This window comes from Microbacterium sp. FW305-3-2-15-F-LB2 (genome assembly GCF_058787255.1).
Window position 1 is genome coordinate 2,077,778 of the sequence record NZ_JBYSZO010000001.1, and the last position, 56,841, is coordinate 2,134,618.

52 protein-coding genes and 2 riboswitches (2 of these 54 only partly in view) are annotated in these 56,841 nt (G+C 69.4%); of the genes, 21 read left to right on the plus strand and 31 right to left on the minus strand.

Annotation, left to right across the window (positions count from 1 at the left end; genetic code table 11):
* The 3 genes from AC3WLZ_RS10085 to AC3WLZ_RS10095 all read left to right on the plus strand — a co-directional run.
* Positions 1-1,342: the 3' portion of an aminopeptidase P family protein gene (locus AC3WLZ_RS10085; RefSeq protein ID WP_412924820.1), read on the plus strand. It extends 77 nt beyond the left edge of the window; only the last 1,342 of its 1,419 coding nucleotides appear in the window; its start codon lies off the left edge, out of view; it ends in the stop codon at positions 1,340-1,342.
* Between the two features lie 68 nt (positions 1,343-1,410).
* Entirely contained in the window at positions 1,411-1,776 is a 366-nt protein-coding gene (locus AC3WLZ_RS10090; RefSeq protein ID WP_492469942.1) for a DUF6507 family protein, read from the plus strand.
* Positions 1,773-3,494, plus strand: coding sequence for a hypothetical protein (locus tag AC3WLZ_RS10095; protein WP_492469943.1), 1,722 nt, complete (start codon positions 1,773-1,775; stop codon positions 3,492-3,494). The genes AC3WLZ_RS10090 and AC3WLZ_RS10095 overlap by 4 nt, the downstream gene beginning before the upstream one ends.
* Before the next feature lie 490 nt (positions 3,495-3,984).
* Here the strand turns inward: AC3WLZ_RS10095 and AC3WLZ_RS10100 are convergent, their stop codons facing one another.
* Both AC3WLZ_RS10100 and AC3WLZ_RS10105 read right to left on the minus strand, forming a co-directional pair.
* Complete coding sequence (locus tag AC3WLZ_RS10100; protein WP_492469944.1) at positions 3,985-4,653, minus strand: alpha/beta hydrolase family protein; 669 nt, start codon at positions 4,651-4,653, stop codon at positions 3,985-3,987.
* Entirely contained in the window at positions 4,650-5,459 is an 810-nt protein-coding gene (locus AC3WLZ_RS10105) for a YflT domain-containing protein (protein ID WP_492469945.1), read from the minus strand. Before AC3WLZ_RS10105 ends, AC3WLZ_RS10100 begins: the two co-directional genes overlap by 4 nt.
* A gap of 71 nt (positions 5,460-5,530) precedes the next feature.
* Between AC3WLZ_RS10105 and AC3WLZ_RS10110 the strand changes: the two genes are divergently transcribed.
* From AC3WLZ_RS10110 to AC3WLZ_RS10120, 3 genes are read left to right on the plus strand one after another with little or no spacing between them, the layout of a single operon-like run.
* Positions 5,531-6,850, plus strand: a complete 1,320-nt coding sequence (locus AC3WLZ_RS10110) for a magnesium transporter MgtE N-terminal domain-containing protein (RefSeq protein WP_412924825.1) — start codon at positions 5,531-5,533, stop codon at positions 6,848-6,850.
* On the plus strand, positions 6,850-7,383 hold the full coding sequence (locus AC3WLZ_RS10115; RefSeq protein ID WP_412924826.1) for a DUF1003 domain-containing protein: 534 nt from the start codon (positions 6,850-6,852) through the stop codon (positions 7,381-7,383). The genes AC3WLZ_RS10110 and AC3WLZ_RS10115 overlap by 1 nt, the downstream gene beginning before the upstream one ends.
* Complete coding sequence (locus tag AC3WLZ_RS10120) at positions 7,380-8,531, plus strand: Mrp/NBP35 family ATP-binding protein (RefSeq protein WP_492469946.1); 1,152 nt, start codon at positions 7,380-7,382, stop codon at positions 8,529-8,531. Before AC3WLZ_RS10115 ends, AC3WLZ_RS10120 begins: the two co-directional genes overlap by 4 nt.
* Positions 8,532-8,534: 3 nt before the next feature.
* Here AC3WLZ_RS10120 and AC3WLZ_RS10125 read toward each other — a convergent pair whose 3' ends face one another.
* Entirely contained in the window at positions 8,535-8,906 is a 372-nt protein-coding gene (locus AC3WLZ_RS10125; RefSeq protein WP_412924828.1) for a twin-arginine translocase TatA/TatE family subunit, read from the minus strand.
* Positions 8,907-8,977: 71 nt separating this feature from the next.
* On the opposite strand from AC3WLZ_RS10125, the gene AC3WLZ_RS10130 reads away from it, so the two are divergent.
* Positions 8,978-9,616 carry an O-methyltransferase gene (locus tag AC3WLZ_RS10130; RefSeq protein ID WP_492469947.1) on the plus strand — a complete coding sequence of 213 codons (639 nt, stop codon included), beginning with the start codon at positions 8,978-8,980 and terminating at the stop codon, positions 9,614-9,616.
* A gap of 76 nt (positions 9,617-9,692) precedes the next feature.
* On the opposite strand, the gene AC3WLZ_RS10135 is transcribed toward AC3WLZ_RS10130, so the two are convergent.
* The 3 genes from AC3WLZ_RS10135 to dapE form a co-directional block, all read right to left on the minus strand.
* On the minus strand, positions 9,693-9,866 hold the full coding sequence (locus AC3WLZ_RS10135) for a DUF3117 domain-containing protein (protein WP_076490128.1): 174 nt from the start codon (positions 9,864-9,866) through the stop codon (positions 9,693-9,695).
* A 95-nt stretch (positions 9,867-9,961) separates the two neighbouring features.
* The gene (locus AC3WLZ_RS10140) at positions 9,962-11,185 is read right to left on the minus strand and encodes a hypothetical protein (protein ID WP_492469948.1); all 1,224 of its coding nucleotides are present in this window, start codon (positions 11,183-11,185) and stop codon (positions 9,962-9,964) included.
* Positions 11,182-12,258, minus strand: coding sequence for a succinyl-diaminopimelate desuccinylase (gene dapE, locus AC3WLZ_RS10145; RefSeq protein WP_492469949.1), 1,077 nt, complete (start codon positions 12,256-12,258; stop codon positions 11,182-11,184). Before dapE ends, AC3WLZ_RS10140 begins: the two co-directional genes overlap by 4 nt.
* Positions 12,259-12,298: 40 nt before the next feature.
* Between dapE and dapD the strand changes: the two genes are divergently transcribed.
* Complete coding sequence (gene dapD / locus AC3WLZ_RS10150; RefSeq protein WP_412924832.1) at positions 12,299-13,213, plus strand: 2,3,4,5-tetrahydropyridine-2,6-dicarboxylate N-succinyltransferase; 915 nt, start codon at positions 12,299-12,301, stop codon at positions 13,211-13,213.
* A 221-nt stretch (positions 13,214-13,434) separates the two neighbouring features.
* Here dapD and AC3WLZ_RS10155 read toward each other — a convergent pair whose 3' ends face one another.
* The 6 genes from AC3WLZ_RS10155 to AC3WLZ_RS10180 all read right to left on the minus strand — a co-directional run bounded on the left by AC3WLZ_RS10155 (position 13,435) and on the right by AC3WLZ_RS10180 (position 17,882).
* Positions 13,435-14,733 (minus strand): citrate synthase, encoded by a 1,299-nt coding sequence (locus tag AC3WLZ_RS10155; protein ID WP_412924833.1) that lies wholly within the window; start codon positions 14,731-14,733, stop codon positions 13,435-13,437.
* Between the two features lie 223 nt (positions 14,734-14,956).
* Positions 14,957-16,060, minus strand: coding sequence for a succinyldiaminopimelate transaminase (gene dapC / locus AC3WLZ_RS10160; protein ID WP_492469950.1), 1,104 nt, complete (start codon positions 16,058-16,060; stop codon positions 14,957-14,959).
* A 3-nt stretch (positions 16,061-16,063) separates the two neighbouring features.
* Positions 16,064-16,384 carry a ferredoxin gene (gene fdxA / locus AC3WLZ_RS10165; protein WP_022878250.1) on the minus strand — a complete coding sequence of 107 codons (321 nt, stop codon included), beginning with the start codon at positions 16,382-16,384 and terminating at the stop codon, positions 16,064-16,066.
* A gap of 50 nt (positions 16,385-16,434) precedes the next feature.
* Positions 16,435-16,830: a histidinol dehydrogenase gene (locus tag AC3WLZ_RS10170; RefSeq protein ID WP_492469951.1), complete on the minus strand. Its 396-nt coding sequence runs from the start codon at positions 16,828-16,830 to the stop codon at positions 16,435-16,437.
* A 21-nt stretch (positions 16,831-16,851) separates the two neighbouring features.
* Entirely contained in the window at positions 16,852-17,166 is a 315-nt protein-coding gene (locus AC3WLZ_RS10175) for an AzlD domain-containing protein (RefSeq protein WP_412924836.1), read from the minus strand.
* On the minus strand, positions 17,163-17,882 hold the full coding sequence (locus tag AC3WLZ_RS10180) for an AzlC family ABC transporter permease (RefSeq protein WP_492469952.1): 720 nt from the start codon (positions 17,880-17,882) through the stop codon (positions 17,163-17,165). Before AC3WLZ_RS10180 ends, AC3WLZ_RS10175 begins: the two co-directional genes overlap by 4 nt.
* 64 nt (positions 17,883-17,946) lie before the next feature.
* Here AC3WLZ_RS10180 and AC3WLZ_RS10185 point away from each other — a divergent pair, with 64 nt between their 5' ends.
* Positions 17,947-18,498 carry a helix-turn-helix domain-containing protein gene (locus AC3WLZ_RS10185; RefSeq protein WP_492469953.1) on the plus strand — a complete coding sequence of 184 codons (552 nt, stop codon included), beginning with the start codon at positions 17,947-17,949 and terminating at the stop codon, positions 18,496-18,498.
* Between the two features lie 38 nt (positions 18,499-18,536).
* Positions 18,537-18,890, plus strand: a complete 354-nt coding sequence (locus AC3WLZ_RS10190) for a DUF2200 domain-containing protein (RefSeq protein ID WP_492469954.1) — start codon at positions 18,537-18,539, stop codon at positions 18,888-18,890.
* A 9-nt stretch (positions 18,891-18,899) separates the two neighbouring features.
* On the opposite strand, the gene typA is transcribed toward AC3WLZ_RS10190, so the two are convergent.
* The 10 genes from typA to AC3WLZ_RS10240 all read right to left on the minus strand — a co-directional run bounded on the left by typA (position 18,900) and on the right by AC3WLZ_RS10240 (position 32,835).
* Entirely contained in the window at positions 18,900-20,813 is a 1,914-nt protein-coding gene (typA, locus tag AC3WLZ_RS10195; RefSeq protein ID WP_492469955.1) for a translational GTPase TypA, read from the minus strand.
* A 138-nt stretch (positions 20,814-20,951) separates the two neighbouring features.
* Positions 20,952-22,631, minus strand: coding sequence for an ABC transporter family substrate-binding protein (locus AC3WLZ_RS10200; RefSeq protein ID WP_492469956.1), 1,680 nt, complete (start codon positions 22,629-22,631; stop codon positions 20,952-20,954).
* Between the two features lie 4 nt (positions 22,632-22,635).
* Complete coding sequence (locus AC3WLZ_RS10205; protein ID WP_492469957.1) at positions 22,636-24,828, minus strand: ABC transporter ATP-binding protein; 2,193 nt, start codon at positions 24,826-24,828, stop codon at positions 22,636-22,638.
* Positions 24,821-25,744: an ABC transporter permease gene (locus AC3WLZ_RS10210; RefSeq protein ID WP_412924843.1), complete on the minus strand. Its 924-nt coding sequence runs from the start codon at positions 25,742-25,744 to the stop codon at positions 24,821-24,823. Before AC3WLZ_RS10210 ends, AC3WLZ_RS10205 begins: the two co-directional genes overlap by 8 nt.
* Position 25,745: 1 nt before the next feature.
* Complete coding sequence (locus AC3WLZ_RS10215) at positions 25,746-26,726, minus strand: ABC transporter permease (protein ID WP_412924844.1); 981 nt, start codon at positions 26,724-26,726, stop codon at positions 25,746-25,748.
* Between the two features lie 223 nt (positions 26,727-26,949).
* On the minus strand, positions 26,950-27,495 hold the full coding sequence (locus tag AC3WLZ_RS10220; RefSeq protein WP_492469958.1) for a PH domain-containing protein: 546 nt from the start codon (positions 27,493-27,495) through the stop codon (positions 26,950-26,952).
* Between the two features lie 38 nt (positions 27,496-27,533).
* Positions 27,534-29,198 (minus strand): ABC transporter ATP-binding protein, encoded by a 1,665-nt coding sequence (locus tag AC3WLZ_RS10225; RefSeq protein ID WP_492469959.1) that lies wholly within the window; start codon positions 29,196-29,198, stop codon positions 27,534-27,536.
* A complete protein-coding gene (locus AC3WLZ_RS10230) occupies positions 29,195-30,142 on the minus strand; it encodes an ABC transporter permease (protein ID WP_412924847.1) in 948 nt (315 codons plus the stop codon). The genes AC3WLZ_RS10225 and AC3WLZ_RS10230 overlap by 4 nt, the downstream gene beginning before the upstream one ends.
* Positions 30,132-31,061, minus strand: a complete 930-nt coding sequence (locus AC3WLZ_RS10235) for an ABC transporter permease (protein WP_412924848.1) — start codon at positions 31,059-31,061, stop codon at positions 30,132-30,134. The genes AC3WLZ_RS10230 and AC3WLZ_RS10235 overlap by 11 nt, the downstream gene beginning before the upstream one ends.
* 160 nt (positions 31,062-31,221) lie before the next feature.
* On the minus strand, positions 31,222-32,835 hold the full coding sequence (locus tag AC3WLZ_RS10240) for a peptide ABC transporter substrate-binding protein (protein ID WP_412924849.1): 1,614 nt from the start codon (positions 32,833-32,835) through the stop codon (positions 31,222-31,224).
* A 164-nt stretch (positions 32,836-32,999) separates the two neighbouring features.
* Between AC3WLZ_RS10240 and AC3WLZ_RS10245 the strand changes: the two genes are divergently transcribed.
* Positions 33,000-33,857, plus strand: a complete 858-nt coding sequence (locus AC3WLZ_RS10245; RefSeq protein ID WP_492469960.1) for a CPBP family intramembrane glutamic endopeptidase — start codon at positions 33,000-33,002, stop codon at positions 33,855-33,857.
* Positions 33,858-33,873: 16 nt separating this feature from the next.
* Here the strand turns inward: AC3WLZ_RS10245 and AC3WLZ_RS10250 are convergent, their stop codons facing one another.
* Positions 33,874-35,613, minus strand: coding sequence for an ABC transporter substrate-binding protein (locus tag AC3WLZ_RS10250; protein WP_492469961.1), 1,740 nt, complete (start codon positions 35,611-35,613; stop codon positions 33,874-33,876).
* A 247-nt stretch (positions 35,614-35,860) separates the two neighbouring features.
* Between AC3WLZ_RS10250 and AC3WLZ_RS10255 the strand changes: the two genes are divergently transcribed.
* The gene (locus AC3WLZ_RS10255; RefSeq protein ID WP_412924852.1) at positions 35,861-36,871 is read left to right on the plus strand and encodes a hypothetical protein; all 1,011 of its coding nucleotides are present in this window, start codon (positions 35,861-35,863) and stop codon (positions 36,869-36,871) included.
* 47 nt (positions 36,872-36,918) lie between these two features.
* Here the strand turns inward: AC3WLZ_RS10255 and gcvP are convergent, their stop codons facing one another.
* The 4 genes from gcvP to AC3WLZ_RS10275 all read right to left on the minus strand — a co-directional run bounded on the left by gcvP (position 36,919) and on the right by AC3WLZ_RS10275 (position 42,847).
* A complete protein-coding gene (gene gcvP, locus AC3WLZ_RS10260) occupies positions 36,919-39,798 on the minus strand; it encodes an aminomethyl-transferring glycine dehydrogenase (protein WP_492469962.1) in 2,880 nt (959 codons plus the stop codon).
* Complete coding sequence (gene gcvH / locus AC3WLZ_RS10265; protein ID WP_412924854.1) at positions 39,795-40,169, minus strand: glycine cleavage system protein GcvH; 375 nt, start codon at positions 40,167-40,169, stop codon at positions 39,795-39,797. The genes gcvP and gcvH overlap by 4 nt, the downstream gene beginning before the upstream one ends.
* The gene (locus AC3WLZ_RS10270; RefSeq protein ID WP_412924855.1) at positions 40,166-41,353 is read right to left on the minus strand and encodes a glycine cleavage system aminomethyltransferase GcvT; all 1,188 of its coding nucleotides are present in this window, start codon (positions 41,351-41,353) and stop codon (positions 40,166-40,168) included. Before AC3WLZ_RS10270 ends, gcvH begins: the two co-directional genes overlap by 4 nt.
* A 47-nt stretch (positions 41,354-41,400) precedes the next feature.
* Positions 41,401-41,510: riboswitch (glycine riboswitch) on the minus strand.
* Positions 41,511-41,605: riboswitch (glycine riboswitch) on the minus strand.
* 66 nt (positions 41,606-41,671) lie between these two features.
* The gene (locus tag AC3WLZ_RS10275; protein WP_492469963.1) at positions 41,672-42,847 is read right to left on the minus strand and encodes a MarP family serine protease; all 1,176 of its coding nucleotides are present in this window, start codon (positions 42,845-42,847) and stop codon (positions 41,672-41,674) included.
* A gap of 107 nt (positions 42,848-42,954) precedes the next feature.
* Between AC3WLZ_RS10275 and AC3WLZ_RS10280 the strand changes: the two genes are divergently transcribed.
* The 6 genes from AC3WLZ_RS10280 to AC3WLZ_RS10305 are packed head-to-tail and all read left to right on the plus strand — an operon-like array spanning position 42,955 to position 49,409.
* Entirely contained in the window at positions 42,955-43,677 is a 723-nt protein-coding gene (locus AC3WLZ_RS10280; protein ID WP_492469964.1) for an NUDIX hydrolase, read from the plus strand.
* Positions 43,678-43,689: 12 nt separating this feature from the next.
* Positions 43,690-45,021 carry a quinolinate synthase NadA gene (nadA, locus tag AC3WLZ_RS10285; RefSeq protein ID WP_492469965.1) on the plus strand — a complete coding sequence of 444 codons (1,332 nt, stop codon included), beginning with the start codon at positions 43,690-43,692 and terminating at the stop codon, positions 45,019-45,021.
* Positions 45,018-46,529 carry an L-aspartate oxidase gene (gene nadB, locus AC3WLZ_RS10290; protein WP_492469966.1) on the plus strand — a complete coding sequence of 504 codons (1,512 nt, stop codon included), beginning with the start codon at positions 45,018-45,020 and terminating at the stop codon, positions 46,527-46,529. Before nadA ends, nadB begins: the two co-directional genes overlap by 4 nt.
* Entirely contained in the window at positions 46,523-47,380 is an 858-nt protein-coding gene (gene nadC, locus AC3WLZ_RS10295; protein ID WP_492469967.1) for a carboxylating nicotinate-nucleotide diphosphorylase, read from the plus strand. Before nadB ends, nadC begins: the two co-directional genes overlap by 7 nt.
* The gene (locus AC3WLZ_RS10300; protein ID WP_492469968.1) at positions 47,377-48,516 is read left to right on the plus strand and encodes a cysteine desulfurase family protein; all 1,140 of its coding nucleotides are present in this window, start codon (positions 47,377-47,379) and stop codon (positions 48,514-48,516) included. The genes nadC and AC3WLZ_RS10300 overlap by 4 nt, the downstream gene beginning before the upstream one ends.
* Positions 48,513-49,409, plus strand: a complete 897-nt coding sequence (locus AC3WLZ_RS10305) for a glycosyltransferase family 2 protein (protein WP_492469969.1) — start codon at positions 48,513-48,515, stop codon at positions 49,407-49,409. The genes AC3WLZ_RS10300 and AC3WLZ_RS10305 overlap by 4 nt, the downstream gene beginning before the upstream one ends.
* A gap of 103 nt (positions 49,410-49,512) precedes the next feature.
* Here AC3WLZ_RS10305 and AC3WLZ_RS10310 read toward each other — a convergent pair whose 3' ends face one another.
* The gene (locus AC3WLZ_RS10310) at positions 49,513-51,450 is read right to left on the minus strand and encodes an ABC transporter ATP-binding protein (RefSeq protein WP_492470965.1); all 1,938 of its coding nucleotides are present in this window, start codon (positions 51,448-51,450) and stop codon (positions 49,513-49,515) included.
* A 200-nt stretch (positions 51,451-51,650) separates the two neighbouring features.
* On the opposite strand from AC3WLZ_RS10310, the gene AC3WLZ_RS10315 reads away from it, so the two are divergent.
* Positions 51,651-53,141: an MDR family MFS transporter gene (locus AC3WLZ_RS10315; RefSeq protein ID WP_412924863.1), complete on the plus strand. Its 1,491-nt coding sequence runs from the start codon at positions 51,651-51,653 to the stop codon at positions 53,139-53,141.
* A 70-nt stretch (positions 53,142-53,211) separates the two neighbouring features.
* Here AC3WLZ_RS10315 and AC3WLZ_RS10320 read toward each other — a convergent pair whose 3' ends face one another.
* On the minus strand, positions 53,212-53,343 hold the full coding sequence (locus tag AC3WLZ_RS10320; protein WP_412924864.1) for a hypothetical protein: 132 nt from the start codon (positions 53,341-53,343) through the stop codon (positions 53,212-53,214).
* A gap of 152 nt (positions 53,344-53,495) precedes the next feature.
* On the opposite strand from AC3WLZ_RS10320, the gene AC3WLZ_RS10325 reads away from it, so the two are divergent.
* The gene (locus AC3WLZ_RS10325; RefSeq protein WP_492469970.1) at positions 53,496-54,044 is read left to right on the plus strand and encodes a type 1 glutamine amidotransferase domain-containing protein; all 549 of its coding nucleotides are present in this window, start codon (positions 53,496-53,498) and stop codon (positions 54,042-54,044) included.
* A gap of 79 nt (positions 54,045-54,123) precedes the next feature.
* Here the strand turns inward: AC3WLZ_RS10325 and AC3WLZ_RS10330 are convergent, their stop codons facing one another.
* Positions 54,124-54,942, minus strand: coding sequence for a DNA-formamidopyrimidine glycosylase family protein (locus tag AC3WLZ_RS10330; RefSeq protein ID WP_492469971.1), 819 nt, complete (start codon positions 54,940-54,942; stop codon positions 54,124-54,126).
* A 13-nt stretch (positions 54,943-54,955) separates the two neighbouring features.
* Positions 54,956-56,371, minus strand: coding sequence for a flotillin family protein (locus AC3WLZ_RS10335; protein WP_492469972.1), 1,416 nt, complete (start codon positions 56,369-56,371; stop codon positions 54,956-54,958).
* A gap of 174 nt (positions 56,372-56,545) precedes the next feature.
* Here AC3WLZ_RS10335 and AC3WLZ_RS10340 point away from each other — a divergent pair, with 174 nt between their 5' ends.
* On the plus strand, positions 56,546-56,841 hold the 5' portion of the coding sequence (locus AC3WLZ_RS10340) for a glucose-6-phosphate dehydrogenase (protein ID WP_412924868.1). The gene runs 112 nt beyond the window's last position; the window shows 296 of its 408 coding nt (coding positions 1-296); its start codon is at positions 56,546-56,548; its stop codon lies beyond the right edge, outside the window.

The window sequence follows — 56,841 nt, forward strand, 5'->3', positions numbered from 1 at the left end:
CCCGTTCCCGCGCGGCTTCCTCGACACGATCTCGACCGGATGGGCCGAGCGCCCCGAGACGCTTCCCGATCGGCGCGAGCAGTCCGCCTGGGCGGCTCGCCGCCGCGAGCGCGTGTCGGCCGCCTTTCCGGGACAACGGCTCGTGGTGCCGGCGGGGTCGCTCAAGCAGCGCAGCAACGACACCGACTACCCGTTCCGCGCCCACTCGGCGTTCTCCCACCTCACGGGATGGGCGGCGGACTCCGAGCCCGACTCCGTCCTGGTCTTCGAGCCGCGCGAGGGCGGCCACGAGGCCGTGCTCTACTTCCGGGAGCGCGCCGACCGCACGACGCCCGAGTTCTACGCGGATGCCTCGATCGGTGAGTTCTGGATCGGCCCGCGCCCCGCTCTCGCCGGCGTCGCCGCAGACCTCGGCCTCTCGACGGCGCACGTCGACTCGTTCGTGGCCTCCGACGAAGACCGCGTCGTGGGTGTGGACGACGAGCTCACGCGCTTCGTCTCCGAACTGCGCCTGGTGAAGGACGAGTACGAGCTCGCCCAGCTCGCGTTGGCCGTCGAGGTCACGGCATCCGGTTTCGACGACATCGTGGCCGAACTTCCGCGCATCATCGAGCACCCCCGGGGCGAGCGCGTGGTCGAGGGAGTCTTCCATCGACGCGCACGGGCCGACGGCAACGCGGTCGGGTATGACACGATCGCCGCCTCCGGACCGCACGCATGCTACCTGCACTGGACCCGTAACGACGGCGCCGTGGTACCGGGCGACCTCATCCTCATCGACGCGGGAGTCGAGGTCGACAGCCTGTACACGGCCGACATCACGCGGACGCTGCCCGTGTCGGGTCGATTCACCGAGGTTCAGCGCCGGGTCTACGAGGCGGTGCGCGAGGCCGCCGACGCCGCGTTCGCCGCCGCGCGTCCCGGCGTGCCGTTCCGTCGCGTGCACGAGGCCGCGATGGAGGTCATCGCGGCCCGCGTCGCCGAGTGGGGCCTTCTCCCGGTCACGGCGGAGGAGGCTCTGGATGCCGACCGCGGCGGCCAGCACCGGCGCTACATGGTGCACGGCACCAGCCACCACCTCGGCATCGACGTCCACGACTGCGCGCAGGCGCGACGCGACATGTACTACGACGGCCTCCTCGAACCGGGAATGGTGTTCACCATCGAACCGGGCCTCTACTTCCAGATCGATGACCTCACCGTCCCCGAGGAGTACCGCGGCATCGGTGTGCGCATCGAGGACGACATCGTGATGACGGCCGATGGACCGGTGAATCTGTCGGCGGGGATTCCGCGCACGGCCGATGAGGTCGAGGAGTGGATCGCCCGGCTCGCGCGGTGACCCCCGTTTCTGGAGCGTTGTCCACAGGGTGAAGTCACGCCCCGCGCGGGTTCTTTACGATCCCGCGCATGTCGTACTCGGTGGATCCCCCGCAACTCCTCAGCGTCGCTGAACGTCTGCGCGGCTGCTTCGATGACCTCGACGAGGTCGTGGCGTCCGTGCGCAGAGCAGTGGATGCCGTCTCCCACTCCCTCGCTCGTGCGACGGTCGTGCGCACCGCATTCACGGAGGTCGCCGACCCGAGAGTCGATCTCGCGCGGCGCCTCCTCGGACGGGGGCGCTCCGCGATCGTGGCTCTGCAGTCCGCGGCGCTGGCCTACCTCACCGCGGACGACGAGATGGCGACCGAGACCGCTTCGCGCGCGGCGAGTGCCGACATCGCTGACGGAGGCAACCCTTACGACCCGACGGTGTTCGCCGGGAAGCGCCCGTGACCGCCGCGATCGTGCTGCCCGAGCCACCGGTGGACGCCGAACTTCTTCGCGAGGCCGCGGACGCGTTGCGGCAGAAGACCGACAGGTTCGAGACGTCCTTCCAGGAGGCACTCGTCCTCTGGAACCTGGCCCCGCAGGCGTACCGCGCGCCCGAGGCCGACGCGCTGCACCGATCGCTCACGACCACACGTCCGGTCGCGCGCGAGATCGCCGCCGGGATGGAAGCGGCATGCCGCGCTTTCGAACGATACGCGGACGACCTCGACGATCTCGCCCTCCAGAGAGGATCCCTTCTCGACGCGCGGGCGCTCGGAGCGCCGCCTCCCGTCTGGGACAACGGTGCCGATGGCGCCGCCGTCGCGATGAACGAGATCGCGCACCGAGAGTGGCAACTCAGCATCGATCGTGACGCCGCTGTGCTCACAGCGAGGTACGACGAGGTCACGCAGCGCTGCGCGGCGGCCCTGCGCGCCATCGCGGATGTCCCCTGGCCCGTCTTCGCGTCCTGGGCAGGCCCCGAAGCTGCGCAGCCGTCGTCGCCGACCGACGCCGCAGGACTCGCTCTGCTCGACAGACTGGCGACGTCCCCGGACGCCCAGGTGCTGCTATCGACGCATCCCGAGTGGTCGGTCGTCATCGGTCGCACGGCACCCGCGGAGATCGCGCGGTGGTGGGACACGCTCGACGCCGACGTCGCCGGGGCTCTTCTCGCCTCCGCCCCGAAGTTCTTCGGGAACCTCGACGGAGTGGCGATCGCGGATCGCGTGGCCGTCCACCGCCGCCGAGCGCGCGAGTATCTTCACGCGCTCGGTATCGAACGTCAGGCCCTGCAGGATCTCCGGATCCCCCGGGGACGACCGACGGCGCTCCAGGTGCTTGACCGCCGCCGCGAACGCGCGCGCCTCGATCGCGAGATCGCGTATTTTGAGAGAGTTGCCGACGGGTCGACGCTGCTGTACGCGTGGGATCCCGACCACGGATCGTTGATCGAGATGACCGGTGATCCTTCCACCGCGGAAACGGCCCTGTTCGTCGTCCCCGGGACGAACGTCGACGCGGACGCGTTCATGGCGGAGCACCCCGTGACCAGGTTCGCGGAATGGCAAGTGCGCTCAGGGGGCGGCTCCGTCGTCGCGTTCACGGTCATGACCGGCCCCATGCCCCAGCTCAGCACGTTCATCGAGGCCGGGCCGGAGTGGAATCGATTCGCGGAGGAACGCGGCGGCGAATATGCCCGATTCATCCGGGGAGTGGATGCCACCCGACCGGGGCTCTGGACGATGAGCTACGAACACTCCTACGGCGGAGGGGTTGGAAGCGAGGCGGAGAAACATGGCGGGACCGTGGACACCCGTTTCCTCGCCGCCAGCGTCGGCGCGATAGGACCGTACGAACCCCACGATGGGACCGTCTACTTCGCGACCCAGGCCGCGGACGACATCAATCGCTACTACGCCGGTATCGGCATCGGACCTGTCGGGTTCAGCGTCGCTCCGGAGTCGATCCCCGGGGTGCACATCGTCGATTCGGGGCTCCCCGGACCCGACATCGCGATGCTGGCCGAATATGCGTACACCTCCAACCCCGGGGCGCTCGTCAACATCGTCCACGACAGCGTCGAGCATCACACCGCGCTGATGAGCGACGACGAATCCATCAACGGTCGCGTCCTGGACACCGTCCGTTCACTTCTCGACGAGAAAGGCAAGGTGCAATGAGGTCCGTCCGCATTCTGACCGTTATTGGAGTCGTGAGCGCAACTTGCGTTGGGTGCACCGCGACCGAACTGCCTCGGTATTCGGAGGTCCGGGCCGAAACGATCGAGGTGCTGCAGCAGGTGGCAGACCTCGTCCCCGGACCCAAGGAGATATCGGAGACTCCCGAGTTCGAACCATATCCGTGCGATGACGCGTTGACCTTCGGGAATACGCCCGGAGCGTTCTTCACTGGGCAATGGCGAATATTCGTTGACGAGACCTTCGACGTTGCGGACTTCGTTCGAACCGTTCCGTCACTCCTGGGCGAACCATGGCGCGAAGAGCCGCTGGATATCCCCGTGAGCTTCACTCAGGTGAGACTGGTTCGAGAATCGCCTCGCATGACGCTCACCGTCGAAGAGTCCGTTCCCGGAGATCGCAGGGCGGTTGAGCTTCTGGCGATCTCGCGGTGTGGAATTGAGGACGAACTCCCCTCCGCAACGCCAGAGCGTCACAGCCCTCGCACGAACTCCCCCACGACGCCGGCGAGCCCGGCGCCGATCTCGTCCGCCGGCCGCCGCTTCCCCTTCACCTCGAACGAATGATTCGCGGACTCGACCCAGTGCACGCGCGCGTCCTGACAGGTCGCGACGACGTCGTCGAACTGCGTGCGCGGCGTGATGAACGGGTCGTTCTCCCCTTCGACGAACAGCTGCGGTACGGCGATCGCCGGAAGGTGCTCAGCACGGGGCTTGTCGGGACGGCCCGGCGGGTGCAGCGGATAGCCGAGGTACACGAGGGCCTGAGGAGACAACGCTCCCTCGGCGGTGGCGACGGAGGCCATCCGTCCCCCGTACGACTTGCCCGCCGCGATGAACGACCCGGCGCCGGCGGCGGCGAGCCACGCCTGGACACCCGTCCAGGTGGCGACGGCGTGGGCAGCGGGTCCTGGCATCCGTCGTCCGGCCTCCACGTACGGGAAGACGAACCGCAGGACCGAAAAGCGTGCGTCGAACAGTGCCGCCGACAGCCCTTCGAGGAACGGGTGGGTCATGCCGGCTCCGGCTCCGTGCGCGAGCACGATGATCGCGTCGGCCCCCGGAGCTTCGGACCACAGGCCGGACACATCGGTTTCACCCGTCGGCAGCGCGACGGCGATGCGAACGGACTGTGCGGTCACCGTTCTTCGCGAGGCTCGCCCGAGGTCGGGTCGGCCTGAACCGGGGGCGCGGAGTCCGGCGAGGAACCGGGTTCCGGCTCGGGCGACGCAGCGGGCTCGGTGTCCGACTCCGACGGAGCCGCAGGCTCCGACGGTGCCTTCTCTGCGGGAGGTGCGGCCGGCGGCGCGATGCGCTCACCGTAGCGGGGAGGCTCGTCGTCCGTGGTCCGCTGCGGAACCGGCGGACGCGGCGGCACGGCGGGAGCGGCTGCCCCCGGGTTCTGGACGCGCTCCCCATACTGGGGCGGGGTGGGATCGGTCGAGGCCGACGGGCGGGCGACCACGGTACGCGCGGCACCGGCGGGCCCGAGGACGCCGCGCGCCTTGGCAAGGCTCGGCGCGGCGACACAGACGTCGTAGTGGTCGGCGGTGACCTGCATCACCGACGCGAAGTCCCGTCGGCGACGCACGATCGCATACGTTCCCAAGCTCAGCAGCATGCCGAGAGCCATGCCCACCAGCAGAACGCCGATGAACGCCGAGATCTGCGCGGTCGGGGTGCCGAGCACGAAGATGAAAGCGAACAGCAGACCTAGCATGAGCCCGTTCAACGCGCCCGAGCGCGCGGCCGTGGCGTAGCCCAGCCGCCCCGTGATCCGCTCGATCGAGCGCAGACCACTGCCGACGATCGCGATGTCGCGGGCCGGAACTTCGCCCGCGATGAGCGAAGACACGGCCTTCTGCGCCTTCTCGTACGTCGGGAACGAGGCGACCGTCTCGCCGACCTCATCCCGTCCCGCGCCGACAGGTCCCGCGAACATGCTCATTTCTCCATCTTGTCACGCACCCCTATGCCCCCGATGGATGCTGCCGACAGATCGCGGACTACGCTGGGACGGTGAGCACGCAAAGGGTTTTCGTCGCCCGCTTGGCGGGCTGCACGGTGTTCGATCCCGCGGGAGACCGACTGGGGAAAGTGCGCGACGTCGTGGTGATCTACCGCGCCTCCGCCGCGCCGCGCGTCGTGGGCCTCGTGGTCGAGATCCCCGGTCGGCGACATGTGTTCGTCAGCATCGGTCGCGTGACCTCCATCCAGTCCGGCCAGGTCATCACGACCGGTCTGATCAATGTGCGTCGCTTCCACCAGCGCGGTGGTGAAGTCCGCGTGATGGCGGAGATGCTGGGCCGGCGTGTCCACCTCGTCGACGGCTCCGGCGACGCCGTGATCGAGGATGTCGCGATCGAGCGCAACCGCCTCGGCGAGTGGGACGTGGGCCAGCTCTTCCTCCGTCGCCCACGCACAAGCGCGTCGCCCTTCGCCAAGGGCGCGACGACCTTCGCCGCGTGGAAAGAGGTCCGCGAGCAGCAGAAGCCCGGGCAGGCGCAGTCGGCCGAACAGCTCGTGGCGACCTACTCCGACCTGAAGCCCGCTGACCTCGCCAACACGCTCCTCGACCTGCCCGAAGAGCGCCTCATCGAGGTCGCGGAAGAACTCAGCGACGACCGCCTCGCCGATGCTCTCGAAGAGATGCCCGAAGACGAGCAGGTCCATATCCTCGAGCAGCTCGGTGACGAGCGCGCCGCCGACATCCTGGATGCCATGGAGCCCGACGACGCGGCCGACCTCCTGGGTCAGCTGCCCGAGTCGCGCTCCGAGCAGCTCCTCGAGCTGATGGAGCCGGACGAGGCCGACGACGTCCGGGCCCTGCTGCAGTACGGCCCCGACACGGCCGGCGGCCTCATGACGCCCGAGCCGATCGTGTTGTCGGCGGATGCCACCGTCGCCGAAGCGCTCGCGCTCATCCGTCGGCACGAGCTGCACCCCGCCCTCGCGGCATCCGTGTTCATCACCCTCCCTCCGTACGAGACGCCGACGGGACGCCTGTTGGGCACGGTGCACTTCCAGCGCATGCTGCGGTACCCCCCGCACGAGCGGTTGGGCGCGATCATCGACGACACGCTCGAGCCCGTTCCCGCGGACGCCACCGCGGCGGAGGTGGCGCGACTGCTCGCGAGCTACAACCTCGTTTCGCTGCCCGTCGTCGATCAGGCCCACCGTCTGGTCGGCTGCGTCAGCGTCGACGACGTCCTGGACTACCTGCTGCCCGACGACTGGCGCACACACGACGGCGATGATCCGAGACCGAAGACGACGATCAGACCGCTCGCGACCGCGAGCATCCCCCAGATCCCGACCCAGACCCCGAGGAGGCGCTGATGGCACGTGCACAACGACAAGCCGCCCTCGACGCCCCGCGCGGTCGCACCGGGATGCTGGCGCCCCGCACACCTCAGCCCTCCCGCGACCGGTTCGGCCGGTTCACGGAGTGGGTGGCGCGCGCGATGGGGACGCCGACGTTCCTGCTCTCCCTGACGCTGTTCTGCGTGCTGTGGATGGGGTGGAACTCGCTCATGCCGGAGGAGCTTCGTTTCGACTCCGCGGCCATCGGGTTCACCGCCCTCACCCTCGTCCTGTCGTTGCAGGCGTCGTACGCCGCGCCCCTCATCCTGCTCGCGCAGAACCGCCAGGATGACCGCGACCGGGTTCAGATCGAGCAGGATCGCCAGCGCGCCGAACGGAACCTCGCGGACACCGAGTACCTGGCTCGCGAGATCGTGGCGCTGCGCATGGCGGTGCGCGATCTGACCGACGAGGTGATCACGAAGGAGAGCCTCCGGGCCGAGTTGAAGGCCGCGCTCGAACGCCTCGAAGATCACGACACCGCCGAACCGAAGACGGCCACCCCGTGAGCGCGGCGGTCGCCGACCGCGTGCGCACCGCCGTCGCCGCGGTCACCGATCCCGAGCTGCGGCGACCCCTCGGCGAACTCGACATGGTGCGCGACATCGCGGTCGTCGACGGCGTCGCCGAGGTCGGAATCGCGCTCACGATCGTTGGCTGCCCCGCCGCCGATCGAATCGAGAGGGACGTCCGCGCCGCGGCGGCATCCGTCGAAGGGGTGTCCCGCGTCGATGTCGCGGTGGGCGTCATGTCTCCCGACGAACGCCGCGCGCTCACCGAACGCCTCCGGGGAGGACGCGCCAAGCGCGAGATGCCGTTCGGTCCGGACTCCCTCACGCGCGTCATCGCGGTGACGAGCGGCAAGGGCGGCGTGGGCAAATCGACCCTGACGGCGAACCTCGCGGTCGCCCTGGCGGCTCGCGGACTCCGCGTCGGACTCGTGGATGCCGACGTCCACGGCTTCTCGATCCCCGGGCTGCTCGGCCTCGTCGACGCTGACGGCCTTCCGCCCGCCCCGACGCGGCTCGATGATCTGATCCTCCCGCCCGTGGCCTACGGGGTGAAGGTGATCTCCATCGGCATGTTCCTGCGGCGCCCGGGCGAGGAGGCCGCCGGGGCCGTCGCCTGGCGGGGGCCCATGCTCCACCGCACCGTCCAGCAGTTCCTCACCGACGTGTACTTCGGCGATCTGGACGTCCTGTTGCTCGACATGCCTCCGGGCACGGGAGACGTCGCCATCTCAGTCGGTCAGCTCCTCCCCCACGCCGATGTGCTGGTCGTCACGACACCACAGGCCGCGGCCGCGGACGTCGCCGTCCGCTCGGGACTCGTCGCACGCCAGACGGGTCAGACGCCTATCGGCGTCATCGAGAACATGGCGGCGATGGCGCTTCCGGACGGGACACTGCTCGACCTCTTCGGCTCAGGTGGCGGCGACGCCGTCGCCCGCGCGCTATCCACCGACGGTCATTCAGTGCCGCTCCTGGCATCCGTCCCGCTGAGCCCGGCCCTGCGCACCGGAGGTGACGACGGACGTCCCGTCGTCATCTCCCACCCGGACGACCCGGCCTCGATCGCCATCGACGCCGCGGCCGCCGCTCTCGCCGTGCGGCCGCGAGGACTCTCGGGGCGATCGCTGCCCCTCCGACTGAGCTGAGCCTCAGGTCGCCTCGTCGTCGAACGGCGGCTTCTCGCCCGAGACGAACGTCGGCTTGTCGGCGGAGGCCTCGGTCGCCAGGGCGGCGGCCCCCGCAGCACGCATCGTGGCGGTCGGCGTATCGTCGAGCAGAGCCTCGCGGATGATGCGTCTCGGATCGTATTGGCGAGGGTCGAGCTTGCGCCAGTCGACCTCGTCGAACTCGGGGCCCATCTCGTCGCGCATGCGGGTCTTCGCGCCCTGCATCGCCTCTCGAGCGCGCTTAGTCAGGCGGGCGAGGCCCTCGGCGTACCTGGGCAGCCGTTCGGGTCCGATGATGAGCGCGGCGATCACACCGATCAGCAGAAGCTTCTCGATCGTGAGGCCGAAGAACATGGATTCAGATTACCCGCCGCGCCTCGGCCGTCCGCACCACCCTCCCGTCTAGCCTGACGGAGGAGGTCCACGTGAGCGGTTACGAGGCGAACGAGCGGTTCGTGCAGGAGTCGACGGTCGAACCCGAGCACATCGCGCGCGCCCGCGCGCACGCGCTCGAGCTCGGGGCGGCGCCCATCAGCCCGGCCGTCGGAGCGCAGATCGCGGTCCTCGCGGCTGCCTCCCACGCGCTCAACGTCGTAGAGGTGGGCACGGGCGGCGGTGTGTCCGGCCTGTGGCTGCTGCACGGGTCGCCGCGCGCCACCCTCACGACCATCGACAGCGAGCCGGAGCACCTCGGAGCCGCGCGTGCCGCGTTCGCCGAGGCCCGGATTCCCGCGGCGCGCGCCCGCTTCATCACCGGCCGAGCGGCCGAGGTCCTGCCGCGCATGAACGAGGCGTCGTACGACATCGTCCTCATCGACGCCGACCCGGACGGAGTCATCGAATACGTCGAACACGGTCTCCGCCTGGTGCGCGCGGGCGGAACGGTGCTCGTTCCTCGCGTGCTCGCGGGCGGTGCGGTGGCTGACCCCGTCCGTCGAGACTCCGTGACGACCGCGTACCGCTCCCTGATCCAGGAAGTGCAGACGTCCCCGGCCGTCTTCGGCGCACTGTCCACCACGGGCGAGGGGCTGCTTCAGCTCACGACGGTCACCCCTCTCACCTGAGGCTCTCCTCGACATCACCCGAGCACGAACGACGAAGGCCGGCCCCTCAGGGGGACCGGCCTTCATCGATCATGCGTCAGGCTGCGCCGACGACACCACCGAGCACGTCATAGAGCTCCTTGGCCTCGGCGTCGTTGACCGACACCACCAGGCGTCCACCGCCCTCGAGCGGAACACGCACGATGATCAGCCGGCCCTCCTTCACGGCCTCCATCGGTCCGTCACCGGTACGCGGCTTCATGGCTGCCATCGCGGCCCCCTTTTCGTCGTTGGTCTATGGACTAGTTTAGTCGGTCCCCGGAGCAGCCGAGGATCGCGGCCCTCTCTGGCGTGCGTCCCGCGTCGTCACGGGATCTGCCAGAACGTGTTCCCGAGCCCGTACATGTTGTAGATCCACCACCACTGACCCAGGAGAGCGGCGGCGAGCACGCCAACGCGCCACCGTCGAGACGGCGGGATGGCTAGTGCTCCCCACAGCGGCGACAAAGGAACGAGGAGCCGGAAGATGCTTGACTGCGGAAAGAAGACCAGCAGCAGATAGACCAGGTAGCTCACGGACCACAGGCGCAGTTCGACGCCCAGGCGCTTCACCTGCGGGGCGAACAGCAGCACCGCCGTCACGCCGAGCACGAGCACGACGAGGGCGACGTACCCCACCACGGGACCGAGACCCCACTGGGTGAACCAGAACGCCGCGCCCTGGACCCACCCCTCGACCGGCACGAACTGATCGCTCGCGCCCGGTATCCAGTTCCGCCGCCACGCCAACTCGGTAGCGAGGTAGGCACGGGGGTCGCCTGTCACCGCTCCCGCGATGACCTGCCAGGCGAACCCCGCGACGACCGCCACCGCGGCAACCCCGACGAGGTGTGCCATCTCGCGCAGCGGGAACGCGTCGACACGGCGCCGCACGAAACGGTGCACTCCGTACAGCCCGAGGAACAGCGCGAACGCCAGGATGCCGGGACGTGTGAAGCCCATGATCGGCACCAGGACATACAGCCATCCCCACCGCCGGAGCTGCACGCACCGCAACGCCAGGAACAGCAGGAACAGGAACAACGACTCGGCGTAGCCGACTTGGAAGAGCGCGGCCAACGGACCGCACGTGAAGAACGCGACCGCCCACATCGCCGCCGAGTCGCCGATGCGGTCGCGCAGGAGCCCATGCAGGACGACGCTCGCTCCGAACCCCGCCACCAGCGAGATCACGACCCCGCCGGCACCCCACGAGCCGAGCACCGTCCCCAGCGCGTTCGAAAGATAGGGGTACACCGGCAGGAACGCCCACGCGTTCTCGGCCACATCGCCCTGGGGTGTGAGCGGCAGGGCCGCGGGGTAGCCCGAGACCGCAGCGAACCAGTACCACTGCGCATCCCACCCCAGCGCGAGTTGCCCCAGCGAGGGCGCGACACCGTAGCGCGAGGACGGGCCGGAAAGAGCGGAGGCGAGCAGGAAGAAGCCTGTCGTCACCAGCCGCGCCGCGATGTAGATGACCGCGATGCGGGCCATGACCGGCCAGCCCCGCCAGGACCGGGCTCGCTCGGTGGTCGCGGGCTCGGCGGTCACGACCCGGTCAGCCAGGACCGGAGGCCGCGCTCGACGGCGTCGATCTGAGCGAGCGGAACCCGCTCCTCGTCGTGATGAGCGAGATGCGGGTCGCCAGGACCGTAATTGACGGCCGGGATGCCCAGGGCGGAGAAGCGCGCGACGTCGGTCCACCCGTACTTGGGCTTGGGTGTCGCACCCACGGCTGCGACGAAGTCACGGGCGACCTCGGCATCCAGTCCGGGACGCGCTCCCTCGGCGACGTCGACGATCTCGACGTCGAATCCGGTGAAGACATCGCGCACGACGCGCTCGGCGGCGGCAGCGTCGCGACTCGGCGCGAAGCGGTAGTTGACTTCGATCTCGCACGCATCCGGGATCACGTTGCCGGCGACTCCGCCCGAGATGCGCACGGCGTTCAGCCCCTCGCGATACACGAGCCCGTCCACCTCGATCTCGCGCGCCCGGTACTCGGCCAGTCGAGCCAGGATCGGAGCAGCCTTGTGGATCGCGTTCTCGCCGATCCACGATCGGGCGCTGTGGGCGCGCACGCCGGTCGTCCGCACCAGTGCGCGAAGGGTTCCGTTGCATCCCCCCTCGACCTCGCCGTTGCTCGGCTCCCCGAGGATCGCGAAGTCGCCGGCGAAGAGATCGGGTCGGTTGCGCGCCAGACGGCCGAGACCGTTCAGAGACGAGTCGACCTCTTCGTGGTCGTACCACATCCAGGTGATGTCGACCGGGGGCGCGGCGAGTTCGACGGCGAGCTTCAGCTGGACGGCGACGCCGGCCTTCATATCTACCGTGCCTCGTCCCCAGAGGAACGGTTCGCCATCGATCTCCACGTCGCGCGTGGGGAGGTTGTCGTTGATCGGAACCGTGTCGATGTGGCCCGCGATCACCACGCGACGCGAGCGTTCGAGCGACGTGCGGGCGACGATCGTGTCACCGTCGCGGATGACTTCGAGGTGGGGGTGGCCGGACACCGCCGCCTCGATGGCATCCGCCAAGGGCGTCTCCTCATCGGACACGCTGGGGATGTCGCAGAGGGCTCGCGTGATCTCGACGGAAGAGGCTGTCAGGTCGAGCGAGGGCATGCGTCCGATCCTACCCAGGGCGCCCCGCTAGCCTGTCGGAGTGAGCAACGAACGACAGATCACCGGTACCGGCCTCTCGACGATCGCCTCGGACGGCACGGCGCTCGACGCATGGTTCCCCGCCCCCGCTGCGGGCGCTTCCGACACCGGCGCAGACCACGGCCTCGAGGCCCTCGCGGGAACGGACGAGCGCCGCGCGGTACGGATCGAGGTCGTTTCGCTCACGATCGACGCGGACGCCGCGCCCGCGTCGACCGCCGACGCGTACCTACGGCTGCACGCGCTCTCGCACCGACTCGTTCGCCCCAACGAGATCTCGCTCGACGGGATCTTCGCGCACCTGCCCAACGTGGCGTGGACGAACGCCGGGCCGGTCCACCCCGACGACGCGACCCGTCTGCGTCCCGCGCTGCTTCGCCACGGCATCCAGGTTCAGGGACTCGACAAGTTCCCGCGTCTGCTCGACTACGTCACCCCGCCGGGAGTGCGCATCGCCGACGCCTCGCGCGTGCGGCTCGGCGCCCACCTCTCCCCCGGCACTACCGTGATGCACGAAGGCTTCGTGAACTTCAACGCGGGCACGCTCGGCGCGTCCATGATCGAGGGACGCGTGTCGCAGGGCGTCGTCATCGGAGACGGCTCCGACATCGGCGGCGGCGCGTCGATCATGGGCACCCTGTCCGGCGGCGGCACGCACCGCGTCTCGATCGGGGCGCGCACCCTTCTCGGGGCCAACGCGGGCATCGGCATCTCGCTCGGCGACGACTGCGTCGTCGAGGCGGGCCTCTACGTGACCGCGGGGACGAAGGTGCGCGTCGGCGACCAGACGATCAAGGCCGCGGAACTCTCCGGCCGCGACGGCATCCTGTTCCGCCGCAATTCGCTCACCGGTGCGGTGGAGGCATCCGCTCGCGCGGGGGTCGGTGTGACCCTCAACGCGGCGCTGCACGCCTGAGGCCACGCCCGACGACGCGAGGCCGAGTGGGTGGCCTGGCGTGAGCGGCCCGCCGTTGCACGCCTGTCCCCTCGGGAAGCGCCTCCTGCACCGGGAAACGCGCGCAGCGAGCGTTCTCGTCGCGGGGCGCGTTTGTCGGGCGGAGGCGCGGTCGCAGCGCGACCCCGCGCAGACGAACGCCCCGCCCCTCGCGAGAGGGACGGGGCGTTCTGTGAACGCGGTCAGACAGCGCCCGGGTAGTCGCGCTGCGCGGCGCCCGTGTACAGCTGCTGCGGGCGGCCGATCTTCGTCTGCGGATCGGTGATCGCCTCGCGCCACTGCGCGAGCCAGCCGGGCAGTCGACCGATCGCGAAGAGCACGGTGAACATCCGGGTCGGGAAGCCCATCGCCTTGTAGATGACGCCGGTGTAGAAGTCGACGTTCGGATAGAGGCGACGCTCCTTGAAGTAGTCGTCCTCCAGGGCGATCTGCTCGAGCTCCTTCGCGAGGTCGAGCAGCGGGTCGCTGACGCCAAGGGCTTCGAGCACCTCGTCGGCCGCGCCCTTGACGAGCTTCGCGCGGGGATCGTAGTTCTTGTAGACGCGGTGCCCGAAGCCCATGAGCTTCACGCCGTCTTCCTTGTTCTTCACGCGCTCGACGAAACGCTCGACGCTCTCGCCCGAGTCGCGGATACGTCCGAGCATCTGCAGCACGGCCTCGTTGGCGCCGCCGTGCAGCGGGCCGGAGAGAGCCTGGATGCCGGCCGAAATCGACGCGAACTGGTTGGCGCCCGTGGATCCGACCAGACGCACCGTCGACGTGGAGGCGTTCTGCTCGTGGTCCGCGTGCAGCATGAGAAGCAGATCGAGAGCCTTCGTCATGACGGGGTTGACTTCGTAGATCTCGCTGAGAACACCGAAGTTCAGCTTGAGGAAGTTGTCGACGAAGCTCAGCGAGTTATCGGGGTACAGGAACGCCTGCCCGATGCTCTTCTTGTGCGCGTACGCCGCGATCACGGGGAGCTTGGCGAGCATGCGGATCGTGTTGAGCTCGACGTGCTCGGGGTTGTGCGGGTCGGACTCCGACTCGTAGTAGGTCGAGAGGGCCGCGGTCGCCGCCGACAGCACCGACATCGGGTGCGCGGTGGGCGGGAGGGAGGAGAAGAAGCGCTTGAGGTCTTCGTGGAGAAGCGTGTGCCGGCGGATGCGCTCGTCGAACGATGCCAGCTCGGACGCCGAGGGGAGCTCACCGTAGATCAGGAGCCAGGCGACCTCGAGGTAGGTGCTGTTCTTGGCCAGCTGCTCGATCGGATATCCGCGGTACCGCAGGATGCCCTGATCTCCGTCGATGAACGTGATGTTCGACTTGGTCGACGCGGTGTTGACGAAGCCGTAATCGAGCGTGGTGTGACCGGTCTGCTTCGTCAGCGACGCGATGTCGATGCTCGGAACGCCGTCGGTACCTCGCAGAACCGGGAATTCGGCGGTGGTGTCCCCCACCGAGAGGGTGGCCTTGTCCTGCTGCGTGCCCGCGTCGCTCACCGCGCCTCCTTGCGATTTCTGGTCGCCCATGTGGTGTGAACCGTGGGAGCGTGAGGCGCCCGCGGCCTTCTCGGCGGGACCCGCGTGAACGGTTCCCGACACGGCATCCGGCGGAGGGTGGCCCGCTCGAAGTGCTCCTACAGCCTATCGGGGCCGACGGCGTACAGATGACACCGCCAAAGGATGCCCCCTTCGGATGGAGGGATCCTCACATCGAGCGCACTCACGGAGTCAATCGCTCCGCCGCGGCCGCGATGCGCTCGTCGGTGGCGGTCAGCGAGAAACGCACGTGCTCGGGATAGTGGCTGCCGTAGAAGTGCCCCGGACCGACGAGGATGCCGAGATCCGCGAGCCGTCCCACGCTCTCCCACGCATCGCGCCCCTCGGTCGCCCACAGGTACAGGCCACCCTCACTGTGATCGATGCGGAACCCGGCGGCCTCGACCGCGGGCTTCAGCACGGCCCGACGCCGTGCGTAGCGTTCGCGCTGTGCGACGACGTGCGCGTCGTCCCCCAGCGCCACGGTCATGGCCCGCTGGACCGGCGCGGGCGGCATGAGTCCGAGGTGCTTTCGGCCGGTGAGAAGTCGCGCGACGAGATCAGGATCGCCGGCGAGGAACGCCGCGCGGTAGCCGGCAAGGTTCGACTGCTTGCTCAGGGAGTACACCGAGAGGACGCCGGTCGTATCGTCGCCGACGACCTCCGGGTCCAAGACACTGGGCACGCCCGCGGTGTCCCACGGGGAATCCCAGCCCAATTCGGCGTAGCACTCGTCGGAGGCGAGCACGGCGCCCAGCGCGCGAGCCCGGGTGACGGCATCCGCCAGCTCGTCCGTCGAGAGCACGCGTCCGTCGGGGTTACCGGGTGAGTTGATCCACACCAGTCGCGTGTTGTCCGGCCAGTCGGCCGGATCATCGGATGCCACGGGCTCGGCGCCCACGAGACGGGCGCCTACCTCGTACGTCGGGTACGCGGCACGCGGGTGCACGACGGCATCGCCGGGGCCGAGGTCGAGCAGGAGCGGCAGGAGAGCGACGAGTTCTTTCGAGCCCACGGTGGGAAGCACGTGCGCCGGGGTCAACCCGGGCACGCCGCGACGGCGGGCGTACCAGTCGACGATGGCCTCGCGCAGGGCGGGCGTGCCCATGGTCTGGGGATACGCGTGCGCGTCGGTCGCTGCGGCCAGGGCCTCGGCGACGACGGCGGGCGTCGGGTCGACGGGCGAGCCGATCGAGAGGTCGACGATACCGGCCGGATGACGACGCGCACGTTCCGCATACGGTGCGACGGCGTCCCAGGGGTAGTCGGCGAGGTCGGCGACGCCCACGGCTCAGTGGCTCTGTGGAGGAAGTGCGGAGATGACGGGGTGGTCCTTGGCGATCACGCCGACCTTTGCCGCACCGCCCGGCGAGCCGATGTCGTCGAAGAACTCGACGTTGGCCTTGTAGTAGTCGGACCACTCCTCGGGGAGGTCGTCCTCGTAGTAGATCGCCTCGACGGGGCACACGGGCTCGCAGGCACCGCAGTCGACGCATTCGTCGGGGTGGATGTAGAGCGAGCGCTCACCCTCGTAAATGCAGTCGACCGGGCATTCGTCGATGCACGCGCGATCTTTGACATCGACACACGGGAGGGCGATCACGTAAGTCACCCGCTCAGTCTACGCGTGACCACGACCGGGCCCGGCCGCACACCCGTCCTCTATGATCGGTCGGCGGGCTGCACGCGCAGCTTCGAGACGTCCGGCCAGAAGGCGACGAGCGCCAGCAGGATCGGCCCGACGAACGTCCAGGCGATGGCGATCCACTCGGTGTCGGGGGTCGCGGCGGCCACGATCGCGGAGCCGCCGGGACCGACCTGCGAGAACAGGTACGTGGCCGCGATGATCCCCAATCCGCCGGCGATCGCGTTGACGCGATCCTGCGTCAACGTGCGCAGCGCGATGAGGAGGGCGGCGCAGCCGATCGTCCCGAGGATGAGTCCGACGGGGACGAAGCCGATCCGGAACGCGTGTCCCACCGTCGCCGCCGTTCCGTAGAAGGCACCGACGGCGAACGCCACGACCCAGCCGATGACGCGAACGATGCCTGAACCCACCCGATCAGTCTACGTTCGGGCTCATATGGCCCAGCCGAGCGCGCGCAGAAGGGCGGCGGTCACGGCGGCCGCGGCGACGACCACGAGGAACGGCGCGCGCAGCCACAGCAGGACGGCCGCAACCGCGACGGCGGGGAGCCTCGCGTCGACGACGATCGCGGGACCGGTGGCCAGCGCCTGGACCACGACGAGCGCCGACAGCAGCGCGACGGTCAGCAGGTCGGCGATGCGCGCCGGGCGCGGAGCATCGAGCCATCCCTGCGGCAGCAGATACCCCACCGCCTTCAAGCCGAGACAGAGAATGGATGCCGCGAGCACGGCGGTCCACAGGGTCATGGCATCCCCTTCTCATCGTCCGCGACGGGGGCGGCGGCTCGCGGGTCGAACCATCCGAGCACGACGGCGACACCGGCCGCCGCGATGACGGGGATACCGGGCATGACCCAGGGCGTCAGCACCGCGGCGACGATCGCCGCCCCGACCGCGACCGCGATCGGCTGGCGTCCGCGAAGGCGCGGCCACAGCAGGGCGAGGAAGGCGGCGGCCGCCGCGGCATCCAGCCCCCACGCGCGAGGGTCGCCCAGGACGTCGCCCAGCAGTGCCCCCGCGAGTGTCGTGACGTTCCAGCCCACCCAGATCGCCACTCCCGTGACCCAGAATCCCGTTCGCCGGGCGACCGGCGTCGCTTGCGCGAGCGACACAGCCACCGACTCGTCGATCGTGAACGGCGTCGCCAGGGCGCGGCGCCAGGGCCCGCGGCCGATCACGGGCGACATCCTCATCGCGTATGCGGCGTTGCGCACACCGAGCAGCACCGCCGAGGCGATCGCGGCCGGCGCCGCGGCCATGCCACCGGCGGCCAGGACGCCGACGAAGGCGAACTGCGAGCCACCCGTGAACATGAGCAGGCTGAGAACGCACGTCTGCCAGACATCGAGACCGGATGCCACCGACAGCGCCCCGAACGAGATGCCGTAGGCGCTTGTCGCCAACGCCACGGCGAAGCCCTGGCGGGCGGCGTCGTGGCGGGGTGTTCGGTCGATCGAACGCATGATCAGAGTCTTGAACGTCGCACGGTGTTCGTCAAGTCGAACGTTCGGCGACCATAATGAACACATGAGCGATCTCGGCCACCGCATCGCGGCGACTCTCCGACGCGAACGCGAGCGCCGCGACCTGAGCGTCTCCGAGCTGGCGCGGCGGGCCGGTGTCGCGAAGGCGACGGTGTCGCAACTCGAGAACGGCGGCGGCAACCCCAGCGTCGAGACGCTGTGGGCGCTGGCCACCGCCCTCGAGGTCCCGTTCGCGGTCCTCGTCGACGAGGGCGTTCCCTCCCCCACCCTGATCCGTCGCGGCGAGGCGGCGACGGCGGTGCCCTCGTCGGCGTCCGACTACCTCGCCGTGCTGTTGTCCGCCAGTCCCCCACACGCCCGCCGCGACATCTACCTGCTCACCGCCGAGCCGGGGAGCCCCCGCCTGTCGGATCCGCATCCGCGAGGCACCGTCGAGCACGTGATCCTGGTGAGCGGGCGGGGCCGCGTCGGCCCTGCCGACGCTCCGTACGAGCTCGATCCCGGCGACTACCTCTCCTACCCCGGCGACGCACCGCACGTGTTCGAAGCCCTCACGCCGGGCATGAGCGCGGTCTGCGTCGTCGAATCGCGGTGACGTCGCGGTGAGACCGGAACGGGACTATCCTGCCCCGCATGAGCCGCATCTTCGACACGGCGTTCTCGGCGGTGTACCCGCTCTACCTCGCGAAGGTCGAGCGGAAGGGGCGCACGCGTGACGACCTCGACACCACGCTGCGCTGGCTCACCGGATTCGACGAGCACGAACTCGCGCAGCACGTCGAGGGCACCACGAGCTTCCGCGACTTCTTCTCCGCCGCTCGCCTCAATCCCCTGGCGGTGAACGTCACCGGTGTGATCTGCGGCGTCCGTGTCGAAGAGATCGAGGACCCGCTGATGTATCGCATCCGTGTGCTCGACAAACTCGTCGACGAGCTGGCGAAAGGACGACCCCTCACGAAAGTGCTTCGCGAGGGGTCGTCGGTGTGACGCGGAGGGTCAGACGTTGGCATCCTGCCGCTTGGCGCGGGAGGCCGCGCGACCGCGCTCGGTCGCATCCAGCACGACCTTGCGGATACGCACCTTCTCGGGCGTGACCTCGACGCATTCGTCGTCGCGGGCGAACTCGAGCGACTCCTCCAGCGTGAGGATGCGCGGGGGCGTCATCGACTCGAAGGAGTCGGAGGTCGACGAACGCATGTTCGTCAGCTTCTTCTCCTTGGTGATGTTGACGTCCATGTCGTCGGCGCGCGAGTTCTCGCCGATGACCATGCCCTCGTAGACCTCTTCGGTCGGCTGCACGAAGAAGCTCATGCGCTCCTGCAGCGCGATCATCGCGAACGGCGTGACGACGCCCATGCGGTCGGCCACGATGGAGCCGTTCTGGCGGGTCGTGATCGAGCCGGCCCAGTCGTCGTAGCCGTGGGAGATCGCGTTGGCGATACCGGTGCCGCGAGTGATCGTGAGGAACTCGCTCCGGAACCCGATGAGACCGCGCGACGGGACGACGAACTCCATGCGCACCCAGCCGGTGCCGTGGTTCGTCATGTTGTCCATGCGGCCCTTGCGCGCGGCCATGAGCTGCGTGATCGCACCCAGGTGCTCCTCGGGGGCATCGATCGTGAGGTGCTCGTACGGCTCCTTCAGCTTGCCGTCCTCGCCGCGCTTGGTGACGACCTGCGGCTTGCCGACGGTGAGCTCGAAGCCCTCACGACGCATGTTCTCGACGAGGATCGCCAGCGCGAGCTCGCCACGGCCCTGGACTTCCCAGGCATCCGGGCGTCCGATGTCGACGACCTTCAGCGAGACGTTACCGATGAGCTCGCGGTCGAGGCGATCCTTGACCATGCGGGCGGTGAGCTTGTGACCCTTGACCTTGCCCATGAGCGGCGAGGTGTTCGTGCCGATCGTCATCGAGATCGCCGGGTCGTCGACCGTGATGGCCGGCAGCGGCCGAACGTCCTCGGGGTCGGCGATCGTCTCGCCGATCGTGATGTCGGGGAAACCGGCGATCGCGACGATGTCACCGGGACCGGCGGACTCGGCGGGGAAACGGTCCAGAGCCTTCGTGATGAGCAGCTCCGTGATGCGCGCGTTCGAGTGCGAACCGTCGTGACGCACCCACGCGACCGTCTGCCCCTTCTTCAGCGTGCCGTTGAAGACGCGCAGCAGCGCGAGGCGGCCGAGGAACGGGCTGGAGTCGAGGTTGGTCACCCACGCCTGCAGGGGCGCCTCGTCGTCGTAGGACGGGGCCGGGACGTGCTCGAGGATCGCACCGAAGAGCGGCTCGAGGTCGTCGTTGTCGGGCAGCGAGCCGTTGTCCGGGCGGTTGAGCGACGCGGCACCCGCGCGGCCCGAGGCGTAGACGACCGGAACGTCGAGCAGCGCGTCGACGTCGAGGTCGGGCACGTCGTCGACGAGGTCGGAGGCCAGGCCCAGCAGAAGGTCGTGCGCCTCTTCCTCGACCTCGGCGATGCGCGCGTCGGGGCGGTCGGTCTTATTGACCAGGAGGATGACGGGGAGCTTCGCCTCGAGCGCCTTGCGCAGCACGAAGCGGGTCTGGGGCAGCGGACCCTCGGACGCGTCGACCAGCAGCACGACGCCGTCCACCATGGACAGCCCGCGCTCGACCTCGCCACCGAAGTCGGCGTGACCCGGGGTGTCGATGACGTTGATCGTCACCGGAACGTCGGTGTGGGCACCGTTGTACGTGATCGCCGTGTTCTTGGCGAGGATCGTGATGCCCTTCTCACGCTCGAGGTCGTTCGAGTCCATCGCGCGTTCTTCGACGTGCGCGTGGTCGCCGAACGAGTTGGTCTGGCGGAGCATGGCGTCGACGAGGGTCGTCTTGCCGTGGTCGACGTGCGCGACGATCGCGACGTTACGGAGGTCAGGACGAAGGGCGTGCGCCATGGAGGGTCTCCAGGAAAATTCGGGGTTGCGCCCGGAATCGGGCCTCTACAGTCTACCGGGCGCTCGTGACACTCCCGGCAGACGACGCGAAAGGGGCGGCATCCCCTCAGGAATGCCGCCCCTCGTGAGCGCGGGGACTCAGCTGTTCGCGAAGCCCACGATCGCCCAGTCGATCGTTTCGAACTGGGTGGCGCCCCAGTTCACGAGACCTTCCTTGACGGCCCAGACGTTGGGCAGCGGCGCGATCGGGATGATCGGCACCGACTCCCACAGCACCTTGTCGATCTCCTGCGCGGTCTCGATGCGCTTGGCCGGGTCGAGCTCGTTGTTGGCCTGCTCCCACAGGCCGTCCAGACGCTCGTCTGCGATGCCCGTGAAGTTCTGCTCGGAGTCCACGGGCGTGAACAGCGACCGCGACGACGAGATCGGGTAGGCCGTACCCACCCAGGAGAACGTCACCATCTCGAAGTCGCCCGGGATGATGTAGTCGCTGAAGTACCCGCCCACCGGAACCGAGACCAGCTCGACAGGGATGCCGAACTCACCGAGGTCGGCCTGGATCTGCTCCGCGCGCTGGATGTTGGTCGCGGTGTCGGCGGGGACCGTCACCGTGAACTTCAGCGGCGTGCCGTCCTTGACCCAGGAGTCGCCGTCCTTGGTGTAGCCGGCGTCTTCGAGGAACTTCGCCCCGGCATCGGTGTCGTACGGCAGCGCCTCGTCGGTGTAGCCGTCCTGACCGGGCATGAAGATGTAGCTGCCCTGTGTGATGGCGGGGACTCCCACCGGCGAGTTCGCGGTGTTGGCGATCTGCTCGCGGTTGACGATGGATGCCACGGCCTTGCGGACGTTGACGTCGGCGAGGGGTCCGTCCGAGGCGCGCATGGTGATGTGCGTCCACGTGAGACCGTTCGAGGCCTGGATCTGGGCGCCCTGCACGTTCTGTGCGGTCTGGTAGAGGTCGGCGTTGGCCGAGATCTCGACGGCGTCGATCTCACCGTTGCTGAACGAGGAGCCCTGCTGGTCCTGGCTCACCGCCTGGAACACGATCGTGTCGAGCTTGGGCGTCTCGCCCCACCACATGGGGTTGCGCTCGAGCGTCACGATGCCGGCGGTGGAGTCGATCGAGCGCACCTTGAACGGGCCCGACGACGGCACGGCCTGCGAGGTGTAGCCGGTGTTGAAGGTGGTGGGGTCGGCGGTGACGCTCGCCTTGAGCACGGGGCTCAACAGCGACTGCCAGTCGGCGAAGACCGAAGAGAAGGTGATCTTCAGGTCGAATTCGTTCTCGCCCTGCTCCACCGACTCGACCTGATCCCATCCGGTGGTCGAGGTGACGACGTAGTCGGGGTTCGAGCCGTTGTTGGCCTTCCACATCCCCTGGTAGTCAGCGACGGTGATGGGCGTGCCGTCCTCCCAGACGGCATCCGGGTTCAGCTTGACTTCGACGACCTGGGGGTCCTCGCTGACGAGCTCGGCCGAGGACGCGTAGTTCTCGTCGACGACGGGCTCACCCGACTCGTTGATCTTGATCGGACCGCCGCTCATCGTCGCGTAGATGTCGTTGGTGTCGCGCTCGTTGCCGTCGATCTGGTAGATGTTCCAGTTCACTGGCAGCGCCGAGACAGCGAGCTTGAGGTCGCCGCCATCCTGCACGTCGGCGGCGTCGGCACGAACCCACGCGGTCGAGGGCAGGGCGTTCTGGTCCTCGGGGTTGGCGGACGGGGCCGCCGTGTTGCCCGGGGCGCAGCCGGCGATCGCCAGCGCGGCGGCGCTCAGCAGCGCGAGCGCGCCGAGTGCCTTTGCTTTGCGCATTCTCATGTGATCAGTCCTCTCTGTGGTGATCGGGGAGGGCCCCCGACGACGTGGTGCCGTCGATCGGGGACGTTCGGGGGGATCCGGCCGCTGTCTCGAGGACGAGGTCGGACCGTTCGGCGTAGTGGCACGCCACCCGGGACCGCGCCGAGGGGCGCAGGCTCGGGTCGTCGGAGTCGCACCGGCGCCGGTCGGCGTCGGGCAGCAGGCGGTAGAGCGGGCACCGCGTGCGGAATCGGCATCCCGAGATCTCCTGGGTGGGGCTGGGCAAGTCGCCGTCCAGCAGGATGCGGGTGCGCGAACGCTCGACGCGCGGATCCGGGATGGGCGCCGCGGAGATCAGGGCCTTCGTGTACGGATGCCTCGGGTCGTCGAACACGGCGCCGACCGGGCCCTGCTCCACGATGCGACCGAGGTACATCACGGAGACGTCGTCCGCGATCTGCCGGACGACCGCGAGGTCGTGCGCGACGAAGAGGAACGACAGCCCGAGCCGCTCTTTGAGGTCCTCGAGGAGATTGATGACGCCGGCCTGGATGGAGACGTCCAGCGCCGAGACGGGCTCGTCGAGCACGACGACCGACGGGTCGGTCGCGAGAGCGCGCGCGATGCCGATGCGCTGACGCTGGCCGCCTGAGAACTCGTGCGGGTAGCGGTCGGCCATGGCGGGGTCGAGTCCGACGAGTTCGAGCAGCTCGGTGACCTTGCGGTCGCGCTCGGCGCGGGGCACCCCCTGGACCAGCAGCGGTTCGGTGATGACCTCGCCGACCGGCAGGCGCGGGTCGATCGCTCCCATGGGGTCCTGGAAGACGATCTGGATGCTCTTTCGCAGCGCCGCCTTGGCTTTACGGCCGACCGTCCCGACGTCGGCACCGTCGATGCGGATCGTGCCCTGCTGGGGTGCGACCATCTCCATGATCTCGAGGATCGTCGTGGTCTTGCCGCAGCCCGACTCGCCCACGAGGCCCATGGTGCGTCCCGGCTGGATCGAGAAGGAGATGCCGTCGACGGCGCGCACCGTGCCGATGCGCCGCGGGAAGACCGCCCCCTTCATCAGCGGGAAGTGCTTCACGAGGTCGGTCACCTCGACCGCGGGTGTGACGTCGGCCCGCGGCGGCGGCACCTCCCCCAGAGCCACGGGTCGCGGGAAGATGTCGGGCCGCGCGAGGGTCCCCGAGGCGATCTCGTCCGCGCGGATGCACGCCGCGACGTGATCGTCGTCGGCGGTCCCGTGCGGAACCAGCTCGGGCTCGACGTCGTGGCACGCGTCGATCGCGATCGGGCACCGCGCCGCGAACGGGCACCCCTTCGGGAGGGCGGACAGGGACGGCGGACGACCTTCGAGGGGCACCAGACGGTGCGATCCGGCGGTCTGCATGTTCGGTACCGAACGCAGCAGGCCCACCGTGTACGGCATGTGCGGGTCGTGGAAGATCTCGTCGACCGACCCGCGCTCGACGAGCTTCCCCGCGTACATGACCGCGACGCGGTCGGCGTGACCGGCGACAACGCCGAGGTCGTGAGTGATGAGGACGACGGCGGCGCCGGTGACCTCGCGGGCCTTCTGCAGCACCTCGAGGATCTGCGCCTGAATCGTCACGTCGAGGGCCGTGGTCGGCTCGTCGGCGATGATCACGCGGGGGTCGTTCGCGATGGCCATGGCGATCATCGCGCGCTGACGCATTCCGCCGGAGAACTCGTGCGGGTAGGCGCGGGCGCGACGCTCGGCATCCGGTATGCCGACCAGCTTCAGGAGCTCGACCGAGCGGGCGTGGGCGCCCTGCGCCGACAGCGACCGGTCGTGCAGGCGAAGCCCCTCGGAGATCTGCTCACCCACCGTGTACACCGGCGTCAGCGCGGAGAGCGGATCCTGGAACACCATCGCCAGCTCGGCTCCGCGGATCTTGGAGAGCTGCCTGTCGTTCATCGACAACAGGGAACGGCCGTTGTACTGGATGTCGCCCTCGACGCGCGCGTTCGAGGGGAGCAGGCCCATCACGGCCAGCGACGACACCGACTTGCCCGAGCCGGACTCCCCCACGATGCCGAGGAACTCTCCCTCGTGCACGTCGTAGGAGATGCCGCGCACGGCGCGCACGGCGTTGCCGTCGCGCTGCGGGAAAGTGACGCTGAGGTCGCGCACCGACAGCAGCGGGGATCCGCCGGCGGTGGGCGACAGCGTCGCGGAACGGGGGTCAGTCACGGTTCGCTCCCGAGGTGGGGTCGATGGCGTCGCGCAGCGCGTCGCCGATGAGGCTGATGGCCAGCAACAGCACGATGAGCACGCCCGCCGGGTAGACGAAGAGCCAGGGCCGCGTCACCGCGGCAGAGGTGCCGGCCGCGAGCAGCGTGCCGAGCGAGACGTCGGGGGGCTGCACACCGAAGCCGAAGTAGCTCAGCGAGGTCTCCGCCATGATCGCGGCGACGACGCCGAGGGTCGCGTCGATGATGAGCAGCGAGGCGATATTGGGGATGATGTGCCGCGCGAGGATCTGTCGTGTCGGCATCCCCATGTACCGCGCCGCACGGACGAAGTCCCGGTTGCGGAGCGATCGCGTCTGGTTCCGCACCACTTGGGCGAGGATCATCCAGCTGAAGGCGGCGAGGAAGAACGTCAGCGCGAGCCACGACAGCCCACGGGTCAACGGGCTGAGCAGCACGAGGATGAAGAACGAGGGGATCACCAGCAGCAGGTGGATGATCCAGCCGATCACGGCGTCGATCTTCCCGCCCAGATAGCCGGCGACCGAACCGACGGCTGCCGCGATGAGCGTTGCACCGATGCCGGCGAGAGCGCCGATGACGATCGACTTCTGGAGCCCGACGAGCGTCTGGGCGTAGATGTCCTGGCCGATGCCGTTGGTGCCGAACCAGTGCAGCTGCGTGGGGCCGAGGCCGACGTTGAGGAAGTCGCGCTCACTCGCGTCGTAGGGGTACAGCAGGGGCCCGATGAAGGCCCACAGCACGATGAAGACGAGGATGGCTGCGCCGACCCAGAACCGGGGCATCCGACGCAGGCGCGCACGGACCAGCGCGCCGCGCGAGAGCGGCTTGCGCGTGCGCGTCACCGGGCTGATGGCATCCAGGGTGCCGTCGACGGCTTCTTCCTGCATGGTCATGTCAGCTCCTCACTCTCGGGTCGAGGGCTGCGTAGAGCACTTCGGACAGGGTCGACGACAGCAGGACGAGGACGGCGACGAACAGCGTCGACCCGGCGACGGCGTTGATGTCCTGCTGCGTCACGGCGTTGAGCTGGAACTGCCCCATGCCGCGCCACGAGAAGACGATCTCGAGCATCGTCGACCCCGCGATGAGCGTGCCGAAGCTGTAGGCGAAGAACGTGGACATCGGGATCAGGGCGATGCGCACGCCGTGACGGAAGAGGGCCTGGGTGCGCGGCAACCCCTTCGCCCGTGCCGTGCGGATGTAGTCCGCACCGAGCACGTCGAGCATCATGCTCCGCTGGTAGCGCGAATACGACGCCGCGCTGATGAGGACGAGGGCGATCGTGGGCAACAGCAGGTGGACGGCCCGGTCGGCGACGACCGGCCAGAACCCTTCGATTCCGGCCGTGTACTCGCCGGTGAATCGGATGGCCTGCGTGCCGATCAGGTTGTTGAATCCCGTCGCCGCGATCATGAGCAGCACGCCGATGACGAACGTCGGGGTCGCGAACACGAGGTACGACGCGTAGGTCGTCACCTGGTCGGCCGCCCGGTACTGCCGCACCGCGCCCCACACACCGATGAGGACGCCCACGACCGCGCCGATCAGCGAACCGATCAGCAGCAGGCGCAGGCTCGTACCGGCGCGCGCGGCGATCTCGGCGGTCACCTGCTGGCCGCCGATGGTCGTGCCGAGGGAGAACTGGGTGAAGAGGTTCACCAGCCAGTTCCACAGGCGCACGATGATCGGCACGTCGGGGTTGGCACCCAGCGCGTCGAGGCTCGCGATGATCGACTCCTGCGGCGGACGCGGGTTCATCCCGTAGAAACGATCCTGGGGCTTCAGGAGGGCGCTCCCCAGCACGTAGGCCAGGCAGGTAGCCAGAAGGCTGAGAACGGCGTAGTTCAAAAACCGTCGGAGGACGTACAGCGTCATGACGCGTGCGGGCCCGTCCGGAGCTCTTCGGAGGTGTACATCATGGGGGGATCCTCTCGCCTTCGAGACCCCCGCTGCTGATCGTGTCCGGCGTGGGATCTGGATCGACCCTACGTCGAGCTCTTCTCGTGAAGGGTGCCGGGGGAACACACTTTTCACGACCGTAACAATGCGATGACATAGCGCTTTGTCACAGAGAGCTACGCCGAGCGCTACATCGCGCTCAACGAACAACTCCTGAAATGAACAAAGAGATCGTAACCCAGACGATCAGTACGCCCAGTGAAATGAGTGACGGAATGTCCCACGCGCGCCGTACGGCGCCGGCCGGGGCGCCCTCGCGCGCCGACTCCCAGGCATCCCGGATCAGCGCGAGATCGCGGATCGCCGGCGGTTCGCGGTGCCGCCCCTCACCGTCGCGTCGCAGCGGCGGGCGTCCGGGCCGTCCGGCGACGGGACCGCCGTACGCCTTGTAGACCCGCGGCTCGTCCGTGCGCACCTCCAGCTGCCACCGCATGGCGATGTCGGATACCCGGGCCCAGGGGATCGCCACGGTTCTCAGGGGGTTGTGGATCCGGATGCCGGAGGCGTCGATGCGCACGTGCGGGGCGAACAGCAACGCGTACACGGCCCACAACGCCAGCAGGAGCGAGGGCGCGATCAGGAGCATCTCCCCAAGGCCCGCGCGCAGCGCGGCGTCGCCGAGGAGCACGATGGCCAGGACCGCGCCGAGGATGAGCCCGAACACGGCGGACGGGGCGCGGAACACCCGTGGGTGCTCCGCGCCCCGGAAGCGCTCATCGCGCGTCACTGGCCGCCGAGGGACAGCGTCGCACCCGGGATGGCATCCAACAGGCGGCGCGTGTACTCCTGCGACGGCTGCGCGAAGATCTCGTCCACGGTCCCCTGCTCGACGAGCTTGCCCCGCTCCATGACGCACACCAGGTCGGCGGCGACGCGCACCACCGCGAGGTCGTGCGTGATGAACAGGTAGGTCAGTCCGAGCTCGGCCTGGAGCTCTGCCAGCAGCTGCAGGATCTGCGCCTGCACCAGGACGTCAAGGGCCGAGACAGCCTCGTCGAGCACGAGGATGTCGGGCTTGAGCGCCAAAGCGCGCGCGATCGCGACACGCTGCCGCTGACCGCCCGACAACTCGTTCGGGTACCGGGATGCCAGCTCCTGGGGCAGGGCGACCTGCTCGAGGAGCTCCTCCACGCGCTCGCGGCGCGAGGCGTTGTCGCCGACCTTGTGGATGTTCAGCGGCTCCGCGATGAGGTTGCCGATGCTGCGCAGCGGATCGAGTGAACCGTACGGGTCCTGGAACACCGGCTGCATGCGGCGGCGCAGGGCGAAGGTGTCCTTCGCCGACAGCTTGCCGGTGTTCACGCCATCCACCTCGATGGAGCCCGAGGTGGGCTCCTCGAGCTTGAGGACCATCTTCGCGATGGTCGACTTGCCCGAACCCGACTCGCCCACGAGCGCGAGGGTCTTGCCGCGCGGGATCTCGAACGAGACACCGTCGACGGCCCGGAACTGCTCGCTGCGGAACCCGCCCTGGCGGATCTTGTACTCCTTGACCAGGTCCGTGACCTTCACCGTCGCCGGAGCGTCGATGTCGGACTCGCGCAGGATGCCACGGTCGTTCACGGTGGCCTGGATCCGCTGCGAAGCGATGCTGGGCGCCGCGGCGACGAGGCGCTGCGTGTACGGGTGCTGCGGGTTCTCGAGGATCTCGCGGCTCGGACCCGACTCCACGATCTCGCCCTGGTTCATCACCACGATGGTGTCGGCGCGCTCGGCGGCCAGACCCAGGTCGTGGGTGATGAGCAGCACGGACGTGCCGCGCTCCCGGGTGAGGGATGCCATGTGGTCGAGGATCACGCGCTGAACGGTCACGTCGAGAGCCGACGTCGGCTCGTCCGCGATCAGGAGCTTCGGGTCGGCCGCGAGACCGATACCGATGAGCGCGCGCTGCCTCATACCGCCCGAGAACTGGTGCGGGAACTGGTGCAGACGGCGCTCGGCGTCGGCAAGGCCGGCCTGCTTCAGCACCTCGATCGCGCGGGCTTCCACGTCCTTGCGTCCGGTGGCGATGCCGTTGGCGCGGATCGCCTCCTTCACCTGGAAGCCGATGCTCCACACCGGGTTCAGGTTGGACATCGGGTCCTGCGGCACGTATCCGATGTCGCGACCGCGCACGGACTCGAACTGCCTCTGGGACAGGCCGGTGAGCTCGCGACCGTCGAGCGTGATGCTGCCCGCGGTGACCTGACCGGTGCCGGGGAGCAGACCGATGACGGCCGACGCCGTCGTGGACTTGCCCGAACCGGACTCCCCGACGATGGCGACGGTCTGCCCGGGGAACACATCGAGGCTGACCCCGTGCAGCACCTCGCGGGTGCCCCCCTCGCCCTGGAAGGCGACCTTCAGGTCGCGCACGGACAGCAGAGGCGTCATGGTGGCATCGCTCATCGGCGGGCCCTCGCTCTCGGGTCGATGGCGTCTCGGATGAGCTCGCCCAGCAAAATGAACGACAGCACCGTCACGGTCAGGGCGATCGACGGCCAGATGAGCGCCATCGGCGCCACCCGCAGCGACTGCTGCGCCTGACTGATGTCGTTACCCCACGACATCGTGTCGCCGCCGAGTCCGACACCCAGGAACGACAGCGTCGCTTCGGCCACGATCGCGGCAGCGAGGCTGATCGTGGTCACCACGAGCAACGGGGCGATCGCGTTCGGGATGACGTGCGTGAGCAGCGTACGGAACCGGGTCTGCCCCAGCGCTTGAGAGGCCGCGACGAAGTCGGCCTGCCGGACGCGCAGCACCTCGGCGCGCACGACTCGGGCCGTGGACGCCCAGGCGAAACCGCCGATCGCGACCGCGAGGGTGATGACGTTGCGGAACTGCGAGAACACGCTCATCACGACGATCGCCGCGAGGATGTAGGGGATCGAGAAGAAGATGTCGCCGATACGGGACAGCACGGCGTCGAGCCAGCCGCCGTAGAAACCGGCGAGCGAGCCCATGATCAAGCCGATGACGGTTCCGATCAGCGTCGCCAGCAGACCCACCGAGAGCGAGGTGCGGGCACCCCACACGATGCGGGAGAACGTGTCACACCCCTGGAACGTGTAGCCCAGGATGTGGCCCGGGGCGGGGCCGCCGTTGCTGTTGGAGAGTTGGCAGTCGTTGTTCGGAGGCACCTGAGTGAACAGCGTCGGCCACACCGCCATCAGGATGACGACGGCCATGACCGCCAGGGCGATCCAGAACGTGGGGCGGCGGCGCAGGTCACGCCAGGCGTCGAGCCACAGGTTGCTCTTGCGCGCCGACACGCGCACGGCATCTACCGCGATCGTGTCGGTCTTGGCGGGCGCGACGTAATGCGGCGCGGGGAAGGGACTACTTGACATAGCGGATCCTCGGGTCCAGGAGGCCGTACAGGAGGTCGACGACGAGGTTGACCAGCACGTAGATGATGACGAAGACGGTGACGAAGGACACCACCGTGGGTCCCTCACCGCGGATCGTCGCCTGATACAGGGTGTTGCCGACGCCGGGGATGTTGAAGATTCCCTCGGTGACGGTGGCGCCCACCAGAAGCACGCCGAAGTTGGTGGCGGAGTTCGTGATGACCGGGATGAGCGAGTTGCGCAGCACGTGCACCGGGATGACGCGACGACGCGACAGGCCCTTGCTGTAGGCGGTGCGCACCCAGTCCTGGTTGAGCGTGTCGATGACGGAGCCGCGCATGAGGCGCATGCTCGTGGCGAAGAGGCTCAGACCGAGCACGATCGCGGGCAACCACAGGTCTCCCCAGTCGTTCTGAGACCCCACCGTCGGACGGAACCAGCCCAACTGAACGGCAAGGAAATACTGGGCGAGGAAGCACGCGACGAAGATCGGCAGCGCCACGAACAACAGGGCGACGATGAGCGCCACGTTGTCGAACAGCTTGCCCTTGCGGATTGCGGAGATCGTGCCGACCACGACAGCGAGCACGAGCTCGATCGCAAGCGCCATGATCGCCAGTCGCGCCGTGACAGGGAGCGTCCGTGCGAGGACTTCGCTCACGGCCTGGCCGGAGAACGTCGTCCCGAGGTCGCCGCGGAAGATTCCGGCGATGTAGAGGAAGTACTGGACGATGAAGGGCTGGTCCAGGTGGTACTGCGCGCGCAGGGCTTCGACGACCTGCGGTGCGGGGGTCTTGTCGCCGAAGAGCCCGAGAATCGGGTCGCCGGGCATGGCGAAGACCATGAAATAGATGAGCAGCGTCGCCCCGAAGAACACGGGGAGGACCTGCAGCAGACGTCTGAGGATGTAGCCGAGCATCCGCTCTCTTTTCGAACGTGGGAAACGCCTCAGCGGACGTTGAGTGGGGGGCGGCGCCGAAAGGCACCGTGCCGTTCTATCACACGTCGTTTGAGGCCTGGCTGGCAGGCCGCGAGGCGGTGACGAATCCGTCACCGCCTCGCGGTTGAGATCGGAAGGGTTACTTCGTGATCTCGTAGTACAGCGGAACCGAGTTCCAGCCGAACTGGACGTTCTGGACGCCGTCGGCGTAGCCGCCGTCGACGTTGGCGTACCAGAGCGGAATGGCGGGCAGGTCCTGCAGGAGAACCTCCTGAGCCTTCTGGAAGTCCGCGTTCTGCGCCTCGAGGTCGGTCTCGGCAATACCGGCGGACAGGAGCTGATCGAACTCGGGGTTCGAGTAGTCACCGTCGTTCGAGGAGGCGTCGGTCGCGTAGAGCGGGCCGAGGAAGTTGTACAGACCGGGGTAGTCGGCCTGCCAACCGGTGCGGAACGCCGTCTGGATGCTGCGGTCGGTGATGGCCGAGCGGGCTTCCTTGAACGTCGGGTACGGCGCGCCGGACGCGTCGATGCCGAGGGTGTTCTTGATCGAGTTCGTCACGGCGTCGACCCAGGACTGGTGTCCACCGTCGGCGTTGTAGGCGATCTGGAAGGTACCGGTCCACGGCGAGATGGCGTCGGCCTGGGCCCACAGTTCCTTCGCCTTGTCCGCGTCGTACTTCAGGACGTCAGCGCCCTCGAGCGAGTCCGACCACCCGGCGATGACCGGCGACGTGAAGTCGCTGGCCGGGGTGCGGGTGCCCTGGAAGATCGTCTCGGTGATCTCGTCGCGGTTGATGGCCATCGACAGCGCCTGGCGGCGCAGCTTGCCTTCCTCACCGCTGAAGTGCGCGAGGCGCTCCGGGATCGTGAACGACTGGAACACGGCAGCCGGCTGGTTGACCGCACGGTCACCCAGGTCGGACTGGAACGTGGCCAGCGAGGCCGACGGGATGCCGTCGATCACGTCGACGTTGCCGCCGAGCAGGTCGGCGTAGGCCGCATCCTGCGTGGCGTAGAAGATGATCGACAGGCCACCGTTGGCGACGGTGCGGCCGCCCTGGTAGTCGTCGTTCTTCACGAGGTCGATCTGCACGTTGTGCTGCCACGCGCCGTCGCCGGAGAGCTTGTACGGGCCGTTGCCGACCGGGTTCTCACCGAACGCCGCCATGTCGTCGAAAGCCGAGTCGGGCAGCGGGAAGAACGCCGAGTAGCCCAGGCGCAGCGCGAAGTCGGAGGCCGGCTTGCTGAGCGCGATCGTGAACGTGTAGTCGTCGACCTTCTGCAGGCCCGTCAGCTCGGAATCCTCGTCGTAGCTGAAGCCGACGATGTCCTCGAAGAAGTAGCTGTTGAGCTGGTTGTTCGAGAGCTTCGCGCCGTAGTTCCAGGCCTTGATGAAGTTGTCGGCCTTGACCTCGGTGCCGTCCGTGAACTTCTGACCCTTCTTCAGGGTCACCGTGAGGTTCTGCGGGTCGTTGGTCACGATGGACTCGGCCATGTCGTTGACCGGGGCGCCCTCGGCGTCGTAGTACACGAGTCCGGCGAAGATCGAGTCGAGGATCTTGCCACCGCCGACCTCGTTCGTGTTGGTCGGGATGAGCGGGTTCTGGGGCTCAGATCCGTTGGTTCGAATGATCGCGGTGGCGTCGCCGGACGACGACGATCCTCCGTTGTCTCCGCCCGAGCAGCCGGCGAGCATAAGCCCGACGGCTCCCAGCAGCGCGAGACTGGAGAGGGCAATCTTGTTGCGCTTCACAGTTCCTCCAGGGAAGGGGTAATCAATGCCCGCGCCATACCGAATCGGCGCGACAAAGCGCGACAGGATGAGCCGGGCAGGATGAGAACACCCTAGGCATGTTTACCCAGGTGCCCCAAACCTCATCCAAAAAAGTTACAGAGGCTTTACTCGAGAGGCGTTTCATGTGGCAATCTGACAAGCGGGGTGCACCCGGGGGGCCCGCACTGTGGACATATCCTCCGACGCTTCCGCGCGAGGAGATCTTCGCCCGCCGACGTCTCACGTGGGAGATCGTCCTCATCCTGCTCGTCAGCGTGGGTCAATCCGCGATCTATTCCGTCGTCGCCTTCATTCGCGCAGCGACCCGCGCGCCCATCTCTCAGCAACAAACGCAGCTGAATCCGTCGCGCAGCGACGAACCGTTCTGGGACGCGCTCTACCAGTTCCTCGGCATCTTCTTCTCGCTCGCATTGGTGGCCATCGCCGTCTACCTCCTCTGGGAGCCCGCCAACAATGCGCTCCGCAGAATCGGTCTGGATTTCCGCCGGTTCGGCTCGGACACCCTTCGCGCCGTGGCCCTCGTCGTCCTCATCGGGGCGCCCGGAATCGGCGTCTACGCCGCCGGTCGGCTCCTCGGCCAAAGCATCACCGTCGTACCCGCTCCCTTGGACTCGTCCTGGTGGGTCATCGCGCTCCTCGTGCTCGCCGCCGTGCGCGCGGGCCTCACCGAGGAGGTCATCTTCCTCGGCTACCTCTTCGACCGACTGCGTCGGCTCGGATGGTCGTGGACCGGCATCATCGTGTCCACGGCACTCCTGCGCGGGAGTTACCACCTGTACCAGGGCTGGCCGTCCGCCTTGGGGAACGTCGTGATGGGGCTGGTGTTCGGATGGTGCTACCGGCGGTGGGGACGCGTGATGCCGCTGGTCATCGCGCACACGCTGATCGATGTGGTCGCCTTCGTCGGCTACCCGCTGGCTGCGGCGTGGTGGCCCGGGGTCTTCGCTCCCCCGACGCCCTCGCCCACCCCGACGTCGTGAGACGCGGCGCGGTGCGTCACGGCGTCGGGGGTGTCCAGGTCCAGAACGCCGGCGGGATGCCATCGGGTTCGGCGGTGTAGGTCACTCCCCCGACGCCCTTCCCCACGGCCACGGCGCCCGTGCGCTCGAGAAGCGGGACTCCCGCGTATGCCGCGAACAGGGCCCGATCGATCTCCTGGGCGCGGGCGAGAACGTCCACCGGGTCGGTGTCGCGGATCATCTCGTCGAAGGCCTGCTCCGCCTCGACGGTGGTCACGCCCTCCGCGAGACGGTCCCGCGCCGATCGGTACAGGCTTTCGTCCTCTCCGACCCAGGCGAGAGTCGCATCCGCGGTTTCGTTCTCGGCCGCCGCGCGGACCGCGATGCCCGCCTCCGCGCCCATCGTGATCATTCTCTCGAAAACCACCGTGGAGATCGGATCCGCCGGGTCGTGAGCCACGCGGAGAACGGCCGGCCGGTCGTCCACGGCGGAACGCGCCGCACCGGGATCGCTCCCCGTGCCGGGGGCTCCGTTTCCCGAACTCAAATCCTGATACGTCGACCCGGTTGCGGGCGACGAGAGGAAGGACTGCAGGGGACGCGCATCCGTCCTCACCTCGCCCACGGCATCCTTGACCAGCTCATCGCGGTCCAGCGAGAGGCTGACCGCTTGACGCAGGGCGGCCGGCGTGGTGTCGGCGAAGCGCAGCTGCAGCGTCTGCGGGGTGGGTCCCATGGTCACGGTGACCCCGGCGTCGGTGAGGGTCTTCACGTCCGCGGCATCCGGATCACCGATGTTCGCGATGTCCACCTCGCCCGCCGCGACGGCCGCGATCTGGGCGGCCCGATCGGGGAAGAAGCGCACCGTGATGCCCTCGAGCGCGGGGTAGTGGCCGCCCTGGTAATCGTCGCGGCGCGCGAGCGTGAGCGACGTGGTCGTGGCCTCCATCACCGTCCACGGCCCCGCGGAGACTGCGGCGGCCGGGTCGAGCGTCCCATCCGCGGCCGCGTCGAAACCGGTGTTCCACGCCGCGGCCGCCGCAGCCAACACCGGGTTCGGTGCCTGGGGTGCCGAGGCATCCCCCTCGGGGGTCGTGAGGATCGCGGTCATGAGATCGCGGACGGTCACGCCGGCCTTGGCGGCCACAACGTGCACCGGCCGGTCGAGGAGCCACTGCCGGTTCCAGTCGGCGAACGGCTCGTCATAGGTGAGGGTGAGCGTGTCGGCCGCTCGGTCCATCGTCGGACGCGACGTCCGGGCGTTCGGATCAGCGGGGCTCGCCGTCTCGAAGTATCGAGTCCCCGAGACGACTGCTCCCGTCTCGTCGTAGCTCGCATCGTCGAAGTAGTGCGAGGAGACCGCCCAGCCGAACATGAGGTCGTCGAGGGTGATGGGGGTGCCGTCCGACCAGACCCGGTCGGGGAAGAGTTCATAGCTGACCGTGAGCGGGTCGCCCTCGATGCGCGTGATCCGCCCCAGGCCGTCGTTGGGAACCACCTGCAGGGTCCCGTCGAGCGATCCCAGATGCTCGTCGAGGAGCGCGGACATCGCGCGGTTGGCCGCGGTGTCACCGTGGACGGTGGCGGAGTTGAAGCTCGTCGGCGTCCCGACGACGCCGACGGTCAGGCTCGTGCGAGCGGGCGTCGGCTCGGCGGGCGCCGGCTCCGGAGCCGAACAGCCGGCCAGAGCGACCACCGCGGCAATCGACACGACCACCAGCCGGGAGAGGCGGCGTCGCGAGGTCATCGAGGTCTGCTGGTACTGCCCGAGGTGCACAGGGGCACCCTACCGAATGCACCCTGGGGGTTCCCGGGGCGGCGGGCTCCGGCGCTGGTTTGCAACCGCGAGACTTCATCGCGCCGACACCACGCGGGCGACCTGCAAGGGAGTTGTCGGCGCAACGAAGTCTCGAGGCAGTGGGAAACCGGGCCACCCCTCCTCCACACCCGCCCGTGGACACGTGCGAGCTGGGGAAAGCCGCGAGCGAGCACCCCCGATCACCGACGCTGGGGCGATGATCCGGATGCCACTTCCCTCACCGATCGCTCTGCTCCCTGCCGCAGCCCTCACCCACACGACGCGCAGCATCCGACGCGGCGACGTCGTCGCCGTCGCGCGGGGCGTCTACGCCGGGGCCGCGGAGTGGGGTGCGCTCCCCCGGTGGGACCGGGATCTTGCGCGGGTGCACGCGCATCTGATGACCCATCCGGATGCCATCGTGTGTCGGGAGTCTGCGGCGTTGCTCTGGGGGCTGCCCGTGGTGGGGGCGCTCGACGCGGTGCACGTCCTGGCGCGGGGCGGGTCGACTTCACGCCGCGTGGGCGGAGCCCGCGTCCACACGAGCGCTCACGACGATCGCGTGATCGAGGAGGTCGGTGGCATCCGCCTCGCCTCCGTCGCCGACACCTGCGTGGACATCGCACGGCATCGGCATCCGGCTGTCGCACTGGCCGTCGCGGATGCCGCGGTGCGCGCAGACGCACGACTGAGCGCGGCGATTCTGGCCGCGGTGAACGAGGAGCGGGCGTCCGGCCGCGGACGACGGCGCGCGCGATGGGCGTTGGCGCGTGCGGACGGTCGCGCGGAGTCGGCGCTGGAGTCGATCAGCCGGGCGGCGATCGAGTGGTGGGGGTTTCCCGCGCCGCAGCTCCAGCAATGGATCGGCCCGGGCGGCGACGCCGACCGCACCGACATGTGGTGGCCGTCCGCGCAGGCCGCCGGTGAGGCGGACGGGCACCTCAAGTACGACGGCCGTCTCGGCGATCCGGGCGGCGCGCTTCGCGCCCGCGAGGAACGCGACCGTCGGCTGCGGCGGCGCGGTGCCCGGGCCATCGCGCACTGGTCCTGGGACGACCTGGCGGAGCCGTCGGCGTTGCGTGACATCATCCTCGGCGTCGGCCTGGTCCCCGAGTCTCTCCCCGATCTCGACTCCCTCTCGTCGCTGTCTCGGCTCCTCCGGCCCTCCCTCAACCTGCGAGACAGCATCGCGCCAACAACCCCGCTGCATTCTGCAAGGGAGTTGTCGGCGCGATGAAGTCTCGGCGAACCAAGTGGCGGCGGATCGGGGCCGCGAAGTGCGACCTACGCGAATGCCTCCGGCGGAGGGCACGAGCACACGAGGTTTCGGTCGCCGTACGCCTGGTCGATACGGCGGACGGGCGGCCAGTACTTGCCGCGGACGAGCGAGCGCTGCGGGTACACCGCCGTCTCTCGGGGATACGGATGGGTCCACTCGTTCGCGACCGCGGACTCCGCCGTGTGGGGAGCGTTCACGAGCGGGTTGTCGTCGGCGGGCCACTCCCCCGCGGCGACGGCGAGCGCTTCGTTCTTGATCGCGATCATGGCATCCACGAACCGATCGAGTTCGGCGAGGTCCTCGCTCTCGGTCGGCTCGACCATCAGGGTGCCGGCGACCGGGAACGACATCGTCGGGGCGTGGAAGCCGTAGTCGATGAGGCGCTTCGCGACGTCGTCGACCGTGACCCCTGTCTGCTCCTTGAGTGGTCGCAGGTCGAGGATGCACTCGTGCGCCACCAGACCGCCCTCACCGGCGTACAACACCGGGTAATGGGCGCGCAGACGCGCGGCGATGTAGTTCGCCGAGAGCACGGCCGCTGCCGTCGCCTGCCGCAGACCTTCGGCCCCCATCATGCGCACGTACGCCCACGAGATGGGCAGGATGCCGGCCGACCCGTACGGCGCGGCCGACACCGGGCCGCCGTCGAACACGCCGCCCGCGTGGTCGGCGCGCTGCGAGAACGGATGCGAGGGGAGGAAGGGCGCGAGGTGCGCCTTCGCCGCCACCGGACCGACGCCCGGCCCACCGCCACCGTGCGGGATGGCGAACGTCTTGTGGAGGTTCAGGTGCGACACGTCACCGCCGAGGTCGCCGAACCGCGCGAACCCGAGCAGCGCGTTGAGGTTGGCGCCGTCGACGTACACCTGCCCGCCGGCGTCGTGCACGGCCTGCGTGATCTCCAGCACGTCGTGCTCGTACACGCCGTGCGTCGAGGGGTACGTGATCATCAGCGCCGACAGGGCATCGGCGTGCAGCGCGATCTTGGCGCGCAGATCGTCCAGGTCGACGTTGCCTGCCTCGTCACAGGCGACGACGACGACCCGCATTCCGGCCAGGACCGCGGACGCCGCGTTGGTGCCGTGCGCCGACGACGGGATGAGACACACGGTGCGCTCGGTGTCGCCGTTCGCGTGGTGGTAGCCGCGGATCGCGAGGAGCCCCGCGAGTTCGCCCTGGGATCCCGCGTTGGGCTGCAGCGAAACGGCGTCGTATCCGGTCACTTCGGCGAGCCAGCGCTCGAGCTGCTCGATCATCTCGAGGTAGCCGTGCACATCGGCCTCCGGCGCGAAGGGGTGCACGCGCGCGAACTCGGGCCACGACACCGCGGCCATCTCGGTCGCGGCGTTCAGCTTCATCGTGCAGGAGCCGAGCGGGATCATCCCGCGGTCGAGCGCGTAGTCGCGGTCGGCGAGCGTCTTGAGGTACCGCATCATCGCCGTCTCACTGCGGTGCGCGTGGAAGACGGGGTGGGTGAGGTAGGCGTCCTCGCGGTGCAGCCGCTCGGGGACACCGCGCAGCGCCTCCCCCTCGGGCAGTTCCCCCGCGGTCAGACCGAACGATTCCAGGATCGCCGCGACATCGGCGTCCGTCGTCGTCTCGTCCACCGACACGCCCACGGTCGCGTCGTCGACCCACAGCACCTGGTAGCCGCGCTCGCGGGCGCGGTCGACGACGTCCTGTGCGCGCCCGGGAACGTGCACGCGGACGGTGTCGAAGAACGATTCCGCCGCGAGGTGCAGGTCGAAGGCGACGAGGGCGGATGCCAGCGAGTCGGTCGTCCGCGCGACCCGGGTCGCGATCGCCCGCAGCCCATCGGGCCCGTGGTACACCGCGTACATCGCCGCCATGACGGCCAGCAGGACCTGCGCGGTGCAGATGTTGGACGTGGCCTTCTCACGGCGGATGTGCTGCTCCCGCGTCTGCAGTGACAGGCGGTAGGCGGGGTTGCCCGCGGCATCCACCGACACGCCGACGAGACGGCCCGGAAGCTGGCGCTCCAGCCCACCGCGTACGGCCATGTATCCGGCGTGCGGACCGCCGAAGCCGAGCGGCACACCGAAGCGCTGGGTCGTGCCCACCGCGACGTCGGCGCCGAGCGTCCCGGGCGAGCGCAGCAGCGTCAGCGCCAACAGGTCGGCCGCGGCGACGACGAGCCCGCCGTGGCGGTGCACGGCCGCGGCGACGTCGGAGAAGTCCCACACGCGGCCGGTGGCACCCGGGTACTGGACGAAGGCGCCGAAGCTCTCGGGGATGTCGCCGTCGTAGGTGGTCTCGACCAGCTCGATACCGACCGCGGCGGCGCGGTGCGCGAGCAACGCCTTGGTCTGCGGCAGCGCGTCAGCGTCGACCAGGAAGACGTCGGTCTTGGTCTTCGAGGCTCGACGAGCGACGAGCATGCCCTCGACGACGGCGGTGGACTCATCGAGCATCGACGCGTTGGCGGTGGCGAGGCCCGTGAGGTCGGTCACCATCGTCTGGAAGTTGATGAGGGCTTCCAGACGGCCCTGCGAGATCTCGGGCTGGTACGGCGTGTAGGCGGTGTACCAGGACGGGTTCTCCAGCACGTTGCGCTGAATCACCGACGGCGTGAACGTGTCGTAGTACCCGAGGCCGATCATCGGGCGGGCCGAACGGTTCGCCGATGCGAGCTCGCGCAGTTCGGCGAGCGCCTCGGCCTCGGTCGCGGCCGGAGGCAGGTCGCTCGTGGCGCGAGGCCGGACGTGGATGGATGCCGGGACGGCGGTCTCGACGAGCCGCTCGACGCTGTCGTACCCGACCACCTCGAGCATGCGGGCGCGGTCGTGGGCACCGATGCCGATGTGCCGGTCGGAGAAGGCGGCGGGTGCGATGGCATCCGTGCGGGGTGCGGTGGTCAGGCTCATGCGGTGAGGTCCTCGTACGCGGCGCGGTCGAGGAGGTCGCCGGGCAGGTCGCCGCCCAGGCGGATCTTCACGAGCCAACCCTGACCGAAGGGATCGGCGTTGACGAGCGAGGGGTCGTCCACGACGGCGTCGTTGATCTCCACGACGGTGCCATCGAGCGGGGCGTAGAGCTCGCCGACGGACTTCGTGGATTCGATTTCGCCGCAGACATCGCCCGCGGCGACCGGGGAATCGGCCGCGGGGAGTTCGACGAAGACGACGTCGCCGAGCTTCTCGGCGGCGAAGTCGGTGATCCCCACGGTTGCGACATCGCCGTCGACGGCGATCCACTCGTGCTCGGAGGTGTAACGGAGTGCGGTCAGGTCGGTCATGCGTTCCTCCGGTAGAAGGGAAGGGCGGTGACGGTCGCGGGGATTCGTGTTCCGCGCACGTCGATGGTCAGGGTGGTACCGGGTTCGGCCGCGGCCGGGGAGACGTAGGCCATGGCGATGGGGTGGCCGAGGGTGGGGCTCAGAGCGCCGCTGGTGATCTCGCCGACGTGGTCGTCTCCGTGCAGCACGGCGTAGCCTGCCCGGCCGGCGCGCTTGCCCTCCGAGACGAGGCCGACCAGCACGGGGGCATCGGCGGCCCCGGACGACAGCCCGTCCCTGCCGATGAACGCGGGCTTGTCGACGGCGACGACGCGACCGAGGCCCGCCTGTGTCGGCGTGATGTCGAGCGAGAGCTCGTGGCCGTACAGGGGCATTCCAGCCTCGAGCCGCAGGGTGTCGCGCGCGGCCAGGCCGCACGGCACCAGGCCCGCCGGGGCGCCGGCCTCCATCAGTGCATCCCAGAGGTCGCCCGCCCGCTCCACGGGGACGAGCAGCTCGTACCCATCCTCACCCGTGTACCCGGTGCGCGCGACGAAGAGAGAGTCGCCGTCGAAGGTGCCCTCGGTGAAGGCGTAGTAGCCGAGCTCGTCGAGAGGCGTCCCGAGGATCGTGACGGTGTCGACCGACTCCAGGATGCCGCGTGCTCGCGGCCCCTGGAGCGCGACCAGGGCCACGGCATCCGTCACGTCCTCGATGCGCGGGGCGCCGCCCCCGGACACGACACCGAATACGCCGCCCGGCGGCGGTCCGTCGATGAACGCCTGCGCCGCCGACCAGGTGGCGCGCGCGTGGTCGAACGCGGAGGCGACCGCCTCGCGGTTGCTCGCGTTCGCGATCACGAGGTAGTACTGCTCGCCGGTGCGGTAGACGATGACGTCGTCGACGATGCCGCCCGACTCGGCGAGCACGAGCGAGTACTTGGCCTTACCGATCTTCATGGCGGAGACGCGGCCGGCCAAGGCATAGTCGAGGAACTCGGCGGCGCGGCCGTCGTGCACCCAGAACTCGGCCATGTGCGAGATGTCGAACAGCCCGGCGCCTTCGCGGACGGCGCGGTGCTCGGCGAGGTCGGACGAGTAGCGCACCGGCATGTTCCAGCCACCGAAGTCGGTGAACGAGGCGCCGAGAGCCTCGTGCCGATCGTGCAGGGGCGACGAGCGCGGTGGAGCGGGGGTGTCGGTCATGAGTTCTGCCGTTCGCAAGGACGGTCAGACGCCGGTCGACGCCTGAGAACTCCCCCTCTGTCATGAACCTGAGAGTTTCGCCCGGGCGTCGTGCGGACGCGGGCTTTCACCGTCGGCGGACCCGAACTTGGAGGCCCGGATCTCTTTCCAGAGTGGCCCGATCGAGGCGGTACGCGTACCTGAGAGATTGGCGGGGAGGCTTGCTCCTTCGGTGCCCGGCTGCGTTCGCCGGAGCTCTCCCGCATCGATCATGGGGCCGGTGTGGACTTGTGGGCGCCAGCATATCCGAGGCCGCGCGTCGACACAGCCCATCGGTGGTCAGCGCGTCGTGCAACTCCCGGATGCCACGGGTGCCGACAACGATCCGAGTTGCGACAGCACGGGCTCGAGCTCTGCGGAGGTCATCGCGTAACCGACGTTGTCGTCGGTCTCGGATCGGGCGAAAACCACCCCGGCCACGTCGCCGGTGGAGGTCAGCAGCGGTCCGCCGGAGTTGCCGGGGCGCACGACCGCGTCGAGCGCATAGATCTCGCGAGGAACGGACTGGTCACCGTAGATGTCGGGGACCGGCACGGTGCCCTCGGACACCACCTGGGCGTTCCCCGAGGTGAAGGGACCTCCGTACGGATACCCCTGCACCACCGCCGCGGATCCGACGGCGAGCGCGGGCACGACCGGGAGGGCCGCGGCATCCAATCCGTCGACCGCGATGACGGCGAGGTCGTCGGTCGGGTCGAAATAGATGACCCGTCCTTCTTTCGCGGGCTGGCCGGGGAGCTCCACGAGCGGCGCGTCGACGCCCGCGACGACGTGCGCGTTGGTGACGACGCGGTCGTCGGCGACGACGAACCCGGAGCCGCTCGCCGTGATGCCGCACGCGTAGGCCGTGCCGGTGATCCGTGCCACCGACTGCGCGGCCTGGGTCAGCGCGGGGTCGTCGAGGGCGATCACCGGGGCGTTGGGGACGGGCCCGATCTGGATCAGCTGTCCGAGTCGCGGGATGCCGTCGGCGAACACGGCGCCCCGCAGTTCGGCGAGCGCCGAGCGGACGGGATCGGGAGTGAGGCTGTCGATTGTGCGGACGACGGTCGAGGAGGCGAGGGCGGCGGACACGACCGGAACGCCGGCGGTGGTCAGGGTGCCCGCGAAGAACGACAGCGCGAGTGCGGCGGCGGCGAGGTTGACGATGCCGCCGAGGATGCGCTCGGGCACGCGCAGCTTGATGCGGTCGGCCCCGTGGCGCAGGGTGTTGCCGACGGCTGCGCCCAGGGCCGCACCGAGAAGGAGGAGCAGGACACCCGCGGCGACGATCGCCGCGCCGCGCCACGCGGGCTCGGTGACCCACTGCCCCACGTACGGGATCAGCCAGAATGCGGCGATCCCGCCGAGCGCGAGGCCGGCGAAGGAGCCGATCGTGGCGAGGAATCCTCGCGAGATGCCCACGATGAGCGCCAGTGCGAGGAGCACGATCAGCACGATGTCGACAACCGGCATCCGTACCTCCAGGGTCTTCCGTCAGCGTACGCGGCGCCCCTGGGAGAGTCCCATTTTGACCTTCGTGTCAGCATGACACTAAGATCGAGGCCGGAGATATGGTCACAATGACACGAACCCCTGCCCCCGCCCCCGTCGACGCGGCACGCGTCGCGGTGTCGACCGTGATCTTCAGCGTGCGTCGCGATGTCGACGACGAACCGGTGCTCTCGCTGCCCCTCGTCCGCCGCACGCGCGACCCCTTCGACGGGCACTGGGCCCTCCCCGGCGGATGGCTCGACCCCGCCGAGAGTCTGGATGCCGCGGCCTCACGCACCCTGGAGGAGACGACGGGTCTCACGCCGAGCTACCTGGAACAGCTCTACGCGTTCGGCGCGGTCGACCGCTCCCCCACACGCGTGGTGTCGATCGTCTACTGGGCGCTGCTGCGCTCCGACGAGGTCGACGCCCAGGTGGCCGCGCACGCGCGCGAAGGCGGCGCCCCCGAGAACGTGGAGTGGTTCGACGCGACGCACCTGCCGGCGCTCGCGTTCGATCACAACGACATCGTCGAGTACACGCTGTGGCGTCTGCGCAACAAGGTCGGCTACAGCCGCATCGCCCACGGACTCCTCCCCGACGAGTTCACCCTCGCCGATCTGCGCGAGGTCACCGAGACGATCCTCGGCCGACGCCTCGACCCGGCGAACTTCCGTCGGCAGATCGACACCTCCGACACCGTCATCCCGACCGAGCGCTTCCGAACCGGAAGCCACCGACCCGCCCGTCTGTACCGCTACAACCGTGACGTTGAACTCGCCGACCGCGGCCCGCTCACGTCCCGTCACTGATCGGACCGTCTCATGACCCTCACCTCCCTCACCCTGCAGCCTCGCCCGGCGATCGACCCCTCGGTGGATCACGTCATCCAGGCGATCGTCTCCGGCGCGTCCACGGACGCGACGTGTACGACCGACCTCGCGGTGGGGCCGTGGGACTTCGACACGCGTCCCGGTTACGGTCCGGGGTCGTCGATGGGCGATGTCATCCCCACCGGCGCGCCGCGGCAGGGAGAACTCCCCCGCGAGTACCGCGAGGCGTCCGACGACGAGCTCGACGCGCGGGTCCGCGCGGCGAAGGCGACGCTCGGCGACAGGGTCGTCGTCCTCGGCCACTTCTACCAACGCGAAGAGGTCGTCCGGCACGCCGATTACGTCGGCGACTCGTTCCAGCTCGCGAACGCCGCGAAGGCGCACCCCGAAGCCGAGGCGATCGTGTTCTGCGGCGTGCACTTCATGGCCGAGACCGCCGACCTGCTGTCGCGGCCCGCGCAGTCCGTCATCCTGCCCAACCTCGCCGCCGGCTGCTCGATGGCCGACATGGCCGACATCGACCAGGTCGAAGAGGCCTGGGAGCAGCTCGCCGATGTGCTGGGCGATCTGGAGACCCCGGATGCCGACGGCCTCCTCCCCGTCATTCCCGTGACGTACATGAACTCCAGCGCCGCCATCAAAGGCTTCGTCGGCCGCCACGGCGGGATCGTCTGCACGTCGTCGAACGCCCGCACCGTTCTCGAATGGGCGTTCGCCCGCGGACGACGCGTGCTGTTCTTCCCCGACCAGCACCTGGGCCGCAACACGGCCAAGGCGATGGGCGTGCCGCTGGACCGGATGCCGATGTGGAACCCGCGTCGCCCGCTCGGGGGATCGACCGCGGAACAGCTCGAGGACAGCCAGGTGATCCTGTGGCACGGGTTCTGCTCGGTGCACCGTCGGTTCAGCGTCGCCCAGATCGACAAGGCCCGCGCCGAGCACCCGGGCGTGCGCGTGATCGTGCACCCCGAGTGCCCGATGGACGTCGTGGATGCCGCCGACGAGGCCGGATCCACCGACGTCATCCGCAAGGCGATCGCCGCGGCCGAGGAGCCCACCACCTTCGCCATCGGCACCGAGATCAACCTCGTCCAGCGCTTGGCCGCGCAGTTCCCGCAGCACGAGATCTTCTGCCTCGACCCCGTGGTGTGCCCCTGCTCGACGATGTACCGCATCCACCCCGGCTACCTCGCGTGGGTGCTGGAGTCGCTCGTCGCGGGCGAGGTCGTCAATCGCATCACCGTTCCCTCCGACGTCGCCGAGCCCGCCACCCTCGCACTGGAGCGCATGCTCGCCGCGAAGCCGAACGGTGCCGTGAAATGACCGACGTCATCGTGGTCGGCAGCGGCATCGCCGGGCTCACCGCGGCTCTGCACGCGGCCGAGAAGGGATGCCGAGTCACGGTCGTGACCAAGGGCGCCCTGGCCGACACCAACACCCGCTGGGCGCAGGGGGGTATCGCCGCGGTGACCGCGCCAGAGGACACGCTCGACTCGCACATCGCGGACACGCTCACCGCGGGCATGGATCTCAACGACCCCGACGCCGTGCGGACGCTCGTCAGCGAGGGACCCGATCGCATCGCCGAGCTCGTCCGACGCGGGGTGGTGTTCGACCGCGCGGCCGACGGCGACTTCGCGCGCGGTCTCGAGGCGGCGCACGCCAGGCCCCGGGTGCTGCACGCCGGAGGGGATGCCACCGGCGCGGCGATCCAAGCCGCGCTCGGAGCCGCGGTGCGGGCGAGCGCCGTCGAGGTGCACGAGCACACGCTCCTGCGCGATCTCGTCGTCGAGAACGGACACGTCGTGGGAATCGACGTCGAGTCGGGCGGTGCCGTTCGACGCCTGCACGCCGACGCGGTCGTCCTCGCCACGGGCGGCGCCGGTCAGCTCTACGCGCACACGACGAACCCGGTCTCCGCCACCGGCGACGGCATCGCCGCGGCCCTTCGAGCGGGAGCCGCCGTCGCCGACCTGGAGTTCGTGCAGTTCCATCCCACGGCTCTCGCCGCCGGCGAGCCGTTCCTCGTCTCCGAGGCCGTGCGCGGCGACGGCGCGATCCTCGTCGACGACGCCGGACGCCGTTTCACCTTCGATTCCCACCCCGACGGTGAACTGGCTCCGCGCGACGTCGTCGCCCGCGCCAATGCGCGCGCGATGGCGGCGCAGGGCGACCGACCGGTCCGGCTGGATGCCACCGTGCTCGGCGCCGAGCGGCTGGCGCGGCGGTTCCCCACGATCGATGCGGCGGTCCGCGAGCGCGGACTCGACTGGTCGCGCGAGCCGATTCCGGTGACCCCCGCGGCGCACTACCTGATGGGCGGTGTCGTGACCGACCTCGACGGCCGGACCACGGTGCCCGGGCTGTACGCGGTCGGCGAGACGGCGCGCACCGGTGTCCACGGCGCCAACCGCCTGGCATCCAATTCGCTCCTCGAGGGTGCCGTGTTCGGCGCCCGCGCGGGGGAAGCGGCCGCCACGGACACCGCGTGGCCGAAGGTGGACTCCCCCGCCGCCGTTCCGCTCCCGCGGCTGACGCCGGCGACCGACGCTCCCGCCTTCTCCCGAGAGGCGCTCCAAGACCTGATGTGGCAGCACGCGGGACTCGTGCGCGACGCGGCCGGTCTGCGGCGCGCCTCGGCCGTCCTCGCCGCGTGGAACACCGAGCCGCGTCCTCGGAGCACGGAGGACGACGGGCTGCTCCTTCTCGCGCGGCACGTCGTCGCCGCTGCTCTCGCCCGCACCGCATCGATCGGCGCGCACTTCCGCTCCGACGAGGATGCCGCCGCGGCGGCATCCGCTCCCGTCCCCCAGGAGGCCCTCGCATGCTGACCCGAGCCGCGATCGATCGCGTCGTCTCCGCCGCCCTGGAGGAGGACGCGCCGTGGGGCGATCTCACGAGCGAGACCCTCATCCCCGCCCATGCGACGGCGCGCGCGGAGCTCGTCGCCCGCGAGATCGGCGTCTTCAGCGGAGCCGAAGTGTTCCGCGCCGCTTTCACGTTGACCGATCCGACCATCGCCGTGGAGGTTCGCGTCGCCGACGGCGCGGAGTTCGTGCCCGGCGAGGTGCTCGCGGTGGTGACCGGTCCGGCGCGCGCGGTGCTGACCGCCGAGCGCATCGGGTTGAACTTCGTCCAGCGCATGTCGGGCATCGCCACGCTCACCAGTCGCTATGTCGCGGCGGTCGCGCACACGGGTGCTCGCATCGTCGACACGCGCAAGACGACGCCGGGGCTCCGAGCCATCGAGCGCCAGGCGGTCCGCGACGGGGGCGGCCACAATCACCGGTTCTCACTCTCGGATGCCGTCATGGCCAAGGACAACCACCTCGCCGTGCTCGCCGCGAGCGGCCTGCCGCTCACTCAGGCGCTCGAGAGTGCGATCGCGCGCCTCCCGCACACCACGCACGTCGAGGTAGAGGTCGACCGCCTCGACCAGATCGACGCCGTCCTGGCCGCGGGCGTCGACACGATCATGCTCGACAATTTTTCGCTCGACGACCTGCGCGCGGGCGTCGAGAAGATCGCCGGGAGCGCGATCGTGGAGGCCTCGGGCGGCGTGACGCTCGACACCGTCCGCGCGATCGCCGAGACCGGCGTCGACGTCATCTCCGTCGGGGCGCTCACGCACTCGGCCCCCGCGCTCGACCTCGGCCTCGACATCCGCATCCACACGTCGTGAGCCTCTACCTCGACAACGCCGCGACGACCCCGGTGCGCCCCGAGGTCCTCGAGGCCATGGCGCCGTACCTCACCCGGTGGTTCGGCAATCCCTCGAGCCATCACGAGGTCGGCGAGGCCGCCGCATCCGCTCTCGAGGATGCTCGCGCGCGCGTCGCCGCGATCCTCGGCATGCGGGCGGGTGACATCGTCTTCACCTCCGGCGGCACCGAGTCCAACAACACGGTCATCAAGGGGCTGGTCCTCGGCTCCCTTCCCCGCGGCAGGCGACACCTCGTCACGACGGCGATCGAGCACGAGTCCGTGCTCGCCTCGGCCGACTACCTCGCACGTCTGCACGGCATCGAGGTGACGTACGCCCCCGTCGACGAGACCGGAACCCTCTCCCCCGACGCCCTCGCCGCTGCCCTGCGCGACGACACCGCGCTCGTCAGCGTCGGTTACGCGAACAACGAGATCGGCACGGTCCAGGATGCCGCGGCCCTCGCAGCCGTGACCAAGGAACGGGGCGTGCCGCTCCACCTCGACGCGGTCCAGGCGGCCGGCTGGCTCCCGCTCGCCGGGCTCGGGGCCGACGCCCTCACGATCGCGGGCCACAAGATCGGCGCTCCCAAGGGCACCGGCATCCTGGCCGTGCGTGGCCGCCTGCCGTTGGAGCCCCTCCTGCACGGGGGCGGGCAGGAACGAGGGCGCCGCTCGGGCACCCCCGACGTCGCGGGCGCGGTCGCGATCGCGACGGCGCTGTCGCTCGCCGAGGCTGAGCGGTCGGCGGAGGCCGAACGCGCGGCCGGGTTCCGCGACGCGTTCATCGGCGGCGTGCTCGCTGCCGTCGTCGGCGCGCGGCTCACCGGGCACCCCGACCGCCGCCTGCCCGCGACCGCCAGCTTCGTCTTTCCGGGCGTGAACGGCGAGACCGTGCTGCTCGAGCTCGAGCGCCGCGGAATCGTCTCGTCCAGCGGCTCGGCGTGCGCGGCGGGGAGCGAGGAGGCGTCCCACGTCTTGCTCGCCCTCGGCATCGACCTCGACGTCGCCCGTACCGCCGTGCGCTTCACCTTCCCGCACCATATGACGCAGAATCTCGACGCCGTGGCAATCGCCGTCGCCGAGGCGGTGACCGCCGTAGGATCACGCGGGTGAGTTCCCCCGCGATCACCGTGATCGTTCCCGGTCGCGACGTGGCCGGGTTCGCCGGTGAAGCCCTGCAATCGCTGCGAGCGCAGTCGCTCGACGCCTGGCGCGCCGTCCTCGTCGACGACGGCTCCATCGACGACACCCGCCGTCTGTTCGCCGACGCCGCGTCGGCCGACCCCCGCTTCGTCGTGGTCGAGCACCGCGAACCGAGGGGCCTCGGAGCCGCCCGCAACAGCGGCCTCGACCGCGTCGAAACGCCCTACACGGCCTTCCTCGACGCCGACGACCGCCTCCGCCCCCACGCGATGGAGCGCCTGTGGTCGACGATCGAGGCTTCGGGCAGCGCCTTCGTCGTCGGCGCGTACGTGCGTCTACGACCGGATGCCGACGGCCCCGGGTACACCGCGGGCTCGGTGCAGCCGTGGGTCGCCGCTGCCACCGACCCCGCCCGCACCGGGACGACACTGACGGAGCACCCCGCGGCATCCGGGAACATCGTCGCGTGGTCGAAGCTCAGCCGGACCGACTTCTGGCACACCCACGGCCTGCGCTTTCCCGAGGGGCGGTACTACGAGGACCAGGTCGTCGCTCAGCGCATGTACACCCTGGCCACGGCGTTCGACGTCGTGCCCGACGTCGTCGTCGACTGGCGCGAGCGTCGGGACGGCGGCTCCATCACGCAGAGACGCAGCGAGATCGGCGTGCTGCGCGACTATCTCGACGCGCTCGGCGAGGGTATCGCCGTGCTGCGGGCGGCGCGCGCCGACGCCGCCGTGCGCGAGCGCGGTCGCCTCATCCGCACGCTCGACCTGCCGCCGTTGCTGCGGATCGCCGAGACGCACCCCGACCCGGCGTACCGGATTGCGCTCGAGGCGTTCATCGAGACACTGCCGGCGTAGACGGAGGCGGGCGAGGCCGCGGCGCTCGCGCCGGTCGTCAGCGCGGCTCAGGCCGGGGGCTGATCGCCCCGACGGGACCGTTCGCGCCGGTCGTCAGCACGGCTCAGGCCGGGGGCTCATCGCCCCGACGCGACGTCAGCGCTGGACGGGCGAGGTCGGCTCGGTCGCGCTCCTCTTCCGTGAGGACGAAAGACGCCGCCAGCTGTTCGGCGGCCAGACCCGCGTAGAGGCCGCCGGCCATGAGCAGTTCGGAGTGAGTGCCCGATTCGACGATGCGACCGGCATCGACCACGTGGATCCGGTCGGCGCCGATCACGGTCGACAGACGGTGCGCGATCGAGAGTGTCGTACGACCGTGCGACGCTGTCTCCAACGCTTCCTGGACGATGCGCTCCGACACGGTGTCGAGCGCGCTCGTCGCTTCATCGAGCAGCAGCACGGGCGGGTCTTTCAAGAGCACCCGCGCGATCGCGATGCGCTGCTTCTCTCCGCCCGAGAGCCGATAGCCGCGTTCGCCCACGATCGTGTCGTACCCGTCTTCGAAGCCGGAGATGACGTGGTGGATGTTCGCCGCGCGGCACGCCGCTTCGATCTCGGCATCCGTCGCGTCGGGTTTGGCGTAGCGGAGGTTCTCGCGAACCGTGGCGTGGAACAGATAGGTCTCTTGCGAGACGATCCCGATGTTGTCGATGATCGACGCCCGCTCCAAGGTGCGGACGTCGGCGCCGGAGAACATCACCGAGCCTCCGCTCGCCTCGTACATGCGCGGCGTGAGGTAGAGGATCGTCGTCTTCCCCGCCCCCGAGGGACCGACGAAGGCGACGTGCTGGCCGGGGTCGACGGAGAAGGAGACACCGTCGAGCGTCGGTCGAGCCTGCTCGGGAGCATCCGGGTAACGGAAGACGACGTCACGGAACTCAACGCGGCCGACGGGGCCCGGTGCCGCCGACACGGGAAGGGCGTCGGGCGAATCCGCGATCGCGGGCGTGAGGTCGAGGTACTCGAAGATGCGGGCGAACAGAGCCGACGAGGTCTGCACGTCGAGTGCCACGCGCATGAGTCCCATGAGGGGCATCAGCAGACGCGCCTGCACCGTGGTGAAGGCGACGATCGTCCCGGCCGTCAGCGTCCCCGCGCCACCGCTCACGAGGAGTCCGGCCACGAGATAGATGATCGCCGGGACGCTCGCCATGATGACCTGGACCACGGCGAAGAACCGTTGACCGCTCATCGCCTGACGCACCTGGAGGCGCACCTGGTTGGCATTCTCGGCGTCGTAGCGCTCGGACTCGGTGCGCTGGCGATTGAAGGATTTCGACAGCAGGATGCCGGACACGCTCAGCGTCTCCTGCGTGATCGCCGACAGTTCGGAGAGCGACTCCTGTGTCTGCGCCGCGATGCGCGCCCGCACCTGGCCCACGCGGCGCTGGACGAGCACGAGGATGGGCATGATGACGACGGCGATGAGCGTCAGCCGCCAGTCGATGAGGACCATGGCGACGAGCGAGGCGACGACCGTCACGGAGTTGCCGAGAATGCTCGTCACGGTGTTCGTCAGCACGCCCGAGACGCCACCGACGTCGTTCTGGAGCCGCGACTGGATGACACCGGTCTTCGTCCGCGTGAAGAAGCCGAGCTCCATCGCCTGCAGGTGCTCGAACAGCCGCACGCGCAGATCGCCCGTGACGCGATTGCCGACGGTGGCCGTGAACCAGGTCTGCGCGACACCCAGCCCGCCGGACAGGACGAAGAGCCCGATCATGACGGCGACGAGGGAGGTCAGCAATCCGATGTCGACCGGGGAGCCGTCGACCGGGAAGAGGGCGTCGTCGAAGATGCGCTGCACGAGGAGCGGGGGGATGACGGCCACGGCGGCACCCACGACGACGAGGATGACGGTGGCGATGATGCGTGCGCGGTAGGGCCGGAAGAGGGCGGCCACACGGCGGCCCAGGTCGGGCACGCGGGGCGCTTCCGCGTTGCGCTGGCGCTGACTCTCCGCGTAGACGCCGCGGAACATGCTGCCACCCGCGCCGCCCATGCTCATGCCGGTCAGCCTACGTCCGACGGCCGACATCGGGACGCGCGGAGCGATGTCACAGGCCACCGATAGACTCGGCGTTCGCGACCGGCATCCGCTCCTTTCCCCGAGCAGGGAATACCCGGCCGATCGCCTCCGTTGACCTCCACGTTCGTCGCCTTCGGTGACGCCACGACGCCCTCCCTGGATTGGATCTCGCCATGGCCGCCACCACCGGAACCCCCACCGCCCCGCCGACCTCCGACACCGGAGTGACGGCCGAGCAGAACCGGGTGATCTGGCTGCTCCTCGTCGCCGCTTTCGTGGCGATCCTCAACGAGACCACGATGAACGTGGCGATCCCCCACCTCATCCGCGACCTGAGCATCACTGCCGTCGCGGCGCAGTGGTTGACGACGGCGTTCATGCTCACGATGGCCGTCGTCATCCCTGTCACCGGCTTCCTCCTGCAGCGATTCACGACCCGTCAGGTCTTCATCACGGCGATGAGCCTGTTCTCGCTCGGAACGCTCGTGGCGTTCCTGTCGCCCGGCTTCGAGCTGTTGGTGGCCGCGCGCGTGATCCAGGCGTCGGGCACCGCCATGATGATGCCTCTGCTCATGACGACGCTCATGACGATCGTGCCGCCGCAGCACCGGGGCCGCATGATGGGCCGCGTCAGCATCGTCATGGCCCTCGCGCCCGCGATCGGGCCGACGATGTCGGGCCTCGTCCTCGACTCCCTCGGCTGGCACTGGATCTTCGGGATCGTTCTGCCGATCGCCCTCGTCTCCCTGTTCATGGGTGCCCGGTGGATCCGCAACCTCGGCGAGACCCGTGAGGCGCCGATCGACGTCCTGTCCGTCGTCCTGTCGGCACTCGGATTCGGCGGCATCGTGTTCGGACTCAGCCAGATCGGCGGAGGCCACGGCGGCTCCACGGAAGCCGCTGACGCCGGCGCCGTCGCAACGGTGACCCTCGTCGCGTCCTTCGCCGTCGGCGTCATCGCGCTCGCGCTGTTCGGGTGGCGACAGGTGCGCCTGCAGCGGAAGGATGCCGCGCTGCTGGATCTGCGCGTCTTCCGGTCGCTGAACTTCACACTCTCGGTCGTGCAGTTGGGCGTCATGTCGCTCGCGTTCTTCGGAGCGATCACCCTCGTGCCGTTGTACCTGCAGAACGTCCTGGGTCGCACGGCGCTGGAGACGGGACTGGCCGTCCTTCCGGGTTCTCTCGCGATGGGCCTGGCGGGTCCGCTGATCGGTCGGATCTACGACCGTCGCGGCACCCAGATCCTGCTCATCCCGGGGGCGATCATCACGAGCGTCGTGCTGTGGTTCTACTCCACGGTCGGCACCGACACGTCGTTCGTGCTGCTGGTCGTGGCGCAGACCGTGCTCTCGATCGGTCTCGCCCTGTCGTTCACGCCCCTGTTCACGGCCTCCCTCGGTTCGCTCGCCCCGCGGTTCTACTCCTACGGCTCGGCCGTCGTCGGAACCGTTCAGCAGGTCGCCGGAGCGGCGGGCATCGCCCTGCTCGTCACCGTCATGGCGGGCGTCTCGGCAGCCTCGGGCGGCGGGGTCGAAGGCGATGCCGCGGGCGCACGCATGGCCTTCATGATCGCCGCGATCGTCTCGCTGCCGCTGATCGTCGGAGCCTTCCTCATTCGCAAGCCCGCCGACATCATCGAGGGCGCGGCGCCGATGGCGCACTGACGCGCGGGCGTCACATCTCAGCGAAGGCTTCTGCCCGGGCGTCGGTTCGAGACGACGGTAAGTCCGTTGATCAGGACAGAGAGCAGGATCCGCCGCCGCAGCAGGACGAGGGAGCGGGGGCGTCGTCGTCGACCGGAGGGGTCAGAAGCGTCAGAAGCGGCTTCGACGGCGTCTCGGTATCAGGAGTGGTGTCACCGGACATCCCTTCATGGTACGCCTCCGCCCACCAAACGGCGCGGGCGCGACGAAACCGCTCCCGCTACCCCCGGCTACCGGCATCCGCAACCCCCGCTGCCGCGCGCGGATCGGTTCTTACCGTGGAGGAATCCCCGACCACCATCGAGAGGAGTCCTCATGACGGACCTCACCGGCAAGCGCGTCGCCTTCCTGCTCACCGACGGCTTCGAAGACAGCGAGTTGACCAGCCCCTGGGAGGCAGTCACCGCTGCCGGAGCCGAGGCGGTACTCGTCTCTCCCGCGGAGGGCAGCATCACCGGCGAGAACGGCCACGAACAGAAGGTCGATCTGCCCGTCGGGTCGGCGACGGCCGACGAATTCGACGCCCTCGTGCTGCCGGGTGGAGTGCAGAACGCCGACGACATCCGGATCGTGAAGGATGCCGTGCACTTCGCGCGCGCGTTCTTCGACCAGCACAAGCCGGTCGGTGTCATCTGCCACGGCGGATGGATCCTCACCGAGGCGGACGTGCTGAAGGGCCGCACGCTCACGAGCTACCCGACGCTCCAGACTGACCTCCGCAACGCCGGCGCCACGTGGGTCGACGAGGAAGTCCACGTCGACCAGGGGCTCGTGTCGAGCCGCAACCCCGATGACCTTCCCGCGTTCAACGCGAAGCTCGTCGAGGAGTTCGCCGAAGGCGCGCACTCCGGCCAGACGGCCTGAGCATCGCCGTCGCGTGGGGCCCCGGGCTGCGGCTCGGGGCCCCACGCCGTCCCCGGCCGCGGCGCTTGACCGGTCGCACTCAGGCGGGCGCGGGCTGACAGGTCGGGCAGTACTGCCCGCCGCCCTTCGTGCCGGGGACGTCCTCGATCGTTCCGTCCCCGCGAGGGCAGGGCTCGCCGGTGCGGCCGTGCACGCGCATCGCGGCGACCTTCGCCGCCTTCTGCTCCGCGATCGGAACGCCCGTGCGCGCTGCGACGGCCTCGTCGAGAACCTCGCGCAGCGCCTCGTGGAGCCGCGTGACCTCCGCGTCGGTCAACGCTGCGGCGTGCGCGAGCGGAGACAGGCGCGCGACGTACAGGATCTCGTCCGAGTAGGCGTTTCCGATCCCGGCGAGGGACTCCTGCTCCTGCAGCAGCGCCTTCAGCTGCTTACGCCGCTTCCCGAGAGCGCGGACGAGATCCTCCCGGGAGAACGTCGGGTCGGCGGCATCCGGTCCCAGTTTCGCCACGGCGGGCACGTCCAGCGGATCGTCGACGACGTGCAGTTGCACGGACAACCAGTCGCCCGCGTCGGTGATGCCGAGCACGCCGTCGTCGAACGTCACGCGCGCGATCACGGCCGCCCCGCCATCGGGCGAAATGGATGCCGCGCCGTCGTCCCACGTCGCCCACCCCGCGCGTCCGAAGCCGACCGAGAGATGCGTCCCCTCGAGGTCGACGTCGATGTGCTTGCCGAAACGCGTGACACCGGTGACCGACCGTCCGACGATCTCGTCGAGGGGGCGCGCCCGCGTCTTCATCGCGCGGAACTCGGTCATCTCGACGGAGCGAACGACGTGGCCGGTGAGACGCTCACGCAGGAACAGCGTGAGCGCCTCGACCTCGGGTGCCTCGGGCACGATCGGCTCCTCGTCAGACTCCGGGCTCGGATGCCGTCGGCGCCGTCGCCGCGGCGGAACCGGCGGCCGCGGACGGAGGCTCCGTGGGGCGCCGCGACGCATCCGCGAAGGCGTCGGCCACGGCGCGACCCTGGATGATCGCGGTGAGGTCGATCCCCGTCGCTGCCCGCACCGCCTCGAAGGACGAGCGCAGTCCCGCCGCCGATTCGGCGGCCAGGTGACCGCTCGCGCCTTCGCCCCCGAGCACGGTGACGTTGCCGACGCGGTCGTAGCCCTTGGCGAACTCCGCCATCATCGGCACGAGCGCCTCCAGCGCCCGCTGCGCCAGCAGCGCCTCCTGGTTGTGCGATAGTGCCTCGGCCTCGGCGCGGATCGCCTCGGCGCGAGCCTCACCGGCCAGGCGCACGGCCTGCGCGTCGGCCTCGGCTCGCACACGCACCGCCGCAGCCTCCTGCTCGGCGATCTGGGCGCGAGCCTCTGCGGCCTTGATCTGCGCGTACGCCTCGGCGTCGGCATCCTTCTGCCGCTGGTACAGGTCGGCGTCTGCGACGCGGGCGACCTCGGACTCCAGGCGCGCCTGCGTGTTCTGCGCCTCCTGCTGCAGAACGGCCTGGCGGCGCTCGGCGCGCGTGAGGGCCTCGGCCTGCTCGGCCTCGGCATTGGCTCGACCGACCTCGGCCTTCGCGGCGGCACTGTTCTTGTCGAGCGCGGTCTGCTCGATGAGGTTCGCCTCGTCGGTGGCGATCTGCCGCGCGCGGATCTCGCGCACGGCGTTGATGCGTGCGACCTCGGCCTCGCGCTTGACGCGCTCGACCTCCGTGGCACCGAGGGCGGCGATGTACCCGTTGCTGTCCGTGACGCCCTGGATCTGGAACGAGTCGAGGATGAGGCCCTGCGACGACAGGTCGGCCTTGATGCCCTCGGCGATCTGGTCGGACAGCCGCTGCCTGTCACGCATGAGCTCTTCGACCGTCAGCGTCGCGACGACACCGCGAAGAGCGCCCTCGAGCTGCTCCGTCGTGAACTGCTCGATGGCCTTGTCCTGGGAAGCGAAACGTTCGGCGGCGCGACGCACCGATTCGGGATCCGACCCGATCTTCACCAGAGCCACACCGCTGACGTTCACGGTGACGCCGTTGGACGACTGCGCGGTCGGCTCCATCTTGATCTGACGAGCGCGCAGCGAGATCATCTCGCCGCGTTGCGTGAGCGGGTTCACGATCGCTCCGCCACCGGTGATGACCGTGATGCGGGAGGAGTTGCCGTCGGCGGCGCGCTGGCGCTTACCCACGATGACAAGGGCTTCGTCGGCCTTCGCGACGCGGTACCACCCGCGGACGAGTCCGGCGATGATCAGGATGACGACGATGACGACGACGAGAGCGATGACGACGACGAGACCGATCGCCCCCAGAGCGGCGATTTCCATGCTTCTCCTTCGATCGGCGCCGCCCGAGGCGACGCGGGGGGAATTCCTCCCAACCTATCGGGCGGGTCTGACGCGGTGTCCAGCCCCCGTTCACTCCGGCGACGACGCCGCGGCGCCGCGAGGGCGCGTACCGTGGAGGGTGAGGCGGCCCGAACCGCCCAAGAAGGGTCCCCCATGAAGATCGTCTCGTCCTCGGACTGGCGGGATGCCATCGCGTTCGACGTGCCCGTCGTCGTCGCCGATGTCGTCCCCGGTGAACCCACGCGCTGCGTCGGGTGCGGAGCCGATGGTGAGCTGTTCGACCGCAGCGAGCTGTGGGCGGTCAAGCACCGCCACCCGAAGCACCACGGCGGCTTCGTGCGGTTCTACTGCGCCGAGCACAAGCCCGCCCCGGCACCCGCGCCGCCGGCACCCGTCGAGCTGAAGAAGCCGCGCGCTGCCGCGCCGCGCGCCGAGCGCCGCACCGCCTC

Coding starts and splice junctions, on each gene's coding strand:
- AC3WLZ_RS10225 (WP_492469959.1), bottom strand. CDS start 29,198: ATGAGCGATGCCACCATGACGCCTCTGCTGTCCGTGCGCGACCTGAAG.
- AC3WLZ_RS10215 (WP_412924844.1), bottom strand. CDS start 26,726: ATGACGCTGTACGTCCTCCGACGGTTTTTGAACTACGCCGTTCTCAGC.
- AC3WLZ_RS10210 (WP_412924843.1), bottom strand. CDS start 25,744: ATGACCATGCAGGAAGAAGCCGTCGACGGCACCCTGGATGCCATCAGC.
- AC3WLZ_RS10090 (WP_492469942.1), top strand. CDS start 1,411: ATGTCGTACTCGGTGGATCCCCCGCAACTCCTCAGCGTCGCTGAACGT.
- AC3WLZ_RS10310 (WP_492470965.1), bottom strand. CDS start 51,450: ATGGGCGGCGCGGGTGGCAGCATGTTCCGCGGCGTCTACGCGGAGAGT.
- AC3WLZ_RS10275 (WP_492469963.1), bottom strand. CDS start 42,847: ATGCCGGTTGTCGACATCGTGCTGATCGTGCTCCTCGCACTGGCGCTC.
- AC3WLZ_RS10125 (WP_412924828.1), bottom strand. CDS start 8,906: ATGTTCTTCGGCCTCACGATCGAGAAGCTTCTGCTGATCGGTGTGATC.
- AC3WLZ_RS10245 (WP_492469960.1), top strand. CDS start 33,000: ATGTGGCAATCTGACAAGCGGGGTGCACCCGGGGGGCCCGCACTGTGG.
- AC3WLZ_RS10320 (WP_412924864.1), bottom strand. CDS start 53,343: ATGTCCGGTGACACCACTCCTGATACCGAGACGCCGTCGAAGCCGCTT.
- AC3WLZ_RS10280 (WP_492469964.1), top strand. CDS start 42,955: ATGACACGAACCCCTGCCCCCGCCCCCGTCGACGCGGCACGCGTCGCG.
- gcvH (WP_412924854.1), bottom strand. CDS start 40,169: ATGACCGACCTGACCGCACTCCGTTACACCTCCGAGCACGAGTGGATC.
- AC3WLZ_RS10105 (WP_492469945.1), bottom strand. CDS start 5,459: ATGAGCATGTTCGCGGGACCTGTCGGCGCGGGACGGGATGAGGTCGGC.
- AC3WLZ_RS10255 (WP_412924852.1), top strand. CDS start 35,861: ATGCCACTTCCCTCACCGATCGCTCTGCTCCCTGCCGCAGCCCTCACC.
- nadB (WP_492469966.1), top strand. CDS start 45,018: ATGACCGACGTCATCGTGGTCGGCAGCGGCATCGCCGGGCTCACCGCG.
- AC3WLZ_RS10200 (WP_492469956.1), bottom strand. CDS start 22,631: ATGAGAATGCGCAAAGCAAAGGCACTCGGCGCGCTCGCGCTGCTGAGC.
- AC3WLZ_RS10230 (WP_412924847.1), bottom strand. CDS start 30,142: ATGTCAAGTAGTCCCTTCCCCGCGCCGCATTACGTCGCGCCCGCCAAG.
- AC3WLZ_RS10235 (WP_412924848.1), bottom strand. CDS start 31,061: ATGCTCGGCTACATCCTCAGACGTCTGCTGCAGGTCCTCCCCGTGTTC.
- AC3WLZ_RS10185 (WP_492469953.1), top strand. CDS start 17,947: ATGAGCGATCTCGGCCACCGCATCGCGGCGACTCTCCGACGCGAACGC.
- nadA (WP_492469965.1), top strand. CDS start 43,690: ATGACCCTCACCTCCCTCACCCTGCAGCCTCGCCCGGCGATCGACCCC.
- AC3WLZ_RS10175 (WP_412924836.1), bottom strand. CDS start 17,166: ATGACCCTGTGGACCGCCGTGCTCGCGGCATCCATTCTCTGTCTCGGC.
- AC3WLZ_RS10270 (WP_412924855.1), bottom strand. CDS start 41,353: ATGACCGACACCCCCGCTCCACCGCGCTCGTCGCCCCTGCACGATCGG.
- AC3WLZ_RS10115 (WP_412924826.1), top strand. CDS start 6,850: ATGGCACGTGCACAACGACAAGCCGCCCTCGACGCCCCGCGCGGTCGC.
- gcvP (WP_492469962.1), bottom strand. CDS start 39,798: ATGAGCCTGACCACCGCACCCCGCACGGATGCCATCGCACCCGCCGCC.
- dapE (WP_492469949.1), bottom strand. CDS start 12,258: ATGCCCTCGCTCGACCTGACAGCCTCTTCCGTCGAGATCACGCGAGCC.
- AC3WLZ_RS10315 (WP_412924863.1), top strand. CDS start 51,651: ATGGCCGCCACCACCGGAACCCCCACCGCCCCGCCGACCTCCGACACC.
- AC3WLZ_RS10180 (WP_492469952.1), bottom strand. CDS start 17,882: ATGCGTTCGATCGACCGAACACCCCGCCACGACGCCGCCCGCCAGGGC.
- AC3WLZ_RS10335 (WP_492469972.1), bottom strand. CDS start 56,371: ATGGAAATCGCCGCTCTGGGGGCGATCGGTCTCGTCGTCGTCATCGCT.
- AC3WLZ_RS10135 (WP_076490128.1), bottom strand. CDS start 9,866: ATGGCAGCCATGAAGCCGCGTACCGGTGACGGACCGATGGAGGCCGTG.
- AC3WLZ_RS10190 (WP_492469954.1), top strand. CDS start 18,537: ATGAGCCGCATCTTCGACACGGCGTTCTCGGCGGTGTACCCGCTCTAC.
- nadC (WP_492469967.1), top strand. CDS start 46,523: ATGCTGACCCGAGCCGCGATCGATCGCGTCGTCTCCGCCGCCCTGGAG.
- AC3WLZ_RS10325 (WP_492469970.1), top strand. CDS start 53,496: ATGACGGACCTCACCGGCAAGCGCGTCGCCTTCCTGCTCACCGACGGC.
- typA (WP_492469955.1), bottom strand. CDS start 20,813: ATGGCGCACGCCCTTCGTCCTGACCTCCGTAACGTCGCGATCGTCGCG.